51 protein-coding genes (1 of these 51 running past the window's edge) are annotated in these 57,671 nt (G+C 67.3%); 23 read left to right on the top strand and 28 right to left on the bottom strand.

Annotated elements, in window-relative coordinates; all coding sequences use genetic code 11:
* The 7 genes from WEG36_10155 to WEG36_10185 form a co-directional block, all read left to right on the top strand.
* Positions 1 to 383, top strand: a 383-nt coding sequence (locus WEG36_10155; GenBank protein ID MEX1257970.1) for a hypothetical protein, incomplete at its 5' end; no start/stop codon positions are given.
* A 128-nt stretch (positions 384 to 511) separates the two neighbouring features.
* Positions 512 to 2,011 (top strand): protein phosphatase 2C domain-containing protein, encoded by a 1,500-nt coding sequence (locus WEG36_10160; protein ID MEX1257971.1) that lies wholly within the window; start codon positions 512 to 514, stop codon positions 2,009 to 2,011.
* Between the two features lie 63 nt (positions 2,012 to 2,074).
* Positions 2,075 to 4,294, top strand: a complete 2,220-nt coding sequence (locus WEG36_10165; GenBank protein MEX1257972.1) for a protein kinase — start codon at positions 2,075 to 2,077, stop codon at positions 4,292 to 4,294.
* Positions 4,287 to 5,114, top strand: coding sequence for a hypothetical protein (locus WEG36_10170; protein ID MEX1257973.1), 828 nt, complete (start codon positions 4,287 to 4,289; stop codon positions 5,112 to 5,114). Before WEG36_10165 ends, WEG36_10170 begins: the two co-directional genes overlap by 8 nt.
* An 82-nt stretch (positions 5,115 to 5,196) precedes the next feature.
* Positions 5,197 to 6,378 (top strand): glycosyltransferase family 4 protein, encoded by a 1,182-nt coding sequence (locus tag WEG36_10175; protein ID MEX1257974.1) that lies wholly within the window; start codon positions 5,197 to 5,199, stop codon positions 6,376 to 6,378.
* Positions 6,362 to 7,066 carry a class I SAM-dependent methyltransferase gene (locus WEG36_10180; GenBank protein ID MEX1257975.1) on the top strand — a complete coding sequence of 235 codons (705 nt, stop codon included), beginning with the start codon at positions 6,362 to 6,364 and terminating at the stop codon, positions 7,064 to 7,066. Before WEG36_10175 ends, WEG36_10180 begins: the two co-directional genes overlap by 17 nt.
* A gap of 30 nt (positions 7,067 to 7,096) precedes the next feature.
* Positions 7,097 to 8,182 carry an NAD(P)-dependent oxidoreductase gene (locus tag WEG36_10185; GenBank protein ID MEX1257976.1) on the top strand — a complete coding sequence of 362 codons (1,086 nt, stop codon included), beginning with the start codon at positions 7,097 to 7,099 and terminating at the stop codon, positions 8,180 to 8,182.
* Positions 8,183 to 8,222: 40 nt separating this feature from the next.
* On the opposite strand, the gene WEG36_10190 is transcribed toward WEG36_10185, so the two are convergent.
* A complete protein-coding gene (locus WEG36_10190) occupies positions 8,223 to 9,881 on the bottom strand; it encodes a hypothetical protein (GenBank protein ID MEX1257977.1) in 1,659 nt (552 codons plus the stop codon).
* A gap of 148 nt (positions 9,882 to 10,029) precedes the next feature.
* On the opposite strand from WEG36_10190, the gene trmH reads away from it, so the two are divergent.
* On the top strand, positions 10,030 to 10,707 hold the full coding sequence (trmH, locus tag WEG36_10195) for a tRNA (guanosine(18)-2'-O)-methyltransferase TrmH (protein ID MEX1257978.1): 678 nt from the start codon (positions 10,030 to 10,032) through the stop codon (positions 10,705 to 10,707).
* 27 nt (positions 10,708 to 10,734) lie between these two features.
* Here trmH and pdxH read toward each other — a convergent pair whose 3' ends face one another.
* From pdxH to rpiA, 5 genes are read right to left on the bottom strand one after another with little or no spacing between them, the layout of a single operon-like run.
* The gene (pdxH, locus tag WEG36_10200) at positions 10,735 to 11,355 is read right to left on the bottom strand and encodes a pyridoxamine 5'-phosphate oxidase (protein MEX1257979.1); all 621 of its coding nucleotides are present in this window, start codon (positions 11,353 to 11,355) and stop codon (positions 10,735 to 10,737) included.
* Complete coding sequence (locus WEG36_10205; GenBank protein ID MEX1257980.1) at positions 11,352 to 12,770, bottom strand: TIGR01777 family oxidoreductase; 1,419 nt, start codon at positions 12,768 to 12,770, stop codon at positions 11,352 to 11,354. The genes pdxH and WEG36_10205 overlap by 4 nt, the downstream gene beginning before the upstream one ends.
* A gap of 29 nt (positions 12,771 to 12,799) precedes the next feature.
* Positions 12,800 to 13,159 (bottom strand): Hpt domain-containing protein, encoded by a 360-nt coding sequence (locus WEG36_10210; GenBank protein ID MEX1257981.1) that lies wholly within the window; start codon positions 13,157 to 13,159, stop codon positions 12,800 to 12,802.
* A complete protein-coding gene (gene rpe / locus WEG36_10215) occupies positions 13,149 to 13,850 on the bottom strand; it encodes a ribulose-phosphate 3-epimerase (protein ID MEX1257982.1) in 702 nt (233 codons plus the stop codon). The genes WEG36_10210 and rpe overlap by 11 nt, the downstream gene beginning before the upstream one ends.
* 1 nt (position 13,851) lies before the next feature.
* Positions 13,852 to 14,691, bottom strand: a complete 840-nt coding sequence (gene rpiA / locus WEG36_10220) for a ribose-5-phosphate isomerase RpiA (GenBank protein ID MEX1257983.1) — start codon at positions 14,689 to 14,691, stop codon at positions 13,852 to 13,854.
* Positions 14,692 to 14,915: 224 nt separating this feature from the next.
* Here rpiA and aroF point away from each other — a divergent pair, with 224 nt between their 5' ends.
* Positions 14,916 to 15,932 carry a 3-deoxy-7-phosphoheptulonate synthase gene (gene aroF / locus WEG36_10225; protein MEX1257984.1) on the top strand — a complete coding sequence of 339 codons (1,017 nt, stop codon included), beginning with the start codon at positions 14,916 to 14,918 and terminating at the stop codon, positions 15,930 to 15,932.
* Here the strand turns inward: aroF and argH are convergent.
* The 9 genes from argH to WEG36_10270 form a co-directional block, all read right to left on the bottom strand.
* A complete protein-coding gene (gene argH, locus WEG36_10230) occupies positions 15,929 to 17,317 on the bottom strand; it encodes an argininosuccinate lyase (GenBank protein MEX1257985.1) in 1,389 nt (462 codons plus the stop codon). The two genes, aroF and argH, sit on opposite strands and share 4 nt — an antisense overlap.
* Before the next feature lie 39 nt (positions 17,318 to 17,356).
* On the bottom strand, positions 17,357 to 18,604 hold the full coding sequence (locus WEG36_10235) for an argininosuccinate synthase (protein MEX1257986.1): 1,248 nt from the start codon (positions 18,602 to 18,604) through the stop codon (positions 17,357 to 17,359).
* Between the two features lie 218 nt (positions 18,605 to 18,822).
* On the bottom strand, positions 18,823 to 20,010 hold the full coding sequence (locus tag WEG36_10240; protein MEX1257987.1) for an acetylornithine transaminase: 1,188 nt from the start codon (positions 20,008 to 20,010) through the stop codon (positions 18,823 to 18,825).
* 5 nt (positions 20,011 to 20,015) lie between these two features.
* Positions 20,016 to 20,777: an acetylglutamate kinase gene (gene argB, locus WEG36_10245; GenBank protein MEX1257988.1), complete on the bottom strand. Its 762-nt coding sequence runs from the start codon at positions 20,775 to 20,777 to the stop codon at positions 20,016 to 20,018.
* Positions 20,771 to 21,748: an N-acetyl-gamma-glutamyl-phosphate reductase gene (argC, locus tag WEG36_10250; protein ID MEX1257989.1), complete on the bottom strand. Its 978-nt coding sequence runs from the start codon at positions 21,746 to 21,748 to the stop codon at positions 20,771 to 20,773. The genes argB and argC overlap by 7 nt, the downstream gene beginning before the upstream one ends.
* Before the next feature lie 134 nt (positions 21,749 to 21,882).
* Positions 21,883 to 22,341 (bottom strand): arginine repressor, encoded by a 459-nt coding sequence (gene argR / locus WEG36_10255; protein ID MEX1257990.1) that lies wholly within the window; start codon positions 22,339 to 22,341, stop codon positions 21,883 to 21,885.
* A gap of 2 nt (positions 22,342 to 22,343) precedes the next feature.
* Positions 22,344 to 22,742 (bottom strand): thioredoxin domain-containing protein, encoded by a 399-nt coding sequence (locus tag WEG36_10260; GenBank protein MEX1257991.1) that lies wholly within the window; start codon positions 22,740 to 22,742, stop codon positions 22,344 to 22,346.
* 146 nt (positions 22,743 to 22,888) lie between these two features.
* Positions 22,889 to 25,687, bottom strand: a complete 2,799-nt coding sequence (locus WEG36_10265; GenBank protein MEX1257992.1) for a TonB-dependent receptor — start codon at positions 25,685 to 25,687, stop codon at positions 22,889 to 22,891.
* 118 nt (positions 25,688 to 25,805) lie between these two features.
* Positions 25,806 to 27,404, bottom strand: coding sequence for a peptide chain release factor 3 (locus WEG36_10270; protein ID MEX1257993.1), 1,599 nt, complete (start codon positions 27,402 to 27,404; stop codon positions 25,806 to 25,808).
* 123 nt (positions 27,405 to 27,527) lie between these two features.
* Between WEG36_10270 and WEG36_10275 the strand changes: the two genes are divergently transcribed.
* Together WEG36_10275 and WEG36_10280 are read left to right on the top strand one after the other, a co-directional pair.
* Positions 27,528 to 29,633: a hypothetical protein gene (locus WEG36_10275; protein ID MEX1257994.1), complete on the top strand. Its 2,106-nt coding sequence runs from the start codon at positions 27,528 to 27,530 to the stop codon at positions 29,631 to 29,633.
* Between the two features lie 20 nt (positions 29,634 to 29,653).
* Entirely contained in the window at positions 29,654 to 31,693 is a 2,040-nt protein-coding gene (locus WEG36_10280) for a diguanylate cyclase (GenBank protein MEX1257995.1), read from the top strand.
* Here the strand turns inward: WEG36_10280 and WEG36_10285 are convergent.
* Both WEG36_10285 and WEG36_10290 read right to left on the bottom strand, forming a co-directional pair.
* Positions 31,690 to 34,248 carry an FtsX-like permease family protein gene (locus WEG36_10285; GenBank protein ID MEX1257996.1) on the bottom strand — a complete coding sequence of 853 codons (2,559 nt, stop codon included), beginning with the start codon at positions 34,246 to 34,248 and terminating at the stop codon, positions 31,690 to 31,692. The genes WEG36_10280 and WEG36_10285 overlap by 4 nt on opposite strands.
* Positions 34,245 to 34,931, bottom strand: a complete 687-nt coding sequence (locus WEG36_10290; GenBank protein ID MEX1257997.1) for an ABC transporter ATP-binding protein — start codon at positions 34,929 to 34,931, stop codon at positions 34,245 to 34,247. Before WEG36_10290 ends, WEG36_10285 begins: the two co-directional genes overlap by 4 nt.
* On the opposite strand from WEG36_10290, the gene WEG36_10295 reads away from it, so the two are divergent.
* Positions 34,924 to 35,658: an arylesterase gene (locus WEG36_10295; protein ID MEX1257998.1), complete on the top strand. Its 735-nt coding sequence runs from the start codon at positions 34,924 to 34,926 to the stop codon at positions 35,656 to 35,658. The genes WEG36_10290 and WEG36_10295 overlap by 8 nt on opposite strands.
* A 2-nt stretch (positions 35,659 to 35,660) precedes the next feature.
* Positions 35,661 to 36,212: an SRPBCC family protein gene (locus WEG36_10300; protein MEX1257999.1), complete on the top strand. Its 552-nt coding sequence runs from the start codon at positions 35,661 to 35,663 to the stop codon at positions 36,210 to 36,212.
* Here the strand turns inward: WEG36_10300 and rho are convergent.
* Both rho and WEG36_10310 read right to left on the bottom strand, forming a co-directional pair.
* Complete coding sequence (gene rho / locus WEG36_10305) at positions 36,193 to 37,332, bottom strand: transcription termination factor Rho (protein ID MEX1258000.1); 1,140 nt, start codon at positions 37,330 to 37,332, stop codon at positions 36,193 to 36,195. The two genes, WEG36_10300 and rho, sit on opposite strands and share 20 nt — an antisense overlap.
* 1,181 nt (positions 37,333 to 38,513) lie before the next feature.
* Positions 38,514 to 39,005 (bottom strand): hypothetical protein, encoded by a 492-nt coding sequence (locus WEG36_10310; GenBank protein MEX1258001.1) that lies wholly within the window; start codon positions 39,003 to 39,005, stop codon positions 38,514 to 38,516.
* A 645-nt stretch (positions 39,006 to 39,650) separates the two neighbouring features.
* On the opposite strand from WEG36_10310, the gene WEG36_10315 reads away from it, so the two are divergent.
* Positions 39,651 to 40,049 carry a plastocyanin/azurin family copper-binding protein gene (locus WEG36_10315; GenBank protein ID MEX1258002.1) on the top strand — a complete coding sequence of 133 codons (399 nt, stop codon included), beginning with the start codon at positions 39,651 to 39,653 and terminating at the stop codon, positions 40,047 to 40,049.
* A gap of 32 nt (positions 40,050 to 40,081) precedes the next feature.
* On the opposite strand, the gene WEG36_10320 is transcribed toward WEG36_10315, so the two are convergent.
* Entirely contained in the window at positions 40,082 to 41,644 is a 1,563-nt protein-coding gene (locus tag WEG36_10320; protein MEX1258003.1) for an AMP-binding protein, read from the bottom strand.
* Between the two features lie 280 nt (positions 41,645 to 41,924).
* Between WEG36_10320 and WEG36_10325 the strand changes: the two genes are divergently transcribed.
* The 3 genes from WEG36_10325 to WEG36_10335 all read left to right on the top strand — a co-directional run bounded on the left by WEG36_10325 (position 41,925) and on the right by WEG36_10335 (position 43,768).
* Complete coding sequence (locus tag WEG36_10325) at positions 41,925 to 43,136, top strand: peptidyl-alpha-hydroxyglycine alpha-amidating lyase family protein (protein ID MEX1258004.1); 1,212 nt, start codon at positions 41,925 to 41,927, stop codon at positions 43,134 to 43,136.
* Positions 43,137 to 43,170: 34 nt separating this feature from the next.
* Positions 43,171 to 43,458, top strand: a complete 288-nt coding sequence (locus tag WEG36_10330; protein MEX1258005.1) for a hypothetical protein — start codon at positions 43,171 to 43,173, stop codon at positions 43,456 to 43,458.
* A gap of 64 nt (positions 43,459 to 43,522) precedes the next feature.
* Positions 43,523 to 43,768 (top strand): hypothetical protein, encoded by a 246-nt coding sequence (locus tag WEG36_10335; protein MEX1258006.1) that lies wholly within the window; start codon positions 43,523 to 43,525, stop codon positions 43,766 to 43,768.
* Between the two features lie 39 nt (positions 43,769 to 43,807).
* Here WEG36_10335 and WEG36_10340 read toward each other — a convergent pair whose 3' ends face one another.
* The 4 genes from WEG36_10340 to WEG36_10355 form a co-directional block, all read right to left on the bottom strand.
* Positions 43,808 to 45,448 (bottom strand): hypothetical protein, encoded by a 1,641-nt coding sequence (locus WEG36_10340; protein ID MEX1258007.1) that lies wholly within the window; start codon positions 45,446 to 45,448, stop codon positions 43,808 to 43,810.
* A gap of 154 nt (positions 45,449 to 45,602) precedes the next feature.
* Positions 45,603 to 46,100, bottom strand: coding sequence for a cytochrome c (locus tag WEG36_10345; GenBank protein ID MEX1258008.1), 498 nt, complete (start codon positions 46,098 to 46,100; stop codon positions 45,603 to 45,605).
* Between the two features lie 58 nt (positions 46,101 to 46,158).
* Positions 46,159 to 47,130: a CopD family protein gene (locus WEG36_10350; GenBank protein ID MEX1258009.1), complete on the bottom strand. Its 972-nt coding sequence runs from the start codon at positions 47,128 to 47,130 to the stop codon at positions 46,159 to 46,161.
* On the bottom strand, positions 47,127 to 47,546 hold the full coding sequence (locus WEG36_10355; protein MEX1258010.1) for a copper resistance CopC family protein: 420 nt from the start codon (positions 47,544 to 47,546) through the stop codon (positions 47,127 to 47,129). Before WEG36_10355 ends, WEG36_10350 begins: the two co-directional genes overlap by 4 nt.
* Before the next feature lie 229 nt (positions 47,547 to 47,775).
* On the opposite strand from WEG36_10355, the gene WEG36_10360 reads away from it, so the two are divergent.
* Together WEG36_10360 and WEG36_10365 are read left to right on the top strand one after the other, a co-directional pair.
* Entirely contained in the window at positions 47,776 to 48,864 is a 1,089-nt protein-coding gene (locus WEG36_10360; GenBank protein MEX1258011.1) for a hypothetical protein, read from the top strand.
* Complete coding sequence (locus tag WEG36_10365; protein ID MEX1258012.1) at positions 48,861 to 49,937, top strand: hypothetical protein; 1,077 nt, start codon at positions 48,861 to 48,863, stop codon at positions 49,935 to 49,937. The genes WEG36_10360 and WEG36_10365 overlap by 4 nt, the downstream gene beginning before the upstream one ends.
* On the opposite strand, the gene WEG36_10370 is transcribed toward WEG36_10365, so the two are convergent.
* The gene (locus WEG36_10370) at positions 49,934 to 50,569 is read right to left on the bottom strand and encodes a hypothetical protein (GenBank protein ID MEX1258013.1); all 636 of its coding nucleotides are present in this window, start codon (positions 50,567 to 50,569) and stop codon (positions 49,934 to 49,936) included. The genes WEG36_10365 and WEG36_10370 overlap by 4 nt on opposite strands.
* 168 nt (positions 50,570 to 50,737) lie before the next feature.
* On the opposite strand from WEG36_10370, the gene WEG36_10375 reads away from it, so the two are divergent.
* Together WEG36_10375 and WEG36_10380 are read left to right on the top strand one after the other, a co-directional pair.
* Positions 50,738 to 51,703 (top strand): SDR family NAD(P)-dependent oxidoreductase, encoded by a 966-nt coding sequence (locus WEG36_10375; GenBank protein ID MEX1258014.1) that lies wholly within the window; start codon positions 50,738 to 50,740, stop codon positions 51,701 to 51,703.
* 50 nt (positions 51,704 to 51,753) lie between these two features.
* Entirely contained in the window at positions 51,754 to 51,990 is a 237-nt protein-coding gene (locus tag WEG36_10380) for a hypothetical protein (GenBank protein MEX1258015.1), read from the top strand.
* A gap of 14 nt (positions 51,991 to 52,004) precedes the next feature.
* Here the strand turns inward: WEG36_10380 and WEG36_10385 are convergent, their stop codons facing one another.
* Positions 52,005 to 52,475 (bottom strand): TerB family tellurite resistance protein, encoded by a 471-nt coding sequence (locus WEG36_10385; GenBank protein ID MEX1258016.1) that lies wholly within the window; start codon positions 52,473 to 52,475, stop codon positions 52,005 to 52,007.
* A gap of 230 nt (positions 52,476 to 52,705) precedes the next feature.
* On the opposite strand from WEG36_10385, the gene WEG36_10390 reads away from it, so the two are divergent.
* The gene (locus tag WEG36_10390) at positions 52,706 to 55,489 is read left to right on the top strand and encodes a DUF5916 domain-containing protein (GenBank protein MEX1258017.1); all 2,784 of its coding nucleotides are present in this window, start codon (positions 52,706 to 52,708) and stop codon (positions 55,487 to 55,489) included.
* A gap of 51 nt (positions 55,490 to 55,540) precedes the next feature.
* On the opposite strand, the gene WEG36_10395 is transcribed toward WEG36_10390, so the two are convergent.
* Together WEG36_10395 and WEG36_10400 are read right to left on the bottom strand one after the other, a co-directional pair.
* Positions 55,541 to 55,795 carry a hypothetical protein gene (locus WEG36_10395; GenBank protein MEX1258018.1) on the bottom strand — a complete coding sequence of 85 codons (255 nt, stop codon included), beginning with the start codon at positions 55,793 to 55,795 and terminating at the stop codon, positions 55,541 to 55,543.
* Between the two features lie 73 nt (positions 55,796 to 55,868).
* Positions 55,869 to 56,498 (bottom strand): class I SAM-dependent methyltransferase, encoded by a 630-nt coding sequence (locus WEG36_10400; GenBank protein MEX1258019.1) that lies wholly within the window; start codon positions 56,496 to 56,498, stop codon positions 55,869 to 55,871.
* Positions 56,499 to 56,701: 203 nt separating this feature from the next.
* Here WEG36_10400 and ald point away from each other — a divergent pair, with 203 nt between their 5' ends.
* Positions 56,702 to 57,671: the 5' portion of an alanine dehydrogenase gene (gene ald, locus WEG36_10405; protein MEX1258020.1), read on the top strand. The gene runs 149 nt beyond the window's last position; only the first 970 of its 1,119 coding nucleotides appear in the window; it begins with the start codon at positions 56,702 to 56,704; its stop codon lies beyond the right edge, outside the window.

Below are 57,671 nucleotides of genomic sequence, written 5' to 3' on the forward strand. Positions count from 1 at the left end.
CCGCGCTCCCCACTCCGACAGTGGACGCGAACGGGATCACGATCGGGGGTGCCGGAGCGCCCGCGGCGATTCTCTTGACCGGCCCGGGATCCACCATGGTGAACGTGGCGAGCACCGACTTCACGATCACGGTCGTGGATGCCCATGACAATCCGAGCCCGGTCGGGGAGCCCACGACCTTTACGCTCATGTCCTCATCGGGCGTTACCGCGACGTTTACTCCCGCTTCGCCCGCTACCGTCCTGATGAACGAATCGACGGTTACCTTCACCTACGCCGACAGTGTCGAGGGGACCTACACGGTCACCGCCACTTGGGCAACGGGCGATACCCCCCTCGGTGCCGATACCCACGAAATCGAAGTTCAACCGGCCGGGGACTGATCCTCGCCCGCGGGTGGACCTTCTGACCCCACTCCGAGGGTATTCCTCCCGAGAGGGTTGGCGGGACCGGCTCCGGGACTGCCCGCCGCCCCCGATCGGGACCCACGGACTGGAGAGTCGGCGTCACCATGACCGAAGAGGGAGTCTCCGGCTTCGGCCTGTTCGACGGGCTCTGTCCTGCCTTCCCCGCCACCGGGCTCGACTCTTTGTGGTGCGCGGTTGCGCCCTGGGAGACCCCGATCTTCGGGGTCCTCTTCGTCGCAATTTTCGCCCTGGTCATCTTATTTCTCCGGCGGGGCCGAAACGACGCAGGAAAAACCCCCTTCCTGCTCCCCGCCCACCCGGAAGCCCAGGCTTCGCCTCGGCCCAGGGAGACCTTTCCAGACGATGAGTTTCCGGCGCTCGAGCTGGAATCCCCCTACCCCGTGGCAACCACCACACCTTCCCTGGCGCCCTCCGCAGCTTCGCCGGCTCTCGCTCCCGAAGTCCCGAATGCCACGGGAGAGACGGGGATGGTCCGTTACGACCAGCCGATGGACGGCACGCTCCAGCTCCTCCCGGGACGATTCGAGGTCCAAAGCGGCCCCGGGGCGGGAAGCGAGATCCGCTTCGTGCGTATCCCCGGGGTCGAACAGGAAATCACCTTCGGGCGGTCTCGCGGCCCCCAGTACCGCCATGTGCAGCTCGAATCACCGACGGTGAGCCGCCAGCACGCGCGCCTTATCTTCAGGGGAGGTGGCTGGCTCCTCCGGAACGAATCGGGGACGAACCCCACGGTTCATAACGGGCGGTCTCTCGGCACGACCCAGGACGAGGTACTTCTCCAGGACGGGGACAAGATCGAAATGGGCGAAATCCGCTTTCTTTTCCTCCAGGAGGAGAAGCGGGATCGCCTGGCGACCCGAAGCTCATGGTATACCGATCGAGGCCGAAGGGCCGTGAATCAGGACGCCGTCATGGTCCGCACCCTTCCCGATGGCAGGGAAATTGCGGCGGTGTGCGATGGGATGGGATCGCACTCCGCGGGCGGGATCGCGAGCCATGTCGCCATGGACACGCTGGTGGCCTCCCTGGCGGGCGGTGCGAGTCTTGCCGACGCCGTTCGCGACGCGAATATGGCCGTGCATGAGGCGGCCCAGGCTCCCGACAAGGAAGGGATGGGAACGACACTCGTGGCCGTTCTGCGACAAGGCGATACCTTTGAAATCGCCAATGTGGGAGACAGCCGCGCATTCCGCGTGGATGCCTCGGGAGCCCAACAAATCACCCGCGATCATTCTTTCGTGGCCGAGATGGTGGCCCAGGGGCGAATGTCTTACGAAGAGGCGATCAAGTCACCGTGGAAGAATGCCGTGACGCGAAGCCTTGGGGCCGAGCCGGAAGTGAACGCGGACTTCTTCCCCGGGGAGGTGGGGCCGGAGCCGTTCCTCCTCATTCTTTGCTCCGACGGAATCCACGGCATCTTGGAGGCTGGGGAGATTGGACAGATCGCGCGGGCGACTCCTGACATTCGGGACCTGGCAAGGGTCCTGGGGGAAAAAGCGCTGGTGAAGGGTGGCGAAGACAACGTGGCCGCCGCAGTCCTGCAGTTTGGGCCGGCTCTGCCGAATATGGGGGGAAGCGCGTGACGGATCCCGATCTCGGACGTCGAGGGAGGAAGACCGCCGCGGCTTCGATTGACTGACCAGGCCATGTCCGAGTCGAAGCCGAACGAGATCCCCAATATTCCCGAGTTGGCCGCGGAGTACGACCTGATCCGCGAGCTCGGGAGGGGCGGAACCGCGGTCGTCTATCTCGCGCGCGAGCGCGACCTCGGGCGAGACGTGGCGATCAAGCTGATCCGCCCCGCCTACGTCCGAGACGAAGACGCCGTGGCCCGCCTCGTGCGCGAAGCGCGCACCGTGGGGAAGCTCCAGCACCCGAGCATCGTGATGCTTCTCGGGACACGTCGCCTCGGAGACCGCGGGCTCGCCCTCATTCTCCAGTACGTCCCGGGCTCGACCCTCAAGGACCGGATCCGCACTGCCGGGGCCCTCCCCTTCGACCAGGTGGAAAGGATCCTCAAGGATCTCGCGCAGGCCCTCGCTTACGCGCACACCCACCGGATCGTGCATCGGGACATCAAGCCCGAAAACGTCTATCTGGACGACTCGACCGGACTCGCCCGCCTGGCCGATTTTGGGCTCGCGCGGGGTTGGGACAGCGATTCTGGCCTGACGATGCCCGGTACGGCAATCGGGACGCCGACCTACATGTCTCCCGAACAGATCGAGGGGAAGGACCTCGACGGCCGGAGCGACCTGTACAGCCTCGGGCTCGTGGGATTCGAGGCTCTCACGGGGCGACAGCCGTGGGCAGGAGAGAGCCTCTACACCATCATTTATAAGCAGAAGTACGAGGACCTCCCCCCGGTGAGGAAACTGCGCCCGGGCGTTCCGCGAAACCTGGCGGTCGCGATCGAGGGCGCGACGCGGAAAAAACCGGATGAGCGGTGGCGAAACGCACACGAGTTCCTGAGCGCACTCGAGGGTCGCATTTCATCGCCGCCCGCGAAGGCCGTGGCCTCCGCGCCGCCACCCACGGGCGAGGCCCTCCCGAGCGCGCAGTACGCCGAGGGACCGACGCCGTCCCCTGTCCCCTCTAAAGTCCCGGCTACGGCAGGCGCGACGCCGCGGGGACGCAGCGCGGGACCGGCTTCCGCCCCGACCCCCGCGAAACGAAGGCGCCGGGGGCTTCGCGTCGCCCTGGCCCTGGCCGCCACGACCGTGGCCGCCACCTTCTTCTCCGTGCGGGCCGCCCCCGAGGGAAGGGTCGCGCGCTTCGTCGGCGCTCTCACCTCCTTCGCCGACAATCTGGAGGTTTCCCCGGGCGCCACTTCGACGGACCCTGGCCGGATCACCGAAAACGGTGGCCCCGCTACCACGGAGGGCACGCTCGCCTCTCCGGGAACCCTCTCGGTGACCGACCCCTTGCCGCAGGGGGAGGACGCCGCTTTGGACCCCACGGCCGCCCTTGCTGCCCGCGTGCCGGATTCGATCCTCGTCCTCGGGGGAAATGAGCAGGTGGGCGTCGCCCGCGGGATCCTTCCCCTCCCCGTCGGCCTCCGCGTGGTGGACGATGCGCGGCTCGGCGTGGGTGAGGTTCCGGTCGTTTTCGAAGTCGTCTCCGGTAGCGGGACGGTCGAGCCGGACCGCGGCGTGACCGGGGTGGACGGAAGCGTTTACGCGCGCTGGACGCTCGGCGACGCCGGCGTGCAGCAGACCGTCCGAGCGAGAACTGAAACCGCCGAGCCCCTCGAGATCGTATTCAGCGCCGAGGCGCTCCCTCCCACCGCCCAGAGGGTGGAGATCGTGCGGGGTGCCGACCAGGAGGGACGTGCCGGCGAGACGCTCCCCACGCCGATCGAGCTGCGGATTCTCGACGGGGCGGGGGGGGGGGGGGGGGGGGATTCTCGTTGGGGCGGGCGCGCCCCTGGTGGGCGCGCCCGTTCGATTCGTCGTCGAGTCGGGCGGGGGCACCGTGAATCCGGCCCAAGTCGTATCGGACGCCGCGGGCCGGGCCGCCACGCGATGGACGCTCGGGCCCGCGCGCGGAATCCAGGAGGTGACGGCGGAGGTCGCCGGACGTCCCGCGGCCGGCTCGACGTTCCGCGCGACAGCCGTCCCCGCGACGCTGGCCGTGACGCCACTCGTCGTGGCGGGGGGAAGGCATTCTTGCTCCCTTCGTTCCGACGGGGTCATGGTCTGCTGGGGAGCGAACGACCAGGGGCAACTCGGCGACGGCTCCCGCAGCCCGCGCGCCCTTCCGAACCTCGAGGTACAGGGGGACCGCTTCGCCTTCGCCGCCGCCGGGATGGGACATGTCTGTGCCCTGACGCTGGACGGCCGGGCCCACTGCTGGGGAATGAATGACCAGGGGCAGCTCGGGACGACTTCCCCGTCGCAGATCAGCCTCCCCTCCCCGGTGACGGGCCCGGAACGCTTCGCCTCCCTCACCGCCGGCCTGGCGCACAGCTGCGGCCTGACCCCCGCCGGCCGAGCATTTTGTTGGGGCGGGAACTCGAGCGGTCAGCTCGGTGATGGCACCCGCACGGGAAGGACCTTTCCGGTGCCGGTCCCCTCGAGCGTCACTTTCCGCAAGATCTCCGCCGGCTGGAACCATACGTGCGCCATCGCGACCGACGGCGCGGCGTTCTGCTGGGGCGACAACGCGTCAGGACAACTCGGGACCAGCGGGGGAACCGCCGAGAACCCGGCCCCGGTAACAGGCGGCCATCGCTTCGTGGAGCTGGCCGCGGGAAGTTTCCATACCTGCGGCCTCACGACCGACGACGCGATTTTATGCTGGGGCGGGAACGCCAACGGTCAGCTCGGCGACGGCTCGACGACGAGTCGTCCAACGCCTCGTCCCGTTTCGTCGGACGATCGCTTCATCGCCCTCACCGCGGGCGGCGTTCACACGTGCGCGCTGAACCAAAACGGCGCGGGGCGGTGTTGGGGCCGCAACCAGCACGGACAGCTCGGCGACGGCACGACCGGTGACCGAACTGTCCCCACCCCCGTCTCCGGAAACGACCGCTTCACGCAGATTCAGGCCCTGGGGTCGCACACGTGCGGGCGGACGCCAACCGGCGCGGTCCTCTGCTGGGGTTGGAATCTCGACGGTCAACTCGGGGACGCCTCGCGTGAAAACCGCCTCAATCCCACACCCATATCGAGCGCGCGCCCGTGATCGTCGTCCGTCGGAGGCTTCCGGCGGAGCTTCGGCCCCAAATCCCTTTCCACGGCGCTTCCCCCGGGTGGAACGACGCCGGGTGAAGATTCTCGTCATCGCTCCTCAGCCTTTTTTCACGGACAGGGGCACTCCGATCGCGGTTCGAGCCGCCGTGGACACCCTCGGACGAGACGGGCACGAGATTGATCTTCTGACCTTGTTCGAGGGGAGGGACCTGTCGATCCCGGGCGTGACAATCCATCGCACAAGCCAGCCACCCTTCGTCCGCCACGTTCCGGTCGGCCTGTCCTGGCAAAAGGCCCTGAGCGACCTCTGGCTCGCCGCTTCGGCGCGTCGGCTCATCGCGGCGGGTCGTTATGACGTGATCCACGGGGTCGAGGAAGGGGCCATCCTGGCATGCGCCCTTTCGGCCTGGTCCGGCGTTCCCTTCGTGTATGACATGGACTCGGTGATGAGTGCCCAGATCATGGACAAGAGCAGGCTGCTCTGGCCCTTGGCTCGGATCATGATCCTCCTCGAGAAGGTCACGATTCGGCGTTCAGCAGGCGTCCTGGCGGTTTGTCCCGCACTCGCGGAGGTCGCGCGGAAACATCAGGATGACGAGCGCGTCTTTCTCCTCCCCGACACGCCCTTGCACGAGGACATGGCCGCCGCGAAACCCGCGGAAGAGGTGCGCGCGATCGGAGGGACGCGAATCCTCTACGTGGGGAATCTCGAGAAGTATCAGGGGGTGGACCTCCTCCTCGATGCCTTTGTCCGGCTCGCGAAGCGGGACGCCAACGCACACCTCGTGATCGTGGGCGGATCGGAGGCGCACATTGCCGAATACGCACGCAGTTTCGCGGAACGCGACGGAGGAGAACGAATCCACTTCCTCGGACCCCGGCCCCTCGAACAACTCCCCTCCGTCCTCGCGGCCGCAGACATCCTCGTCTCCCCCCGGCTTCAGGGAATCAACACTCCCTTGAAGATTGACAGCTATCTCGCATCGGGTCGTCCCGTCGTGGCCACCCGGCTCGTGCCTCACACGCAGGTCCTCGATGAAGACGTTGCTCTTCTGGTGGATGTGGACCCCGACTCGATGGCCGACGGACTCGGTCGGCTCCGCGCTGACCCCGAGCTGCGCTGTACGCTCGGAGCCGCCGGACAGAAATTCGTGCAGGCGTTCTTCGGGAGGGACCGCTTCGAAGACCGACTCCGATTCTTTTACAGCAGGCTCGAGGAACAACTCAAGCGTCCGAGCGGTGACCGGCACCGATAATAGCGGGGAACGCGATGCGCCCGCGCGCATCGCGCGCGAATTCGACGGCAAGGCCGCGCGATACGAATCGCACCGCCTCGCCCCCTGGTATCGCGTGCAGAACGAACTCGTGCTCGATCGCCTCCCGCCGATTCGCGGCACCCTCCTGGACATCGGGTGCGGGACCGGCTGGCTCCTCCGGCGCGCTCTCGAACGGAACCCCGAGGCGTTCGGGGTCGGCCTCGATCTCTCCGAGGAGATGGTACGGGTCGGGCGAGGGAAAGCCGAATCGGAGGGAATCGCCCGCGCGAGTTTCGTGGTTGGAAGCTGGGAAGACGAAGGAGCACGCCTTCGTGCCCTCCGAGCCCTTCCCTTGCCGCCGACGGTCGCGACCTGCGTCAGCGCTTTCCACTACTTTGAGGATCCCGCGGCGGCGGTACGCCATGTCCGCGAAGCTCTCGACCCCGGAGGGACCCTTTTCCTCGTGGACCGAGCAATGGATGCTTCGGTTGGAACGATCGCCTGGGATCTGTTGCATAGGTTCATCGTACGCGACCAGGTACGGTTTTATCGGACCGAAGAGCTCGTCTCCATGCTGAGCGACGCCGGCTTCGAGGAGGTCCGACTACTGACCCGGGTCAGGAGGCTGTTTTGGAAGGGGAAGCTCCATACCTCTCTGGCCTTTATTTCAGCCAGAGTTCCTCACTAATAACATCATAGTGAGCCTCATAACTGATTGATGAAACAAACGTTCGAAGTGTCGGACCCGGCAGTGGAAGTGCGCGGTGAAACGCGCCCCCTGCGTGACTGGGTAACGGAGCTGGCTGGACGAAGGTACCTCGTGACCGGCGCCGCGGGATTCATCGGAGGCCACCTCTTCCGGCGCCTTTCCGACCTGGGTCTCGACGTGACGGGGACCGTTCTCTATCCCGGGGAGGCGGAGATCCTGCGCGGACGCGGATACCGGGCCGAGGTTCTCGATCTGGCGTCGAGTGGGCCCTGGGATGATCTCCTCGAAGGCGTGGATGTCGTCTTTAACATCGCCGCTCGCTTCCAGGAGACGGAGGACACCGAGGAGGGATACGACCTCGTCAACCACCGGAGCGCGTTGCGGCTGGCCGAGACGGCGGCGGCGATGGGAGTGTCCCGCTTCGTCCATTGCAGCACGATCGGCGTGCATGGCGACGTGAAGGAGATCCCCGCGACCGAGGAGACGCCCTTCAACCCGATGGATCTGTATCACCGGACGAAGCTCGACGGAGAGCTCGCCATCCTCGAGATGGCCCGGAAGATCGCTCCCGGTGGGATGACGGTCACGGTAAACCGCCCCGCCATGGTTTATGGACCGACGGACCGGCGGATGCTGAAGTTATTCCGGATGATCTTGAGCGGCCGATTCGTGATGATCGGGCCGGGCGAGGTCCTGGCCCACCTCGGGCACATCGAGGACCAAACGGAGTCGTTTCTCCTCTGCGCGATCGCGCCCCGCGAGCGGGTCCACGGGGAGGCCTTCAACATCGCCTCGGCCGAGCCGATCACCCTGAACGTTCTCGCGCAACTCATCGCGAATCAGGGAGGGGTCGCGCTCCGTCGCCTGCGCGTCCCGGTGGCGCCGGTCTGGCTGGCGGCCTGGGTCTGCGAAATGGCCTGCCGCCCCTTCGGCATCCAACCGCCGCTCTTCCGGCGGCGGGTGGGGTTCTTCACCCACAACCGTGCCTTCGACCTCGGAAAGGCGGAGCGGCTCCTCGACTACCGCTCCCGTTGGGGCAACGAGGAGGGGATCCGGAACACGATCGAGTGGTACCGGCGCGTCGGATGGATTTGAACGCGGCCCACCCGGGGTGCTCCGCGCCGGGTCCGACTTCCTAGAATCGCGAGGACCGAATCAGCGTGTCGGCCCGAGCCCAATCGGTTCGGAATCGCTCGCGAACCTCGGCGGCCTCGGCCGTCTTCCCCTGGGCGCGGAGCGCCTGCTCCAGCCCGAAAAGGGACCATCCGTTGTGTGGATGCTGGACGAGGGCCGCCTCGTACACGGCTTCCGCCTCCCCGGCCCGATCCGCTTCCAGGAGGGCAGCGCCGAGCCAATGGCGCGCGGAGAAGTTGAGCGGCTCCGGTTCATCGTAGCGGAGCCCGTCCTGGGTCTCCACCGCCCGCTCGAGGACTTCGATCGCCCCGCCCAGATCCCCGTTCTCGCGAAGGAGCTCGGCCCGCAGGATATCTCCCGTGATCCCCAGCAGCTGGGCCGCGGAATGACCCCGCATCGAGACGTTGTCGGGGGTCGCCTCCGCCGCCTCGTCCAACCGGGCGAGATAGGCGCTCGCGCTGTCCGCGGCGCCGGTCCGAAGGTGTGCGTACCCGCGGGCGAACTCCCATAGCCCCTTCTGGATCGGCTGCTCGGGGATGGACGAAAGTGTGAGGACCTCGTCGAACTTTCCGAACCGCATGAGGACGAGCGCGACGTAGAACTCGCCCCCCGGCGCAGCGTCCGCATAGGCCCGCGCCGCCTCCGTTGCGACCGCGCCCTGTCCGTCCATCGAGGCTGCGAAGAGGAGCATGTGGAGGTTGTGCGTCGCCGCGTACGAGACCCCCTCGCCCCAGGCGGCACGCTGGTCGGAGTGCCAAGCCTGGATGTTCGAAGTCACCGCGGAGCCCCATCGCCCGATCCGGTTGTACGTATGCGAGGGCATGTGGTTGATGTGGCTGGCCCCCGGCACCGTGTTTCCGAGAAGATCGGCGCATTGCTCCGCTTTTTCGGGCGCTTCGGTGGCCTCCGTACCATGCACATAGAGGTGGCACGCCCCCGGATGGCTGAGGTCGCGGGCGAGAACTTCCTCGAGGATGCGGTGGAAGCCCTGAACGAAGGGATCACCCAGGCGGTAGGTTCCCCGGTTCGTGTTCAGGAGCATCAGGGACTCGGCGTAAAGGGTCCCCACGTCCAGGTCCTCGGGATAGGCTCGGTAGGCATCCGCCATGGCCCGCGAGTAAGCGCTGTCGAGCCTCGGGCGGGTGTCGGGATCGTGTTCCTCCGCATATCGAATGGACATCGCATCGATCAGGGCGCGTTCGATCGGAGTCACCGACGTTTCACCCGCCAGGCGCACGGCCTCCATGGCGGCGGCATAGGCCGGCGCCGCGTTCGCGCGATTGAGCCCGCCGTTCAGGAAGGGCCCCCGAGCGAGCGCCTCACCCCAGTAGCACATCGCGCAGGTAGGATCCTGGCGCTGCGCTTCCTCGAAGGAGCGGATCGCCATCGAGTGCGTGAAGGCGTACAACATCTGCATCCCCTGATCGAAGTACGCCTGTGCCGCCGGCGCGGCCGTCGTCACCGGGCGCGAAAAGGGGCCGAGAACCTCGGCCATGAGGGGCATCTCGGGAGGCACCGTCATCGCAACAGCCTCCGGGTGGTCGTGCTGGGCCCGCGCGGACGCAGGGAGCGCCGCGAGAGCGAGAACCCCCGCTGCCACGGCGATCGCCTTGCCCCGGACACCCCAGCTCTCGACCCTCGGCTCCCCAAACATTCTCATGGATTTCTCCTCTCGATTCACGTAAAGGTCCGAGCCGCCCGCCAGGCGGCAAGGCGGTGAAACGCGCCGCGCCGGCTCGGTCCCGTGCCCGAAATGTTAGACGGGGCTAGGTTTTTGGGCAAGTGAATGCCCCTCCGCGCGAGGCCCCATGCGTCCCGAACGATTCGAGCGGATCCAGCGGATCCTGGACCGGCGACAGCCCGATCTCACGGTGCTCATGGAGCGGGTGAACAAGCCGTACAACCTCTCGGCGATCCTTCGTAACTGCGACGCTGTCGGTATTCTCGAAGTCCATGCCGTCCCCCCCGAGGAAGGGATCACCCTCCACCGCGATACCTCCGGGGGCACTGCGCGCTGGGTGGGCCTCCGGGAGCATCCCGACGGGCCCTCGGCCATCCGTGTTCTCCAGGCCTCGGGGTTCCAGGTGATCGCCGCCGATCCCGGGGACGGAGCCCGCGACTACCGGGACTTCTCCTACACCGAGCCGACGGCCTTCGTCGTCGGCGCCGAGCTGTACGGAATCGGAGACGAGTCGCTCGCTCTCGCCGACGGGCGGGTACGAATCCCGATGACGGGGATGGTCCGCTCCCTCAACGTCTCCGTGGCCACGGCCCTCCTCCTCTACGAAGCGTACCGCCAGCGGGAGGCCGCGGGGATGTACGAGACGTCGCGCCTGGCGCCCGAGGTGCGGACACGCCTCCTGTTCGAGTGGTCTTATCCGAAGATGGCTCGGCGCCTCGCAAAGTCCGGGGGATCCTATCCGGAGCTGGACGAACGGGGAGAGATGGTCGGCCGCGCACCCGTCCCGCCCTCGAACACACCCTGAACGGGGCCCCGGAAATTTTCGGGTCGGTCAGGGACTCAGGCGGCTCAGCCGCCAAGCGGCCTCATCACGTTCGAAGAGGATCCGATCGTGGAGCCGGTTTCGACCTTCCTGCCAGAACTCGATCTCATCGGGGCGAAGCAGGAATCCTCCCCAATGGGGGGGACGCGGAATCTCCTCGCCTGGATAACGCAGCTGGACCTCCGCGGCATTCGCTTCCAAGAGCTCGCGGCTCTCGATCCTCTCGCTCTGCGCCGAGGCCCATGCTCCAATCCGGCTTCCTGCGGGGCGGGTGCGGAAGTAGGCGTCGGACTCCTCCGGCGAGGTTTGCGTGACTCCGCCCCGGACTCGGACCTGCCGGCCTAGAGCATCCCAATAGAAGGTCAGGGCGGCGCGCGGGGTTTGCTCCAGCGCGCGGCCCTTGGCGGAGCGATAGTTCGTGAAAAAAGTGAAACCCCGCTCCTCCACCGCCTTCACGAGAACCATCCGCCCTTCCGGTCCGCCATCCCCTCTCAGAGTCGAGAGGCAGGCCGCATTCGGGTTCGTCATTCCAGACTCCACGCGGGCTTCTTCCAGCCAGCGCGTGAAGGCGGCCATCGGATCCGGTCCCAGCGTCTCGGGAGTGAGAAGGCGATCTCCGCTCTTTGTCACCGGGGGCCTCCGTCGTCCGTGGTCTCGCCGCCCTCGTCCCGGCCGAGCTGGTGGCGGAGCGAGCTCTCGAGGTCGGGATACCGGAAGCGGTAACCGGTCTCAAGCGCCCGGTCGGGATGGGCCCTCTGACCGAAGAGGAGAAGCTCCTTCCCCATTTCGCCGAGTCCCGCGCGAATCGCGAGCGCCGGCATGGGCACCAGCGTCGGACGCCCGAGCACGCGACCCAGGACGTCCGCGAAGGCCGCGTTCGGGAGGGGCGCGGGCGCCACGCCGTTCAGCGCGCCCCTCACTTTTTCGTTCCGCAGCGCGTGAAGGATGAGCCCCGTTTCGTCATCGAGATCAATCCAGGAAATGTATTGGCGGCCCGATCCGAGCCGGCCGCCGGCCCCCATCCGGAAGGGAATGAGCAAGACCTCCAGTGCCCCTCCCCCGGGGGAGAGGACCATGGAGGATCGCAGGTGGACCGTCCGGATCCCGATCGCGCGGGCCGCATGGGTTGCGCGCTCCCAGCGGCGACTCACCTCTGCGAGGAACCCCTCGCCCCCCTCGCTGGATTCGGAAAGCCGCTCCTCCCCGCGGTCACCGTAATAGCCGATCGCCGACGCGGAGACCAGCACCTCCGGCGGCCGTTCGAGCTCCGCGAGGACCCGACAGAGGAGGAGGGTCCCTTCTTCGCGGCTGCGAAGGATCGCCTCCTTCTTCGCGCTCGTCCAACGCACTCCGGAGATGGGCTCCCCGGCGAGATTCACGACGCCGAAGAGCCCTTCGAGCGCACTCCGCGCTTCCGTGGAAATCCCCTCGCCGTGGGGATCCCAATGCACCCACTCGGGACCTTCGCGGAGAGCACGAGTGACGCGCAGGACGCGGTAGCCCCCGGAAGTGAGAAGATCGCAGAGGGCCGTCCCGATGAGGCCGGTGCTCCCGTTCACTGCGACCACGCGCCCCTCCCCCGGACCATACCGCCGATGGAGCTCCAGGTCGTGATTCGTGCGCCGCGCTCGAAAGGCGAAGAGTCGCTCGAGCGAACGTGTGATGAAGGACTCCGTAAAAGTGTCCCCGAACGGCTCGAGGGGCGCCCCCCATTCCACGATGTCCTCCACGCGGCAACGATCGGGCCCCAGCGGTTCGAAGCGATGCTCGTGCCGCCAGCGCGCAAAGGGCCCGCGCACCTGCTCGTCCACGAAGAAGCGGCCTTCTTCGTACGCTGTGTGCTCCAATTCCCATTTGAGGGGGACGGGACCTTTCCGGATTTCCAGTTGCACCCGGGTCCCTGGCTGGAGCCCCACCGGGGCGCGAAGGACTCGCACGGATTCCCACGGGGGGGTGAGCCGCCCGAAGGCCCCCGGGCGCGCGTGCCAGGCGAAGGCCTCGCCCACCGGGTGGTCCACCTCGAATCGGTGCGCGAAGCGCGGCATCTTTCCCTCCCTCGGGAAGCTGAGGGCGCCTAGGCGCCTTCCGGGTTCCGCGCGGCGGCGAGGGCCGTGAGCGTTTCGCCCATCAGTTGCTCCAGCTCGGCGACGAGCGCACCCGCTTCCGATGAGTTCCCGCCGTCGAGAAGCGCCTCGATCCTGCCGGCCAGTGCCCCGAGCGCCTCCGCCCCCACGTTCGCCGAAGTGGACTTGAGGGAGTGCGCGGAGCGATGCGCCAGTTCCAGGTCTCCGGCGGCGAGTCCATCGCGCACCCCGTTCAACCGTTCGGGCGCGTTTCGGGAGAAGAGCTCGATCATCTTCTCCCGGAGCTCCGCACCGCCCCACTCGGTGAGCCGATCGAGGGCCGCCGCATCGAGCGTCGGCTCACCCGCCACCGGCCGCCTCCGCCGCGCGACGTCCGGCACATCGTTCTCGCAGCGCCCGCACCGCGGCCTCCGGCCCCTCGGGGGCTCCGAAGACCGCCGAGCCCGCGACAAGGACGGTCGCGCCCGCGCGCACCACGGGGGGCGCGGTGTTCAAATCGATTCCGCCATCCACCTGAATCAGGACTTCGTCCTGGCGTCCCACTTCGGCGACGAGCTCGCGGGTCCGCTCGATCTTTTCGATAGACCCCTCGATGAAACGCTGGCCGCCGAAGCCAGGATTGACGGTCATCACGAGGACGAGGTCCACGAAGGGGAGAATGTCGCGGAGCGTTTCGACCGGCGTGGATGGATTGATCGCGACGCCCGCGCCCGCCCCAGCCTCTCGGATCGAGGTCACGACCCGGTGGAGGTGGGGGCACGCCTCCTGATGCACCGTGATCCGGTTCGCCCCTGCCTTCACGAACGCCGGGATGAGGCGCTCGGGCGCCTCGATCATGAGATGCACGTCCAAGGGGAGGGGCGTCGCGCGGCGCAGCGCCTCCACGACGACCGGCCCGATCGTGAGGTTCGGCACGAAATGTCCGTCCATCACGTCCACGTGAATCCAATCGGCGCCTCCCGCCTCGGCGCGGCGCACCTCGGCGGCGAGGTCGCCGAAGTCCGCGGAAAGTACGGAGGGCGCGATCAGCACGGATGCCATGTCATCCTTCCTTGGGGCTGAGGACCACGACCCCCCCTTCGCGCGCGATGTAGGCCTTCTGCGCCATTCCCAGGAAAAGGCCGCTCTCCACGACGCCGGCCCGCCGGCGGAGGGCACCCTCGAGCTCGTTCGGATTGGCGATTCCGTTTTCGAAGCGCAGATCCACGACGAAGTTCCCGTTGTCGGTCTCGTAGAGTCCCCCGCCCTTCGCCTCGCGCGGTTCAGGCGCCGCGCCGAGCGACCGGAAAAAATCGAGGTGGGCTCGCCAGCCAAATGGAATGACCTCGACGGGGACGGGTGCCTTCATCCCGAGGCGCACGACTTCCTTCGAACCGTCGGCCACGACCACGAATCGTCTTGCCGCCTGAGCCACCATCTTTTCACGGAGGAGGGCGCCGCCCAGCCCTTTCACGAGATCCAGCCGGGGGGACACTTCGTCGGCCCCGTCCACCGCGAGGTCGAGCGTGGTGGACTCCCCGAGCTCGACCGTCGGGATCCCGAGCCTCCGGCACCGTTCCTCGGTATCGAGCGAAGTCGGCACCCCCCGCACCTCCCAGAGCTCTCCTCGGCCAAGGGCCTCGGCGAGCGCCTCGAGGAAGTGCCGCACGGTGCTTCCCGTCCCGAGACCGAGCGTCATTCCCGGAACGACCTCGGCGAGGGCCGCCCGCCCGGCCACCGCCTTCAGCTCTTCGGAGCTCCCCACGCGGGAGGCGCCCCTCAAGCCGGGAAGCCGGAGAGGACCTTGTCCGTCTTCGCGCCTTGCATGCCACCCCTCCATCCGACGAGCGAAGGCCCCGCGTCTCCACGCCGTGGCGCGGGCTTCCGGGGAGAACGGTGTCATATTAACAGGTCGCCGAGTGAGTCTGAAGAGTGGCACGGACCGGAAGCGGCGCCCCGGAGCGCTTGACAGCCCCCCTCCCGCCTCACCACTCTCGACCTCGCGCGCACTTCGCGCGCAGCTTCGGCGGACCATCGGCTCCCGGGCCCTCCGGAAGCCGTTTTTTTCGCCCGGGAGCCTCCGGTGCCCAGGATAGCCGCCTTCACCACTCCAAGCGACCTGCCCGAATGATCATCGTGACCCGCGTCGGGGTGACGGACGAGGAGCTCGACCAGATCCGCGAGCGCGTCGAAGCACTGGGACTCCGCACGCACATCTCCCGCGGGGAGAGCCGCACCATCGTGGGGTGTATCGGGGACGAAGAGCGCCTCCGGCACGTCCCTCTTCTCGCACTCCCCGGGGTCGAAGCGGTCCATCCCGTCGTGCGCCCGTACAAGCTCTCGGCGCGGGAGTTTTCGGCCGGGCCAACGCGAATTCCTCTCGGGGAAGCGGAGCTCGGCGGATCGGAGGTCGTCGTCATCGCCGGGCCCTGTTCGGTGGAAGGCGAGGAGATGCTCCTCGAAACGGCGCGGGTCGTGCGCTCCGTGGGTGCACGGGCGCTCCGCGGCGGGGCCTTCAAGCCGCGAACCTCTCCATATTCGTTCTTGGGGATGGAAGAAGCCGGTCTCGAAATCCTGGCGAAGGCACGAAAGGAGAGCGGTCTTCCCGTCGTGACCGAGGTCATGGACACCCGCCAGGTGGAAGTCGTGGCGGGATTCGCGGACATCCTCCAGGTCGGCGCGCGAAACATGCAAAACTTCGCCCTGCTGAGCGAAGTCGGCCGCGTGCACCGACCCGTTCTCCTCAAGCGTGGGCTCGCCTCCACGATCAAGGATCTACTGCTTGCCGCGGAATACGTGATGAAGCAGGGGAACATGAAGGTGATCCTCTGCGAGCGTGGAATCCGGACCTTCGAGACGGCCACACGGAATACGTTCGACGTCTCCGCGATCCCCGTCCTGAAGAGGGAGACCCATCTGCCCGTCATCGCGGACCCCTCACACGCCGGTGGACGGCGGGACCTCGTCGCCCCGCTCGCCTTCGCCGCGGTCGCGGCCGGCGCGGACGGCCTCATGATCGAGGTGCATCCCCGTCCGGACGAGGCGCTTTCGGACGGCGAGCAGTCGCTCGACTTCGAGGATTTCCGATCGCTGATGACGGCGCTCCGCCCGTTCGCGGAAGCCGCCGGGCGCACCTTCGCCTAGAGCAGAAGGCGCGCCGCGTCGAGCTGGGCGAGGACCGCGCGCCGGCTCGTCCCCCCGGGCACGTCCCGCGCTTCGACGGACCTCTCCCAGTCGAAGAACTCGCGCACCCCGGACCCGAACGCCGGATGGGCGCCCACGAAGACCTCGTCGGGGAGCTCGGCGAGGCCCACGCCCCGGTCCTCCGCCTCTCGCACGAGCTCGCCGACGATCTCGTGGCTGCGCCGGAAAGGAACCCCCGCCCGGACCAGCACGTCGGCCAGGTCGGTCGCCAGGAGCTCCGGGTCGCGGGCCCGTTCGATCCCCTCCGCCCTGAACTCCGCGCTCCGGACCGCTCCCGCCAGCGCAGGGAGGGTCAACGCCAGCGTGTCCACCGTGTCGAAGAGGAAACGCTTCTCCTCCTGCAGGTCCCGATTGTAGCCTGTCGGTAGCCCCTTCAAGAGGGTCAGGAGGCCCGCGAGGTTGCCGACGAGCCGCCCGCTCTTCCCCCGCGAGAGCTCCGCGACGTCGGGATTCCTCTTCTGGGGCATGAGTGAAGAGCCGGTCGAAAATCCGTCCCCGATCCGGAGGAAGGAGAACTCCCTCGACGAGAAGAGGATGAGATCTTCGCCGAGTCTCGAGAGATGCACGCCCGTGACCGCACCCCCGAAGACGAGCTCCGCCGACCAGTCCCGGTCGCTCACGGCGTCCATGGAATTTTCCGAGATGGCGTGGAAACCGAGATCCCTCCGGAGGGCCTCGCGGTCCACCGGAAACGGGCAGCCGGCGAGCGCGCCCGAGCCGAGGGGAAGTACCCCCGCTCCCACTGCCGCGCGTCGGAGCCGCTCGCGGTCGCGCGCGAGGGGCCAGAAGTGGGAGAGAGCCCAGTGGGCCGCGCGGACGGGCTGGGCCTGTTGGAGATGCGTGTAGCCGGGAAGGATGAGATGCATCCCCCGCCCGGCGAGCTCGACGAGAGCGGCTCCCAGATCGCGGAGGAGTGAATCGAGCCGGGAGGCCGCACCCATCCCCCAGAGGCGGAGGTCGGTCGCCACCTGGTCGTTCCGCGACCGGCCGGTGTGCAGCTTTCCCGCGACGTCCCCGACCTCTTCGCGAAGGAGGCGCTCCACGAGGGAGTGGATGTCCTCATCCGATGCGCCCGTGGGGATTCCGGGCTCGAGATGAGCCTCGACGGCAGTGAGCCCCTCCTCGATCCTCGCGCCCTCTACGGCGGTCAGGACGCCGGCGCCGACAAGAGCCCGCGCCCAGGCACGGCTCCCCCGGATGTCCTCCCTCCAGAGCCGTCCGTCCACGTCGAGCGAACGGTTGAGCGGCTCCATCTCGGGCGCGAGACCCTCCCGGAATCGTCCGCCCCAGAGCCCACCCTTCCCCTCCCCTTCGCCTGCGCCCACGGGAAGCTCCCTTCGGAAGAGTTGGTCAGGTCACCGGTCTCAGCTCGCGCCCGTGAGCTGCCGGATGAGGTTCTCGACGTCTCCGGGCTGGCCGCCGGGAAGAGGCGCGACTCCACTCCGCAAGGGGAGCCCGAAGAGCCGGATGAATCCCGCAGAATCCTTCTGGTCGTAATCTCCGCCCTCCCCGAAGGTCGCGAGCGACCCGTCGTAAAGCGAGTGCGGGCTCTGGCGCCCCACGATCCGGATCCCACCCTTGTACAGCCGGAGCCGGATGGAACCGGTGACCCGCTTCGCGAGCGCGCCGACGAGAGCGTCGAGCGCTTCCCGCTCGGGCGTCCACCACCGGCCCTCGTACACCAGGTCCGCGTAACGCGGCGCCAGCTGGTCCTTGAGGGCGAGCGACCCGCGGTGGAGCGTCAGTTGCTCGAGCTCCTGGAGCGCCGTATAAAGAAGCGTTCCGCCGGGGGTCTCGTACACGCCGCGCGACTTCATCCCGACGAGACGGTCCTCCACGATGTCGGCGCGGCCGATCGCGTGCCGCGAACCGATCTCGTTGAGGAGCTGAAGGAGCGCGATCGGAGCGAGCGCGGCGCCGTCCACCGAAATCGGAGTCCCTTCCTCGAAGCCGATCTCGACGACCTCCGACTTGTCCCGCGCATTCTCGGGGGAGAGGGTCCAGAGGAACATGTCCTCGTCCGGTTCGTACCCGGGGTCCTCGAGCGGACCGCCCTCGTGCGAGATGTGCCAGAGATTCTCGTCGCGAGAGTAGAGCTTCGTCTCGTCCACCTGAAGGGGGATCTTCCGCGCCCGTGCGTAAGCGAGCGCATCCTCCCGCGAGTGAATTTCCCATTCGCGCCAGGGGGCGATGACCTTGAGCTGCGGCGCCAGCGCCTGGAAGGTCAGCTCGAAACGGACCTGGTCGTTTCCCTTCCCCGTGCATCCGTGCGCCACCGCGTCGGCCCCGATCTCGAGTGCGACTTCCACCTGCCGCTTGGCGATGATCGGTCGGGCCATCGAGGTCCCGAGGAGGTACTTCCGCGCGTAGATCGCCCCGGCGCGAAGCGTGGGCCAGATGTAGTCGCGGACGAACTCCTCGCGCAGGTCTTCGCCGAAATAAGACGACGCGCCGGTGGCCAGCGCTTTTTTCTCCAGCCCTTCCAGCCCACCGCTCTGGCCGACGTCGGCGGCCATGCAGATGACCTCCGCATCATAGGTCTCGCGGAGCCAGGGCACGATCACCGACGTATCGAGCCCGCCGGAATACGCCAATACGATCTTCAGAGACATGAGCATTCGCTCCGGTTCGCGACTTCTGATCCATCCCCCGCCCGGGTCCTCCGGGCGCGGCGTTTCCCCCCCCGCGACGCCGGGGACGCACGCATAATAATACAATATACTTGTATTAAGTACCCAAGGACAAGGAGTGCCGGGAGGCGGAGGCCTTCGCCGCCCCCGGGGTGACGCGGGGCCCGAGTCCAGGCGGGCGGGCCGAGGGGAGACGTCGCCTAAGCGAGGACTTCCTCGAGAATCGAGACGGCCCGCTCGATCTCCGTGTCGGACACGGTGAGCGGCGGAAGGAGGCGCACGACGTGCGACCCCGCGGGGACGGTCAGGAGGCCGGCATCCCTCGCACCGGCTACGACCGGGGCGGCCGGCTCCATCAGGTCGATCCCCCAGATGAGTCCCCGCCCCCGCACCTCGCGTACGGTCGAGGGGTATCGGGAACGCAACTCTTCGAGGAGGGCATGGAGGTGGGCTCCCTTCCGCACGACCTCCGCGAGGAACCCGGGTTGGCTCACCGTTTCCACCACCGCGATCGCGACCGCCGACACGAGGGGGCCACCGCCAAAGGTGGTCCCGTGGTCGCCGGGAGACATCGCGTCCGCGATCTCGGCGGACGCGAGGACCGCGCCCATGGGAAGGCCTCCGCCCAGCGGCTTCGCGAGACAGAGGAGGTCCGGGCGGATTTCCGCTGATTGGTGGGCGAAGAGGGTGCCTGCGCGTCCGAGCCCGCATTGCACCTCATCGAGGATGAGGGCGATTCCCCGCTCCCTCGTCCATTCCCGAACCGTGCGCAAAAGATCGTCGCCGAGGAAGCGGATCCCGCCCTCCCCCTGAATCGGCTCGAGGATGACCGCCGCCGTCAGATCCGGATCGAGGGTGGCCGAGACCGCCTCGAGGTCCGTCGGATCCACGAACACCGCCCCCGGCATGAGCGGTTCGAAGGGGCGCCGATAGTCGGGACGATCGGTGACCGCGAGGCTTCCCCAGAGCCTCCCATGAAAACTCCTGGAGAAGGCGACGATCCGGTGCTTGTCGTCGCCGCCACGGAGCTTCGCCCACTTCTTGGCGAACTTGAGCGCTCCTTCGACGGACTCCGCGCCCGAGTTGCAGAAGAAGACCCGATCCAGCCCCGATAACCGGGTGAGAATCCGCGCCAGCTCTTCCGCGGGCGCGGTTCGGAAGAGGTTCGATGCGTGGATGAGCCCGGTTTCGAGCGCCCTCTCGATCGCTTCGAGGATCACGGGGTGGCCGTGACCGAGCGCGTTCACCCCGATTCCGGAGGTGAAGTCGAGGTAACGCCGCCCGGTGTCGTCGATCAGGTCGGTGCCGTCGCCCCGGACGAAGAGGACGTCCGGCGTGCGATAAACTCCGATCAGGGCCGCGCGCGGGTCGGTCGTCGAAAGGGTCATCGGGGTCAGGCCCGGGCCGAGGAGGAAGACGCCGCGGCGCTCCGGATCCAGGTGCCGGGGCTCCCGGAGAGAAGTCCCTCGTCGCCGATCCGGACCTCGACCCCGGCGGCAGCCGCGCTGAGCGCCTGCTGAACCTTGACCTTCATCCCTCCTGCGATGATCCCCCGCGCCGCGAGATCCTCCGCTTCACGTTCGGTCAACGACCCGAGGAGCTCCCCGTCGGCGAGAACGCCGGGGACGTCGGAGACGAGAAGGAGCCGGTCCGCACGAAGCTCGCGCGCGAGCGCGATCGCGGCTTCGTCCGCATTGACGTTGAGCGGGCGCCCCTCCAGGCCCCTGGAAACCGGGGAAACGACGGGGGTGAAGCCCCCGTCGAGGAGGACCCGCACGGGGGTCGGATTCACGCTCCGCACCGTACCCACTTCTCCGAGGCGAGCCGGATCCAGCGGGATCGCGTCGAGGAGCCCTCCATCTTCGCCGGAGATCCCGAGTGCGGGACGCCCCGCGCGGTCCAGCGCCTCGGCGACCCGCTTGTTGACCCACCCGGAAAGGACCATCGCGGTGACCTGGAGACCGTCGCCCCGCGTGACTCGAAGGCCATCCGCCCACTCGACGGGCACTCCGACGCGGTCGAGCCAACGCGAGATCTCCTTCCCACCGCCATGCACGACGACGAGATCCCCGGGGAGGGCGGCGAGCACCTGGAAAGGCTCGATCGCCGGCCCGCTCTCGAGCCATGCGCCCCCGATCTTGACCACGGTCAGCACCGGAGCCCCCGGTCCATCGGCCACCCCTGCATGAGGTTCATGTTCTGGACGGCCTGACCCGCGGCGCCCTTCCCCAGATTGTCGAATGCAGCCACGGCCGTGACCACGGACGGGGCGACGCGTGCCACCTCGGACGCTCCGAGCGAAAGGCGATCGGTGTGAACGACGCGAGCGAGATCCGGGAGCCCCGCGTCGAGGACCTCTACGATCGCGGATCCCGCGTAGGCGTCTCTCCAGGCCTTTCGCAGCTCTTCGGCTCCGACCCCCTCCTTCACCGGGACGGTGATCGTTTCCAGAATCCCGCGCGCGACGGGGAGGAGGTGGGGCTGAAAGAGGAGGGATCGCTCGGGTAGGAGCGAACGCATCTCCCTGAGGTGCCGATGTTCGTTTCCTTCCCCGTAGGCGCGGAAGTTCCCCGAAACTTCGGCGAAGAGAAGATCCGCTCGCGGGGTCCGTCCCGCGCCGGTGACGCCCGAAGCGGCGTCCACGACGGTCAGCCGTCCTTCATCCACGATCCCGGCGTCGCGAAGGGGAAGGAGCGCCAGGAGGACCCCGGTGGGATAACATCCGGGATTCGCGACCCGACTCGCGCGTTTCACTTCTTCGGCGTTTCTCTCCGCGAGGCCGTACACCCATCCCGCTTCACGGCCCGATCCGGGGCGGTGGTCAGCCGTCAGGTCCACGACGGAATGGTCGCCCTGGAACCCCGCCACCCAAGTGGCGGCGTCACCGTGCGGAAGGCAGAGGAAAACCAGATCCACTTCGGAGGTCGGCGCCTCGTCGGGATGCACGAAGGTGAGCCCCGGAATCCGGGAGGGTTCGCCGGCGCTCGAACGGGAGGTTGCGAATCCCACCTTCACATGCTCCTGCCCCGCGAGAAGGCGAAGGAGCTCGTCGCCGGTATACCCGGTGCCGCCGAAGACGCCGACGCGAAGTGGCGCGGTTGCGGGGACCCTGGAAGCCATGCGCATAACTATACGATTTCGTCTCGGACGAGCAACCCGGGGCGGGAGGCCCGCCGAGGTCGCGCGCGCGCCACGCGCCGGAAGGGGCCGGAAGGGGAAGGAGTCCACGGGAGAGTGCCCGCCCCGGCTCGAGCGCCGGCTCAGCCCCCCCGGACCCCCGCGATTTGCTCGATGCGCTTCTGCACCGCTCGCAAATGGCGGGCGTGGCGCAGCACGAGGAGGACGGTGTCGTCCCCGGCGAGTGTGCCGAGGACTTCCGGCCACTCCTCCCAGTCAATGGCCGACCCGACGGCTTGGGCGCCCCCCGTCATGGTGCGGAGAACGAGGAGATTCCCGGTCCCCTCGGAGGACACGTAGAGGGTCGGAAGGAGCGACTCGAGCGGCGGAGTGTTTTCCCACTCCTCCGGAAGCGTGTAGTGTGAAACTCCATCTCCGCCCGGGATCTTCACGAGCCGGAGCTCGCGCACGTCACGGGAAAGAGTGGCCTGGGTGACGTCGAAGCCGGCCTTTTTCAGCCGCTCGCGAAGGGCCTCCTGGCTACCGATGCGGTGCGCCCGCAGGAGCTCGAGAATCGCGGCCTGCCGTTCCCGCTTCGCCACGACTAGTTCCTTTGGGCCGGATCGGTCCGTGGTGACGCGCGGCCTGCGGCGTCGGCCATCGCTCGAAGGCGTTCGGGCTCGACCCCCACGCTTCGCGCCCTCTCCTCGCCGGATTCGAACAGGAGGACGATGGGGACGGTTGCGATCCGATAACGATCCGCCAACGAGGGGACCCGATCCACGTCCACGGTGCGGACCTGCACTCGCTCCCTCCCTTTCTCGGCGATTTCGTCCAGGTAGGGATAGAGCCAGGCGCAGGGCGCACACCAAACCGCGGTGAATGCCACGATCGTCGGAAGCTCGGAGCCGAGGACCGAATCGCGGAACTCTTCTTCGCCGGTCACTTCACGGTCGGGGGGCGCGCCCTCACCTCCTGACGACTCATGAATCCGCTCCGTCACGGCCCCTTCTCCCCCCTTGGAGTCCCATTCCGAGGCGGAGTCCTCCGCGCCGGCACGGTCCCCGGGAGCACCCCCGGGGAGGCCCTCCGGTTCCCCGGCGGGGAGGAAGAAGCTCCGAACTCCGCGGCCGGCGCGGAGCTTCGGCGTCAGAATTCGTAGCGGACGCCGAGGAGGCCCATCCGCCCGATCTCCGGGACGCCCGGGAAGCTCCGGTATGCCTCGCCGAGGAGGTTCTGGACCGAGAGCTGGATGCTCGCGCCGGGGAGGGCCGGCACATCGTAGGCGAGGTTCAGATCTACGAGTGTGAAGGACTCGACGCAGGGCTCGGTCACGGCGGGGGCGTCGGGAAGGCAGGCCGTGGCCTCGTAGACGCCGGAGCTCGCCGGAAATCCACCGGAGAAGCGGGCCCGCACCTCTCCGAAGATCCCCCGGACCGAGTCGTCGTACTTCACCGCAAGACTTCCCTTCTCCTTCGGTGCGTTCAGGACGACGATCTCCCCGCGGTCCGTTTCGAAGGCGTCGTCACTCACGAAGGAGGCGCTCCCGGAGACCGCCCAGAGATCCGTGAGGAGGAAGGTGGCCGAAAGATCGAGTCCCCAGAGTTCGAGCTCGTCGTCCACGTTGGTGTATGTCGCGAGAAGCTGGGCTCCGTTCGCATTCACGTCCGGAGAGGAGACGACGCCGAGTGGGACGGCGGCGAGCCCCGCGGCGATGGCGCGGGCCACAGGCTCCGCGTAACCTTGATTCACTAGGCCATCCACGACCAGAGCCTCTACGTCCTCCCGATTCAGGGTGATGAAGGGTGTCTGTACGGTGAGAGGCGTGACGAAGTTCTTCCGCTGGGAATACCAGAGATCGCCGGCGACGAGGGCGCGCCCGCCGATGAGTCCGCGGTATCCGAACTCGTAGGTAGTCTGCGTCTCCTCTCGTATCGGATCGAGGTCCGGAAGGCTCAGCGCGGCCAGCGGGAAAGCGATCCCCGAAGTAGGATCGGCGGTGAAGCTCGCCCTCAACACCGCCGGCGTCGGTTGGAGGCTGAGGAGGTAGTCGCGCGTCACGTCCGGAAGGTCGGCCAGCTGGACGGCTACGTTCACGGCCGCGGCCCAGTAATTCGCGGCCGCCGCGGCTGGAATCAGGTCCGTCGGTCCTCCCGCCAGCACCGGAGTGAAGGGCGACCTCATGAGGTACGAGCCATCTTCCTGCGCGAAGGCGAATCCCTCCGTCCCGGTCCCCTGAACCCGGATGGAATACCCGAGCTGTCCCGCCGCGGCGAGCCGAGCGGGCATCGGGGTGCCGAGGTCGAGAAATTGATTGAGCGAGCTGGGCGTCGAGAAGGCCCGATTGAAGGTGAGGCGGAAGGCCTGCGTCTGGTCCGGCTGGAAGACGAGAGCCGCGCGCGGCGAAAACACCTGGGACGGGAGAGCCGAATGGTCGTCAACCCGCCCCGCGAGCACCAGGCTCAGCCTCGAGGTGAGCCGCGTGTCGGACTGGATGTACGCACCCACCTCGCTCGTCTCGTCCCTCTCCTCGTAGATCCCGTTGATCGTGCCTTCGGTGCGCGGCAGGGTGAAGATGTAGTCCACCCCGTAGGTCAACGATTGCCGCGGGGTGAGGACGCTCCGGTGCTGGAGCTGGCCCACGAACATCAGCGAGCGGTCCGAGATGGGCGTGCCATTGCGGAGGAGGAAGGTGTCTCCCGCATCGCTCTGGTTGAGATAGACCTGGGCAAAGAAACGCTCCCAGTTCAGCCGAGCCTGGAGGAAGGTGTACCGCCAGTCCCGGGCCTGCCCCGCCCCGAGCCCGGTCAGCTCGATCTGGCTGGCGGCGTTCATCAGGCCGGCCGTGAAGACGGCCGTCGCGCTCTCCGACACGGCCCAATCCGCGCGAATCTCCCCTCCCCATCTCTCGACCTGATAGTCCCGGTCGCCGATGCGAGAGATCCAGAGATTCGCTTCCTCCGCATCGATTCCCGCCGCGCGCATCAGGTCCTGCCGCCAGAAGTCGGGATTCGAGGCGAATTTCTGCTCCTCCGCCACCTCGGCTGGATCGACGTATTCCCACTCGTCGGCGCGGAGATATTGCCCCGAGATTTTGATCCCCAGCCCCTCCGCGGGCTGATGCGAGGTCCGAAAGATCCCCGAGAACGTGCCCCGCTCTCCCCCCATCAGCCGCACGGATGTCCCCGTCTCCGCGAGTGGAGAGCGCGTGATCATATGGAGCACGCCGTTCGCGGTGTTCGGGCCGTACAGCGCCGCTCCGGGCCCCAGGACGACTTCGATCCGGTCAATGTCCTCGTCCGTCGCCGGCACGAAGCTCATCACATTGACCCGGAGGGAGGGCACCCCCGCGATCCGGTGGTCGGTGAGGGTGTGGAGGGCACCGGAGAAGATATTGTTGAAGCCACGGACCACGACGTTCGTGGACTGCACGCCCTGGGTGATGATGTCCACTCCCGGCGCCGACCGGAGATGGTCCACCGGCGTCATGGTCGGGCGCCTCCGAATCGCCACCTCGGAGATCACCTCCACATGGGCGGGCGCGCCGATCGAGCGCTCGGGCACGCGCCCCACCGAAACCGTCACCGTCCCGAGGTCTATCGTCTCCCACGGGATCGCGAAGTTCGCGACGACGACCTGATCGGCCACGACCTGCACGGTCCGGAGACTTTGCGTCCCGTATCCGATTCCCGAGACGGTGATCGAGTAGCTTCCCGGGGGGACGGTGAGCCGGTAGCGCCCCTCGCCGTCGGTAACCGACGACTGGGCTTCCCGTGCTTCGGCGTCCACTGCCGCGACGAAGGCCGTCGTCACGGGGCGCCCCGTGTCCTCGTTCGTGATCTGCCCGGTGATCGTCCCCTGCTGAGCGTCGAGCGCCCCCGGGTGCCCTGCCAGAATGAGCCCAAGCAGGAAATAGGCTGTGAGGCGCGAAGGAGGGAGCGGGCGCATGGAGGCCTCTCGGAAGGGGAGAGAGCATGGGGAGAGCTCGAACGGCGATCCCACATTGAAGTGTAGGGTGGCCCCTTTCCACTTGCAACGCCATTCTTGGGAGAAGGGGTCTCCGGCCTTACTCCGTCGCCATGCTGCGAAACTCGAGTGCCGGCTCCCGTTCCTCTGTGGACCGGCGCACCCATTCGCTCCGGAAGAGGAGGAGCGGCCGTTGGTGGCGGTCGCGGACGAGCGCGCAGTCGTATCCGGCGGCCACACGCCGAATCTCCTCCTCCGGCCCGAAGATCCAACGCGCCTCCCGGTACGGCATGGGCTCCAGGCGGCTCTTGACCCCGTATTCGTGCTCGAGCCGATGGAGGAGGACCTCGAACTGGAGGGGTCCGACCGCACCGACGACCTGCCCGGCTCCGGCACCCCCCTCGGGAAAAAAGACCTGAATCGCCCCTTCCTCCGAGAGCTCGAGAAGCCCGTTGTCGAGATGTTTTCGCCGCAACGGATCCGACACCAAGATCCGCGCGAAGTGCTCGGGCGAAAAAGCGGGAATGCCCGTGAACTCTAGCGCCGGATCGGCGGCCAGGGTGTCTCCGATGCGGAGGCTCCCGCGGTCATGGATGCCGACTACGTCTCCGGGCCAGGCCTCATCCATAGCCTCGCGCTCCTGGGCGAAGAATTGCTGGGGACGCGTCAGCCGGATCGCCTTTCCCGAACGCGTGTTCGTGACCGTCTCCCCTGGCTCGAAACGTCCTGAGCAGACACGCGCGAAAGCGGTGCGGTCGCGGTGCTTCGGATCCATGTTCGCCTGGATCTTGAAGACGAAGGCGCTGAACCCAGGATCCAGAGGAGAGACCTCCCCGTCCCGCGTGGCACGGGAGCCGGGCGCTGGCGCCTCTTGCAGGAATCGCTCGAGGAAAGGGGCGACGCCGAAGTTCGTGAGCGCGCTCCCGAAAAAGACGGGAGAAAGCTCCCCTCTCAAAAAAGCATCGCGGTCAAAGGGGACCCCCGCCGCGTCGAGGAGGTCGAACTCTTCCGTGAGGCGGGACTTGGCGGCCTCTCCGAGAAGCTCGGCAACGCGCGGATCCGCGAAGTCGGAGACCTTCTCCGCGAGCCGGCTCTGCCCATGGTCCACACCCCTCTCGAAGAGGCGGAGCGCCCGCGAATGCCTTTCGTAGACGCCGAGAAAAGTCGTGCCGTCCGTAACCGGCCAGTTCACCGGGGCGCAACGAATCCCGAGGTCGGCCTCGACGTCGTCGAGAAGCTGGAGAGGGGGAACGCCGATCCGGTCACACTTGTTCACGAAGGTGAAGATCGGAATCCTACGGAGCTTGCAGACTTCGAAGAGCTTGCGGGTCTGCTCTTCCACCCCCTTCCGATTGTCCAGGAGCATCACGGCCGAGTCGGCGGCGATGAGGGTCCGGTAGGTATCTTCGGAGAAGTCCTGGTGACCGGGCGTATCGAGGAGGTTGATGCGGAAGCCTTCGTACTCGAAGTGAAGGACACTCGAGGTGACGGAGATCCCCCTCTCCCGCTCCATCTCCATCCAGTCGGATGTGGCGTGGCGCGCGGCCCGGCGGGCCTTCACCGACCCGGCGAGATGGATCGCACCTCCATAAAGAAGGAGCTTTTCCGTGAGCGTCGTCTTGCCCGCGTCCGGGTGACTGATAATCGCGAATGTCCTTCTGCGCTGAACCTCGCGCTCGAGGTCGGACGGTTTGAACACCCGGTGCTCCAATGGGGATGCGAATCTTGCCGCCGCCACTTCCGGTGCGCTGACTCCGGTGTACGGGGAGCCCCATTCTAATCAAATTCCGGAATCGGACCATTCCGGACTCCCACCCCCACCTTGATCCGCATCCGCGCTCTCAACGTTTCGGTGCTCGCCCTCTTCGCGACTCTTGCGGGGCCTCCCTCTTCGGTCGGCGCCCAGGCCCGCGAGACCGAGCCGACCGCAGAGGGATGGAACTCGCCTCGGGTCATCGAGCTCGTCGAGCTCGGGAGGCTCGCTCGGCAACAACTCGTACAGGGCGGCCGCCTCCAGACGTACCGGGCGCGGGTGGACGGGAACATCTACTTCTTCCTCGATCCCGATGTCGGCGAGCGCATCCTCATGCGCCTCGACCAGATCGCCGTCGAGCTCCGCTGGGCCGCCCCGGATCGGTTCCAACAACGTATCGTCGGCGAACGAAGCGAAACCCGACTCCCAGTCGAAGATTTTCGCTTCTATCTCGACCGGCTCACCCTCGTGGAGCACGGGTTCGCCGACGAGATCCGAATTGGCTCGGGGCTCGATGTGGCACGCGTTCCCCATCCACTCGCCGCGCTCTCCGATGGGAGTCCCGCTTCCGGTCCCTACGACTTTCGGTTGACCGACTCCCTCTCCATCGCGATGCCCGGGCGCCCCGAGCCGATTCGCGTTTACGAGATGGACGTGCGCCCCCGCGATCCGGCGCGCCCCGGCATCATCGGGACCTTCGCGCTCGAAGGAGCCACCGCATCCATCGTTCGGATGGCCTTTTCCTTCACTCCCGCTTCCTACGTGGATCCCCGCACCGACCGGATTTCGGTCTCCCTCGACTACGGGCTCTGGGAGGATCGCTACTGGCTTCCGAATCAGCAGCGCCTGGAGGTGCGACGGGAGCTCCCCGAGATCGACTTCGGAGCCGGCACGGTCATCCGGTCCGTGCTGCGGACCGGAGACTACGAGTTGAACGTCCCCCTCCCCGACGACTTTGCCAACCTTCCCGCCGTCACGGCCGCGGCCCCCGCGGACCGCCGGAGCTTCCCCTTCCCGGAAGGGCTTTACGACGCACTCGAACGCGACGGGCTCGCCGAGATCGTCGTGGATCCCAACCTGCGGGCGCTCCGGGCGGAGGCCCAGGAGCTCGCGGCCCGCCGGGCGCCCTCGGGGCTCTCGCCGATCCGGCTCCACATCCCGAATCTGTCGTCCGCGGTGCGCTTCACGCGCGCCGAGGGATTTTTCCTGGGGGCGGGTCTCTCCGCGCACCCCCATCCGCGGATTTCGGGCGAGCTCCTGGCCGGATACGCTTTTGGCGCGAGGAAGCCGCAGGGATCCGTGAAGATCAGGGAGCGGCTCGACGATCGTTGGTCGCTCGAAGCCGAAGGGCGCTTCAGATCGCTCGTGGAGCTGGGACTCGCGCCTGGCAGCGACGCTCTTCTCTCGAGCCTAGGGGGTGCGCTTCGGGGGGAGGATTACAGGGATCCCTATCTCGCGACCGGTGCCGCACTGACTCTGATCCATGAGACGGAGACGGCCATGACAGTCTCCGTGACTGTCGGCATGGAGCGGGCGCGGACCCCCGAGCTGGCGCGTGAAACCGCCCCCCTCGGCGGGTCACGGGCCCTCCGGCCAATCCGTCCGGTTGCGGAAGGCGACTTCCTCGGCGTCGCGCTCTTCATCCGCCGGCGGGTGGATTGGCCGGGCCGGGGGCGCGGGAGGACCGAGCTCGGAGCAAGCCTGCTCAACGGACGGGAGGGGAACGGGGTGGGGTTCCGCGGAGAGGCGGAGGGGCGCTGGGGCCCTCCTTCGGGGACCCGGGAGCTCCAGGCGATCGCGCGAGGATGGATCTGGGAGGGCGATCCCCTCCCCCAGGGGCACCGTCTCCTCGGGGGAAGAGGAACGATCCCCGGGTTCCCGTTCCACGCCGCGATAGGACGGACAGTCGTGCAGGGATCGCTGGTCGCTTCGAGTGACCTCGGCGGGCCCTTCGCGCGCCTGCGCGCGGGGCTCCATGCCGGATGGACGAACGGCGGACCCGACGGCCTCGAAGAGATCTGGGACACCCGCGCAACCGACGGGACCCTGATGTCGGCTTCCCTCGGCGTGGGCCTGGCCTGGGACCTCCTTCGAATCGAGGTCGCGAGGGGGTTCTCCGGCGGAGAGTGGCAGCTCCTTCTCACCCTCGACCCGCGCTGGTGGGATCGGCTATGAGCGCCGATATTCCGGGCGCGATGTCACCCCCTCAAGAAGAGTGGACGAAAAAGGAGCGCACGCGGCGGACCGGCGGCGTCTTTTCGCTCGCGGGGCGGGGAGTTCCCCTCCGCGCGTTGGTCTTCTCCGTCGCGGCGCTCCTCGTCCCGGTGGTCGGCACCTTCACCCTTGCCGGCGAGCGGAGTGGTGTCGAGGACGCCCTGCTCTGGCTCGTCGCGCTGATCCCCGCGTTTCTTCTCGCCTATTATCGCGGATGGCGGGGTGTGGCCACGGCTCTCGCCGCCGGAATGGCAATGCTGTCGGTCACTTACGCCGGCGTGACGGCTCTGGACCGAGAGGTTCCCCCGCTCCTCTTTTTTGTCGTCGTCGCCTATCTCGCGATCGGGCTCGGCATCGGCTGGGTCACCGAGATGCTCCACCGCGAGCGAACGGAGGTGGAAGACCTCGCGCTCACCGACGTGCTGACGGGCCTGCCCAACCGGCGACACGGGGAGATATTTCTCAAACACGAGTTCGCGATCGCCGAGAGGGGTCGGCCCCTGACCGTCGTCCTCTTCGACCTCGACGGATTCAAGCAATACAACGATCTCCACGGCCATCAGGCGGGGGACGAGGCACTGGCGAAGTTCGGCGAGGTCCTCGCCACGAACACGCGTCGAATGAACGTTTCGGCGCGGTTCGGGGGGGAGGAGTTCCTGACCATCCTCGCCGGATCGGACGAACGCGGTGCGCTCGTCTTCGCCGAGCGGGTGAGGGCGTCGCTCGCATCCACGGGCCTAACGCACGGTTCGCTGACAGTCAGTGGAGGGGTCGCGGCCTACGACCCTTCGATGGGTTCGCCGGACGAGCTGGTCGCGGCGGCGGACCTGGCCCTCTACCAGGCGAAAGAAGGTGGGCGGAACCGTATCAAGGCGTTCCGGCGCCCCGGGGACCTCTCTGGCGATGGGACCGGAATTTCGACGCAACCTGAGGGAGAAACGCCGGCCGGTGAAGAGCTTCCGTCCCACCCCCCCGCGGCACGCACGCGCTTCGGCGAGGGGAGGTGGGCCTTAATCGTCGAGGACGATCAGGCGGTCCGCACGATGCTCGCCGCTTACCTCAAGCGCGAAGGGTTCGCCGTCGTGGAGACGGGCGACGTCACGGAGGGGCTCCGCGCCATGGGGCGGGAGTTCGACCTCGTCATCACGGACATCCGGCTCCCCGGTCCCTCGGGAAACGAGCTGGTCGCGGCTGTGAAGGCACGGTGGCCGGCGACGCAGGCGGTGGTCGTGACCGGGTTCCGCGACGCCCAGGTGGCGGCCGAAGCATTAAATGCGGGCGCCGACCACTACCTCTTCAAGCCCTTCGGAATTCCGGAGCTCCAGGGCCACCTGGTGGACGCCCTGATGCGGCGCGATCGGATCCTGGCCGACCGCCAGGAGAGACTTCTCCTCACGGAGGAGGCGCGCCGCCGAAAGGGTGAGGCGCACGAAGCCATTCTCGGGGGCACGCGTGCTCTGGTACGCGCGGTGGAGGTGCGGGACCCCTACACGCTGGGGCACTCGGAACGGGTTGCTCACTATGCGGTGGCCTTGGCCGGGGGGCTGGGATCGAGACCCAGGATCGATCTCGAACGTCTCTTCCTTGCCTGCGAGTTGCACGACCTTGGAAAAATCGGGATTCCGGATGCGATCCTGAACAAGGAGGGGTCCCTGACGTCCGACGAATTCGACGAGGTGAGGAAACACCCCGACACGGGGTGCCGGATCCTCGAGCCCCTGCTCGGCGACGACCTCATCCTCGCCGTGACCCGCTGGCACCATGAACGGTGGGATGGCCTTGGGTACCCCGATGGGCTCGCCGGGGATGCGATCCCCCACGTGGCCCGGTTGGTGGCCCTCGCGGACACGCTCGACGCCATGACGAGCACGCGCGCCTATCGAAACCGCATCCCCTGGGATGAGGCGGTCGCGCACATCGCAGAACAGGGGGGTTCGCAGTTCGATCCCGAGCTCATGGACCTCTTTACATCCACCTTACCGACCCTCAGGGAGTTCTTCACGAGGGCGACCCAGGACTAACTCTCGTCGCGCAGAACCGAGATCGGCGGTGACCGGAGCACCGGACCGCTGACCGACCATCCCACGACCACCGCGAGGAGAAGGAGTCCCACCCAGAGCCCGGCGAGAGTCATCCAAGGAATTCCCCCGGGGAGATCGAAGAAGCGCGTGAGAAGGAGGTGGCCTCCCAAGCCGCCGAGCAGGACCCCGACGAGGCCCCCGAGGCCCCCGAGCGCGGCATACTCCGAGAGAAGGGCACCGCGAATCGTTCCTCTCCGCGCTCCGAGCGTCTTCAGTAGGGCGCTTTCGCGGCGGCGGCGGAAGCGCGTGGTGAGGAGCGATGCCAGGAGGACGATCGTCCCTCCGCCGAGAATGAAGCCCGCCATGGAGCGAAGGACGAGGGCGATCTGCCCAGCGATCCGCCCCAGCGTCTCCTGCACCGTCGTCACGTCGATGAACGAGACATTCGGATAGTCGCGGAGGAGGGCGTCTTGAACTCGGGCGCGGGACGCCGGATCGGACGTACGGACGAGGGCCACCGCCATTCCGGGCGCGTCTTCCAACGCGCCGGGTTCGAAGATCGCGAAGAAGTTCGGCTGAAACGACGCCCAGTCCACCTCCCGGAGCGAGGTGACCACGGAGGGGACCGAAACGCCCTGGACGTCCCATCCGATGCGGTCCCCGATTCCCACGCCGAGGTCACGCGCGAGACCGGTCTCCATCGAGATGCGGAAAGCTCCCGCTCCGATCGCCGCGGCGACCCGCGGATCCTCCTCTCCGGCCTCCGTCCACCACCGTCCTTCGATGACGCGTTCCTCCGGTCCGGGCTCGGTCCGGTAGGTGTTCCGGTAGACCCGTCGGTACATCCAGGCGTTCCCGCGCCGCACGCGCGCGAGGATCTCCGCCACCGGCTCTCCCCGGACGGACTCGAGCCGCGCCGGCACGATGGGAACCATCTCCGCCGTCACACCCGCGGCCCCGAGGAGCTCCGAGACACCTTCACGCTGGTCGGGCTGGATGTCGAAGAGGACGAGTGTCGGGCGGTCGGGGCCGAGCTCAAGGGTCACCCCCGCGCGCAGGGAGTTCTCGACGACGAGGAGCGACCCCATCAGGAACGCGCCGAGGCCGAGAGCGGTGACGACAGTCGTCGTCTGGTTGCCGGGGCGGAAGAGGCCGGAAAGCCCCTGCCGGACCGCGAATGGCGCGCTGGCGGGGAGGAGCGCCCGGACGCCGCGGATGAGGCCCCGCGATACGAGGCCGAGGACCCCCATTCCGACGACGAGCGCGAGGGTGATCGCGGCCGCTGCCAATGCGCTTCCAAGCTGGAGGATGGCGATCCCGAAGAGGGTGAGGAGGACGAGAGCCGCCACCATGACCCGAAGCCCGACGGTAACCGGCACCTCTTCGTCGTTCAGAGCGCGGAGGGCGACGAGTGGAGAGACCCCCGGAACCCGCACGAGGGGAAGAAGGGAAAAGACGACCGCGACCCAGGTCCCGAGGAGAAGCCCGACGGCGATCGCCTCCGGATAGAGCCTCGGAGAGAGCCCGAAGGGGAGAACTCCGTTGAGAAACACGGGAAGGATGAACTGAATCGCGAGGCCGCCCAGGACCCCCAGGAGCGCGCCCGCGCCCCCGAGCAGGACGGTCTGGAGGAGGTAGGCGCGGAAGAGGGTCCCGCGTCCGGCTCCGAGGCAGCGGAGGACGGCCATGGGCGTCCTCTTGTCCCCGAGATAGACGCTCACGGCACTCCCGACGCCGATCCCGCCGAGGACGAGGGCCATCAGGCCGACGAGGCTCAGAAAGCGTGAAAGCCCTTCGAAGCCAGCCGCGAGGGTCTCCGCTTCCTCCTCCGCGGTGGTCACGGACACTCCTCGCGCCTGAAATTCGCGGCGGACGCGGTTGCGGATCCGCTCCGCGTCGGCGCCCACGGGAAGGGCGATCCAGGCGCGATGTTGGGCCAGGCTTCCAAATGCGAGGATTCCGGTCTCCTCGAGGTCGGCCGCGGACATGAAGACGGCCGGCCCGACGACCCACTGGAGCGCGAAGTCCACGGGGACACCGGAGAGCGCGCCCAGCACTTCGAAGCGGGAGTTCCCGATCCGTACCTCGTCGCCCCGGGCCACTCCAAGCTGTCCCATGACCTGCGGATCCACCGCCACCCCACCCCCTCCGGCAAGCCGGCCTGGGACATCCGCGGGCTCTCCGACCGGGGTCCCGGCGGCCGGGAATTCGGCGTCCACCGCGTTCACCTGGAGAAGCCGGCTCACCCCCGAGCCCGTCGCCGACACGATGGTCGCGAGGCTGGTTCCCCTGGCCACTCGGGCGCCCGAGCCGGCGAGCGAGTCGAGAACTGCGGTCACGCGCGCGTCGAATTCGTTGTTCGACTGGAAGCGCAGGTCCCCGCCGAGCATGTCCCGCGCCTGCGCGCTCGCCGCGTTCGCGGCGTCTTTCTGGAATCCATAGAGTCCCACCAGAACGGCGATCCCGAGGGCGATCGCCGTCATGAACCACCCGATCCGGCTGAACCCCGAGCGCCCCTCGCGCATCGCGTGCCGGAGGGAGAAGGGGACGTTCACGAAGCGGCCTCCAGTCGTCCGCCCTCCATCCGGAGAACGCGGTCCACGCCGGAGGCGAGCGCCTCGTCGTGCGTCACGAGGACGAGAGTCGTTCCCTGTTCTCGATTCAACTCCGCCAGCAGTTGCGCGACGAGCTGGCCCGTCTTCCGGTCCAGATTTCCCGTAGGTTCGTCGGCGAAGAGGATCCCCGGCTCGGAGACGAAGGCCCGGGCTAGGCCGACTCGTTGCTGCTCGCCGCCCGAGAGTTGCGAGGGATAATGGCTCACCCGGTCCGCGAGCCCGACCCGGTCGAGGAGACCCAACGCCCGGCGTCGAATCTCCGCGCTCGATGTCCGCTTGCCGTTCGGCGCGAGCTCGAGGGGCACCTGCACGTTTTCGAGCGCCGTGAGCGAGGTGAGCAAATGAAAGGTCTGGAAGACGAAGCCGACGTGCGCGGCGCGAAACCCGGCGCGCTCGTCTTCGGTAAGATCGGCGAGCCGGATGTCGCCGAGCCGAACTTCACCCCGGGTCGGATGATCGAGTCCCGCCATCAGCCCGAGCAGTGTCGTCTTCCCGCTTCCGGACGGACCCACGATGGCGACGGACTCGCCGGATTCGACGGAAAGGTCCACTCCCGATAAGATCGAGAGCGTCCGCCCCGCATTCGCGTACTCCTTTTCCACTCCCCGAAGCTCGATGCGCATCGCTCCCCTCGTCCGGACCCTTCTCCTCCTCCCCGTCGTCGCCTGCGGGGGGACGGAGTCGGATTACCCCCCGGGTGCCCAGGGTGCCGCGGGCGAACCGGAGATTGTACGCGGGGGCGCGGACGAAGGTTCGCGCGACGCGAACCCGGCCTCCGCCGATCGGGAAGTCTTGGTCGTCTTCCTCGGAACGAGCCTGACCGAGGGGCTCGGCCTCGCGAATCCCGCCACCGAAGCGTGGCCGAGCCGGATCGGAGAGCTGGCCGACGGGGCGGGGATCCAGGTGCGCGTCGTCAATGCGGGCCTGTCCGGTGAGACGAGCGCGGGCGCGCTTCGGCGCGTGGACTGGCTGATGCGCGACCCCCCGGCTCTCCTCGTGATCGAGACCGGTGCGAATGACGGGCTCCGCGCCCTCCCCCTCGCGCAGATGGAAGCGAACCTCGACTCGATCCTCGCCCGGGTCCGCCGCTCGGCGCCCGAAACGCGCGTCGCGATCGTCCAGATGGAGGCTCCTCCCAACCTGGGGGCCCCGTACACGGAAGGATTCCGAGCGGTCTATCCTCGCGTGGCCGAACGATGGGGCGCGACGCTCGTCCCATTTCCTCTCGATGGAATCGCGGGAGTCCCCACTCTGAACCAGGACGACGGCACTCATCCCACGGCCGAAGGCCACCGCCGGATGGCGGAAAACGCCTGGCCGGTCCTCAAGACCCTTCTCAGGGAGCTTTGACTTTGCGCCCCACTCGGATCGCCGGGTTCGTTCTTGGAGTTCTCGCCGTCTTTTTTGTCGGATTCCTCATCGTGGGGACCCTTCTCCCGAGCGCCTGGGAAGCCGAACGGACCGTGCGCATCGCGGCGAGCGCGGAGGGGATCTTCCCCTACGTCTCGCGGCCACAGCGCTGGACGGAATGGACGCTGACACCCGAGGCGGGGGTCGAGCGATTCGGGCCCGAGGAAGGACCGGGAGCCGGGTACCGCTGGGACGATCCCACTTACGGGCAAGGAGAATTCGTCGTGGAATCCGTGGACGCCCCGCGCGAAGTGCAGTATGAGGTCACCGTCGAGGACGGTGCGATCCTCATCCGCGGCCGCATCCAACTCGCGACGTCGGACGGCTCTACCACCGTCTCCTGGCGGGAAGTGGGGGACTTCGGTTGGAATCCCCTTCTCGGCTATCTCGTGGGGCGAATGAACGAACTGCAGGGCGCGCAGATGGAGTCTTCGCTCGCGACGCTCAGGGGACTCGCGGAGGCTTCCGCCCCGGTTACAACCGGGCGCGACTGAGCTCGAGGAGCTCCTCGTTCGTCTTTGTCTTCCGCATGACATTGAGGAGTTCGTTCATCGCATCTGCCGGGCTGCGCCCGGAGAATTGACGACGGAGCGCCCGCGAGACGGCGAGCGCCTCCGGGGAGAGGAGGAGCTCTTCGCGGCGTGTGGCCGACGCGACGATGTCGATCGCCGGAAAGATCCTCTTCTCCGCAATCTCGCGGCTCAAGACGAGCTCGCTATTTCCGGTTCCCTTGAACTCCTCGAAGATCACCTGGTCCATGCGGGAGCCCGTGTCCACCAGCGCGGTCGCCACGATGGTCAGCGATCCGCCATGGGCGGGATCAATCTTCCGCGCGCTCCCCAGGAAGCGCTTCGGCTTTTCGAGCGCCGTGGCGTCGAGCCCGCCGGTCAACGTCTTCCCGCTCCCCTCTTCCACCGTGTTGTAGGCGCGGGCCAGCCGGGTGATCGAATCGAGGATGATGACCACATCTTCGCCCATCTCGACCTTGCGGCGCGCGCGTTCCAGCGTCACCTCGGCCAGCGAGGTGTGGCGGTCCGCCGGATAGTCGAAGGAAGAAGCGATTACCTCTCCATATCCGCACATCTCCATCTCCGTGATTTCCTCGGGACGTTCGTCTACGAGGAGGACGAAGAGCGTGCACTCCGGATGATTGCGGACGATTCCCTCGGCGACCCTCTGGAGCACGGTCGTTTTTCCGGCCTTCGCCGGGGCGACGATCATCGCGCGCTGTCCCTTTCCCAGCGGACAGAAGAGGTCAATCACACGATTCGTGTAGTCGGTTTCACCGCGATTGCGGATGTCGCACTCGAGCTTGAGCTGCTCGTCGGGGTGGAGGGCGCCGAGGCGATCGAAGGGAGGTCGGGAGCGGGCTTCATCGGGAGGCCGGCCGTTGACGAGGTCGAGACGTTGGAGAGGTGGGGCCTTTCCATTCTTGGGCCGGCCTCCGACGATGCCGGCGAGCTCGTCACCGGTGCGAAGCCCGAACCGCGAAACCACCTTCCCGCTCACGTAAACGTCGTCGGTGCTCGGTAAGTATCCCGCGCTCCTTCGCCGCACAAAGCCCGAGCCGCCGGAGAGAACCTCCAGCACACCCAAATGTTCTTCGTTGGTCACATTACCGCGGTGGAGAGGGTGAAACGAGACTGTGTAAATGGCAGAGCGCCCGATCTCTGCCGGAACCCAAGGGGAGGCCTCGGGTTCGAGAAGACTGCGATCCTAAACCCTACAGCGGATGGCCTCTCAGGACAAGGGAGGGAGCCGTCCAGGGGAGCGTCTACTGAGGAACTCGCGGGCTCCACGGGAAGACTCCGACGCGCCGATCGAAGACGGCCCGCGCGGCTGGGTGGGACCACTCCTCCTCGCGGCCGCTCCATTTCTGCTCTTCGTTGCGTTCGTTCTGGCGGACCGCTTTCTCCGCTGAGGTTGGTGGAGAAGAGCGGCCCGACCGTCCTCGTCGAGGGACACCGGGCGTCTCGTCCAGCGACAGGTCAGGGGTGCCGCGTCGCCCTCGCGGCGGCGCGGAGGGGGCTCAACCCGTTGGGAGACGGCGAGAATCGCGCTCTCACGGCGCAGAGGAGGAATGGCATGATCCATGCGAAACTGACAGTCGAGCTGGTGCGTTCCCGCAAGAGGAGAGTCCTGGTGATTCCCGCGACCCCTCCGAAGTCCGATCGACCGCTCTCCCTTCCGGCGACGCGCCGGACCTTCCTCCCGGCGGTCGCGGGGACACGCACGCTGCTCGCGGTCGCCGCCCTTGTCGCGGTGTATTCCGCACCGGCAGCGGCACAGGACGTGACCTTCGCGCTCGCCGTCTCCGCGTCGTCGCCGGCGCACTCGATTTGGGCGGGAGTCACGGCGGGTACGGGCGGCACCTTCGTCGTCTCCCCGGCCGCGCACGCGCCGGGATACTACGCGACCGGGGTGCCATGGGCGGATCACGGATTCGCCGCGTACGGAAACCGGGGCCAGCGGAAGCATGGGAATTCGTGGCGTCACCGGAGAAGTCTGGGCGTCTCCTGTTGGGATGCGTGGCGCGATCCCTGGTTCGCGTATTGGCCCTACTGTGATTCGGGCGCCTACTTCGCGCTCGGGTGGAGGGGACCGGGGTGGCATCACGGCTGGTCGCCTCGGCCCGCATTCGGATACGCCTGGGCCCCTTATTCGTATTGGGGACCGGACTCGTATTGGGGACCGGCGTTCGGCTGGACTTTCGCCGTGCACGTCGGAACGGGGTGGGGATGGCACTCCACTCGCCCCTGGAGGGGGCGGATCGCACGCTCGCCCTGGAGCTCGATCTACGTGACGAGCCCCGTCCTCTGGGTGGTGAGCGAACCCCCGGCCCGGGTCGTGCGGGCAAGACCTTCCCGCGCCGTCGGAAGCGGCGGGTGGGTGACCGCTACCGCTCCCGGATACAAGGAAGACCCCGCGGCCCCGGTCCGCACGGCGACTCCGCGCACGGGCAGCACCGCCGAGCCGACTCGGGCGGCGATCCCCTCCCGAACGGTGGCGGGGACACCCACCGCGGCCGGTGGGCGGGCGGCCGCCCCGTCGCCCTCCACGGACCGACCGCCTCTCGGCACGCCGATTCGTCTCGGGCGCCCCGGCGACACCGATGCGAGCCGCGAGCCGGCGCCGCGGGACGGGCCGTCGGGACGGAGGGCCCAGGTCCCGTCGGCCGCGCCGGCACCTCGCGCAACTCCCTCGTCCGAACGATCGGTGGCGCCCGCGAGCCGCCCGGCCCCTGCCCCGTCGGCCCAGGCGGCGCGTCCGGCGCCCGCGCCTTCCACGCGATCCGCGCCGGCACCTTCAGCCCGCCCGGCGCCCGTTCCGTCGTCCCGAGCGGCGCCCGCTCCACCGGCTCGTTCGGCACCAGCCCCATCTGCCCGTTCGGCGCCAGCCCCATCTGCCCGCTCGGTACCAGCCCCATCTGCCCGTTCGGCGCCGGCACCGTCCGCCCGGTCCGCACCAGCACCGTCTTCCCGTTCGGCTCCCGCGCCATCCGCCCGCTCGGCACCAGCACCGTCCGCCGGTCCCGCGCCAGCCCCATCGGCGCGTTCCGCTCCCGCCCCGTCCAATCAGGGGACACGGGCCGTTCCGGCGCCGCGGTCCTCCGGCGGATGAGCATCGCTCCCGGCTTCGGGCCGGGGCCCGCGACACTCACCTGAGACGAACGCCTACGCGGCTCGGCGCTGGGAATCCAGTTCCGAGCCGCTTCCTTTTCGCCGACGCGGCGGCGAGAAGGGTGCTCTCTCGCGCCTCCCTGCGATGTCACCGACGATCGGCACAGTAATGCGGAAAAGCAGAACAATCCATCACGAAGCGACCGCACATACGAAGCAACAACGTTGATTTACCGGATGTGCGGAATCATGTTCGTTGTGGTTCCACCCACGAATCGCCCGGTTTTCGCGTCCGACACCCGAGGAGGCACGATGGCGCTTTTCCTTGTGAGACCGCCGGTCATCAGCACCATGATCCTACTGGCCCTCGCGACCGCCGGATGTGGCGAAGGCGGATCTCCCACCGGCGGCAACGGAGGAAATGGCGGAGGTGGCGGCGGCGGCGGCGGAGGTGGTCCCGAGGCGACCGACGAGGTGACGATTCAGCCTAACTCCTTCTCCCCCGCCGCCATCGTGGTCGCGCCGGGCACCGTCGTCACGTGGACCTGGAGCAGCACGCTCGTACACACCGTCTCATTTACGTCCAGCCTCATTCAGGATTCCGGGGAGCAGGCTGGAGGGAATTATTCGACCGCGATGCCCCAGGCCACGGGAACGTACGGGTACGTCTGCGACGTCCATGGTTTCACCGGGTCCGTGACGGTCCAATAAGGTCCGACCGAGTGCGCGGGCCGGGAGAGCGGCTAGTTGATCCTCTTCTCCCGGCCCGCCCACTCCTGGTCCCGCAATACGTACTTCTGGACCTTTCCCGTGGACGTCTTCGGGAGTGGGCCGAAGGCGACCGCCTTCGGGACCTTGAAGTGCGCGATGCATGAACGACAGTGCTCGAGGATTTCTTCCTCGGACGCCTTCGCGCCCTCCTTCAGAGTGATGAAGGCCTTCGGCACCTCACCCCAGGTGTCGTCCGGCACCGCGATCACGGCGCACTCGAGGACCGCGGGGTGTCGTGCGACGGTCTGTTCCACCTCGATCGTGCTGATGTTTTCGCCGCCCGAGATGATGATGTCCTTTTTTCGGTCGCGGAGCTCGATCGAGCCATCGGCGTGACGGACCGCGATGTCTCCACTGTGAAACCATCCCCCGGCGAACGCTCGGCCAGTCGCTTCCTCATCCGCGAAATACCCGCTCATCACCACGTTTCCGCGCATGACGACCTCACCCATGCTCCGGCCGTCCTCGGGGACGTCACGCATGGACTCGTCCACGACCCGCACCTCTCCGGCACAGACGTTGGGGAACCCCTGGCGGGCCCGGTACCGAGCCCGTCCCCCGGCATCGAGACCGACGTAGTCGGGTCCAGGCGTGTTCATCGTGAAGGGCCCGTAGGTCTCGGTGAGCCCGTATACGTGATCGAGCTCGAAGCCCAATTCCGTCATCCGGGCGATCACCGTGGGTGAGGGCGGCGCGCCCGCCGTGAAGACGCGGACCGGACGTTTCAGGGGATGCGCCGCACCGTCGTTCGCGAGCATGATGAGAACGGTGGGCGCCGCGCAGAAGTGCGACACCCCCTCATCGAAGAGGCGCCACACCACCTCGGGTTTGATCTGGGGAAGACAGAGGCTGCGGGCCCCGACCGCGGCGAGCGCCCACGGGAAGGTCCACCCGTTACAGTGGAACATGGGAAGTGTCCAGAGATAGCTGCTCTCGACGCCGAGCTTGTGGTCGAGCGCCATCGCGAGCGCGTTGAGGTACGCGCCCCGATGGTGGTACATCACCCCCTTCGGCCGTCCGGTCGTCCCCGACGTGTAGTTGATCGCGAGAATCTCCCTCTCGTCCGCGAACCACGACTCGATCTCTCCTTCGCTTCCGGCCTCGAGGAATCGTTCGAAGTGTTCCCGGGTGTCGAGACGCCGGACCGTCTCCGGGACCTTCGCGAGCAGCCCCTCGAGCTCCGGGGAGTGGAAGACCGTGCGCGCGCCGGAATGTTCGATGATGTAAGCGATTTCGTCGGCGGAAAGGCGCGTGTTGATCGCGACCAGGACGCCGCCCGCCTGTGGGACCGCAAAGTGCGCGAGGAAGAGAGGCTCGGAATTAAGGGCGAGAAACGCGACGCGATCGCCCTTTTCGAGCCCCATGCGCCGCAGGGCGGAGGCAAAGCTGCGAGAGCGCGCCCGCAGCTGGCGCCATGTATAACGGATCTCTCCGTCCTCGACGGCGATGCGATCGGCATGCACCGTGCCCGATCGTTCCAGGAAGTCCACGGGAGTGAGCTCCCGCCTCCAGACTGACGATTGCGCCGCCCCCATGCCTCGCCTCCCGTGCTCTATTTCGTCATGTGCCGACCGGACGCCCCGGCCCACCGGACCTGCCGTCCTCCGATCCTGGACGACAGTGCGCGGGAAGCGGAGCGAACTCAAGCCCGTCGAAATGTGGCCGGGGATGGACGGAGGACGAACCGCAGCCGCCGCGAAGCGGGAGAACCCGAGTCGGAGCGGTGTCTTGCCGCCCCTCCCCACCCCTCCCCAAGTTGCCTAGACCTAGACAGGCACGCGCCGCGCAAGGCAAGTACCGGCAAAGGGAGGCCCCATGTCAGGCTTCGACCGCATCCAATTCCCCGTCCTGGCGCTCATCGCGCTCGCCGTCGCCGGGGGTTGCGGGGGGACGAGAGGAGACACGGCCGACGGGGACATGGACGCGGCCGCCGATTCCATGGCCGGCGCCGCGATGGCCGCCGACACCATGCCCTTCGACCTTCCGCCGAGCGGCACCACCGGAACGCCCGCCGACGCGGTGACCGACCCGGCCCTGACCAACCTCGCCAATCCGAATCCCACCGTCGTCACGGACTGGGCGGATCTCCCGGGCGGCCGCGAGTGGGGTTCGACCGCGGGCGTGGACATCGGGCCCGACGGCCACGTATGGGCGTACGACCGGTGCGGCGGCGGGCTCGACGGCGGCTGCGACTCGAATCCGACCTACGATCCGGTCGTGAAATACGATCGAAATACCGGTGAGCTCCTCGCGAGCTTCGGGGCCGGCATCTTCGAAACCCCCCACGGCCTGCACGTGGACAGCGTCGGCAATGTCTGGGTCACGGACTACGCGGCGAACGACACGGGGACGAAGGGGCACCAGGTCATCAAGTTCAGCCCGACCGGCGACATCCTGATGCGGCTCGGCGTCGCGGGAACGCCGGGGAACGACTCCGAGCACTTCAATCAGCCCACGGACGTGATTACCGCTCCGAACGGCGACATCTTCGTGGCGGACGGGCACAGCGGACAGGGGCAAAATCCAGCCCCCGGCTCGACGGGACGCATCATGAAGTTTTCACCGGACGGACGGTTCATCATGCAGTGGGGACGCATCGGGAACGGTCCGGCGGAGTTCCGCACGCCGCATGCCCTCGCCTTCGACTCGAGGGGCCGCCTCCACGTGGCGGACCGCGGAAATCACCGGATCCAGATCTTCGACCAGAATGGGAGCCTCCTCGACACGTATTATCAGTACAGTCGGATCAGCGACATTTTCATCACACCCGACGACATGCTCTACGCGATCGACTCCGAAACCTCCCCCACGAATCACCCGGGCTGGATCAGCGGGATTCGAATCGGAAGCGCCTTCGAAGACCGCGTGACCGCCTTCATCCCGCCGCACGAACAGGAAGGCGACGCCCGCCCCGTGGCGGGTGAAGGGGTCGCGGTGGATGCGGATGGCAGCGTGTACGCCGCAGAGGGACCGGCTTCCCGCCCCGTTGCCGGAGGCGGCCTCACGAAGTACGTGCGTGGGATGTAGTCGCGCTTCGGGTCGCGGCCATGAGGAGCCCACGGTGCGGCTCGTCGCGACCCGGAAGTCACATCAGAATCACGCGGTCCTCGATCCCTGGACGGTCGTGCATTTCTCGACCGGGCTGGCGCTCGGGCTGATGGACCTGCGATTCGACCGGTGCATGGCCGCCGCGACCGCCTACGAGGTCGTGGAACAGGTGGTCGAGCGCCAGAAGTGGGGACAGGAGCTCTTCAAGACAAAAGTGCCCGAAAGTCCGATGAACGCCATCCTCGACCTGGCCGTTTTCGCGGCGGGGCACTGGATCGGCACCCGCTGGAACCGGACCTGAAACACGCCGCCGCCGGGAACCCGGCGAGCGAAGCCGGAGACTTCCGAACGAAGAAGAGGAAACCATGAGTGAAGGAAGGGAGGACGTCTTCACGGCACCACTCCTGCTCGCCACCGCCGTGCTCCTCCTCGGCCTGGCCATCGTCGAGAAGGGGCTGAACATCTTGGGCGGAAGCATTCCGGTGCTCACCGTGTATCCCCGCCAGCTTCTCGATTGGGCGGTGGTGCTCCTGATCCTCGATATCGCCCTTTCGATTCGCCAGGTGCTCGAGAACCGGCTCTTCGAGGGGCGGTCCCCGCCCATGAAGTGAGTTGCAGGACGCTCTGCCCGACCACCCGGTGGGGCGCCCTCAGGGCGTGAAGCCACCCAACCGGCTACCGGTGCGGGCAAAGTTTCCGTCCGCCAGGACGGGCTGAACGATGCCCCCCGCCGACGTCCACCCGGAGCCGCTGACCGTCCAGATGGCCTGAGCTCCCGGACGCAGTCCCCAATCCGGCATCCAGCCGGCGACATCCGCGAAATCCGGGACCTCGAGCGTCACCGTTCCGGCGCCGGATCCGCGAAACTCCCGGGTGACCTGGATCTGTGCTTGGCGCGCCTGGCCCGCCTGACCCTGTATGAACGACGCGAGCCAGTGGCGATCGTACTCCGCCTGAATCGTGTACTCCGCACGGGCCCGCGAATATTCGGTGGCCGGGATCCCGACGACATTCGGAGGGGTGAGGAGGGGACCCAGATCCAGCGTGACGTGCGCCGGTGCGCCCGCGACACGCATGACCTGTCGCTGCGGAGCGAACGGAACCGCAGCCTCCGTGGCCAAAACCGTGAGGAGATGCACGTCTCCGGCCATGAGATTCGCCGCCGGTGCGCCGTACCAATTCGTGGAGGCCGTGGGTCCGAGAACCTGGCCCGCGAGGACGAATCCGCCGGCCGTGTTGAGCTGGGTCGTCTGGAGCACCTGCTCGCCCGCGCCAACGCCATTCACGGTCAGGGTGCTGACCTGCGGCGCGAAGGAGTTGGGTCCGGCGAAGTCAATGTCGTTGATCGCGCTCCCGGCGGCCGGATCCAGCTCTCGGCGGATGAACATCCGCGTCGGAACGATCGCAAGGGGACCCACGATCTGGGAAATTCCACCCAGGAGATCCACCGTTCCGTCCCGCACCCCGTTGAAGGTGGCGTTCATGGTGCCGAGGACGGGAGGGTTCAACGCGGCCAGGGCCGCCGTCGCCCCGCCGAGCGAAACGCTCGTCGCGAACGCCGCCGGCGGAATCCCCTGGACCGTTCCGGTCACCATTTTCCCGGCCCCGGTGAGTCCCGCGCACCGTAACTCGTTGATGGCGGCCACTTCGGTGCGGGTCGCGAAGAGGATGAACAGGTTGAATCCTTGTGCGGCGTCGTTGGTGACCCAGGCGACGCCCATCGTGTTCGAGTTCACCTGGAAGTTGTACGAAGTCGGTCCACCGACCGCCTGAGCCCAGGCCGCATTGCCGTCCTGGTATGCGACCCAAAGGGGCAGGCCCGTGGCCGGGCAGAAGGGGATGGTCACATTTCCCCCACCGCCGCCCTGCGCGATCACCGTAAGCTCGAGCGTCGCCGTCCGGTCCGCGACTCCGCTCCCGCTTCCCCGCACGGTGAGATCCGTGTTCCCGAGCGCCGCCGCGAGCGCTCCCGCCAGCGTGAGCTGCCCGGACGTGCCTCCGGCCGCGATCGTGAGCGCATCGGCCGTCACGCCCGTCGGAAGCCCTTCGACGGTGATCGTGATCGCCCCGGCGAAATCCCCGTCCCGCACGATCGTCACCGTGACGACGCCGGAAGCGCCCTGCGTGATGATGAGGGTCCCCGACGAAAGCGTCAGCGTGAAGGACCCTCCCGCGGAGGTGGAGCTGCCTCCGCACCCGGTCAGGAGGAACGCCACCAGAGTTGCCGCGGGAAAGACGCTCCGAAAGGAGCGCAGGATCGAGAAAATCGGCCGGAACGAGTCGAGTCGCATGCGAGTTCCCGGATCGAGATGAATGTTTTCAGTCACAATTCGCCGTCGGGAGGCCGCTCCCCGGTCATGCACACTCTCTCAATGTGGTCCGTTTGGGGGCAGAGGTGAAGGGCCGGGCCGACTTCCGGGCCTTCATCGAACCCCGGCGAGCGCCTTACGGGGTTCCATCAGTGGAGTGATCCATGGGCATCCCTCCCATCGGCATATCCATGGAGCCCATAGAGCCGATCGTGACCCCCGCCGGAAGAAGCGACTCGAGGTAGCCGAAGAGAAGACGCGCGTCGTCGTCGCCGAGCGCCATGGGCGGCATCGCCGGCGGAATTCCCGTCTGGACCATCCGGAGGAGCACTTCTTCCGTGTGGTGCGCGAGGTGGTCGAGGATGCTCGGCGGCTGTATGGGGAGGGTGGCCGCGAGTGGACCGTTCCCCGTGGCGCCTGTGCCATGGCACTCCATGCAGTTCGCTTCGTAAAGCGTCCGCCCCTGGGCGAGCTCCGGGCTGGGCACCGGCCCGGTGGGCGCCGATGGCCTCCCCACCAGCATGTAGAGTCCGACGCCGACGGCGACGACCATCAGCGCCGCGATGACCATCAGGCGGGCGCTTCCCCTCCTTCCCCACACTTCATCCCCTTCGCTTGCGTCCGTCGTCCTCATCTCTCGCTCTCCTTTCCGATTCCGGGACCGACCGTCGTCCCCCCGCGCGAATAAACCCTCAAGGCTTCGCCGTATGCGTGAGAATCGCCGTGAGAAGCAGGACTCCCATGGCAACCGTCACTTCCAGCGCGGCCCGGCGACGCATCACATCCTCCCCGTCCGCCGAATCGCTCCCGGGAAGCCCTCGCCGCCAGTTCAAGAATCCCAGGAGCATCACGACACCGGCGGCACCGACCTTCGCGGAAAGGACGCGGCCGTAAGTGGTGGTCCAAAGATCCGACGGAGAATGGAGGTGTGTCCAGGAAAGTACTAGTCCCATCGAAACGAGGGTGAAGACGCTCGCGATCGCCAGCGCGGAAAAGCTCCGGAGCTGAGCGACGAAAAGGGGATGGCTCATCCGCGGCGCGCCCCCCGGGCGCCCCACGGCCAGGATGAGCCCGAGAGACCCGATCCAACCGCCGGCCGCGAGCGCGTGCATCCCGTCCGCGGCGACGATCAGAGGACGCCCCGACTCCACTCCCATCGCATGGCTCGACAGCGCGAGCGTCGCGACGAGAAAGAGGACCAGCGCTCCGGCCAACCACCACGCGGGAGAGGCTGCGAGAGGTGCCGCTTCGATCTGCGGGGATACGGCGCCGACGACTTGCCTCCCCTCGCGACCGCGCCGCGCGATCAGGAACGCACCCGCGAGAAGGGGCAGGATCGCGCCCTGTGCCATCCAAACGGTGCCCCAGAAAGTCTCGAGGACGAGGAAGTTGATGTCCTCGGAGAGCGGTACGAATGGGTCGCGGAAGCCCATCACCTGGACCACCATCTTGAGGATCCAGACGCCGATCAGGAGGAGCGAGGTCGCTGCCCCGACGGTCGCCACCCTCTTCTCGACCTCGCGCAACGCCGGCGCCCCCGCCGCCCCAGTCGCCCGCGCGGCACGCGGTGCCACGAAACCCCTCCATGCGATACAACCCACCGCAGCGGCGATGCCGGAGAAGAGGAGCCACTGTTGTAGGGGAGCGAGAATGCTCTCCGTCATTCAGCCTTCACTTCGAAGCCGAAGTTCCCCCGCATCACATGGCCGTCCTGCGCGATGACACGCCACTGGACAGTGTAGGCCCCCGGCGGAAGGTGCGGATCGAGGGTGATGAAGACCTGTCGCGGGTCGGGCTCGAAGGTCATGGGGGGAGAGCTCGACATCAGCGAGCGCCCGGAGTCAACGACTCGCACCGAGGTGCCTCGGAGGAGAGGCGGCTCGGAAAAAGTGAGGCGTACCTCCGTGACCGGTCCAGACACGGTCGAATCGGCGGCCGGAACCGTCTTATCCAGCGTGAGGTGACGCAAGAGCGTCCCGGCTTCCACCGGCCGAACCGACGCGGGAAACCCCAGAAGAAGGGCTCCGGCCGCCACCGCGCCGAGGAGGACCCTGCTCCGCGTTTTCCTTCCGACTCTCATTTCGATTCTCCACTCCGTTCCGTTACCACCCGGTCCAATCGGTGCTCCGGGGTGACGGGGTGCGACGCCGCTCGCCACCGTCGAGGTGTATATTTGTCTTACCCCTGAGGGGGGATCGTGTGCCCCCATCTAGACTTGCAGGATCGGTGCTTGCCTTCGTGAAGCACCAAGGCCAACGTGGGGTATGAGAAAAAAGCGCACAACTCGAGCCTCTGGAAGGCAGGTCAAGATGACATCGCGCTTGAGGTCCTTCCCCCTCGTCGCATTGCTCGCCGCCGCGTGTTCGGCGCTTCCCGCCTGCGCAGTTGCGCAGGTCGGCGGGGAGGCGGGCAACGGTGTGTCGGCCCTCGAGCGGGAACACCCGGACCTGTACTCACTCCTCGTCAGGCTCGAACGGGCGAACGGCGTGCTCTTCGGAAGGCTCCTCGCCGAAGGGGAGGCGGTCCGCGCCACGGGCACTGACATCCCCACCTTCGAGTTCGAGTTCGAGATGTTCGACGAGCTCGCCGCCATCGCGGACTCGGAGGGAACCGCCGACGAGCTCGCCGCGAGCGCCGCGGCCGGATACGGCGTTCTCGGAGAACGAGGAGCGGAAGTGATCGAACGGGCGAACGCCTTTCATCGCGAGCTTCTCGGAATCTACGCAAACCCGGCGGTCACGGACCGGGCCCAGGCCGTGGACGCGGCGGTGGAACGGTATCTGAGCCGTCCGGAGGTCGCGCTCCCCGCCGAGCCGAAGGACATGGACATCCTGTACGACCACCCCTACACCTGGGCCTTCAGGACGGGGTACCCCGACCTCGGGGGCTTCGTCTGGGCCGGGCATTGGTACCAGCTCGCCGCTTCCGAGCCTCTCATGATTTTCGACACCCGCGAGGAGCGCCTCGAAGGGCTGGAGACGGTTCGCGAACGATTTTTCTCGAAGCTGAGCTATGGGGAGCCCCCGGAGTCGTTTCCGACAGAGCTTCCACTGGCGCCCCCGATCGCGCCGCTCCTGGTCTCGGCACACCCGAGGGCCGCGATCATTCTGGACAACCTCAACATGCTTCAGGATGTCCTCGCGGACGTCCTCGTGTCTCCCACGGTGAAGGACGTCCGTGCGGCACTCGACGAGGCGGTCGCCCAGTTCGTGGACCCGACGTACCGGATGGCGGACCGCTACGACTGGATGGTCATGGCCCTGCGCCACAGCATCTTCAACCAAGGGGGTCCGGCGCTCGGGACGATGACGCGGACCGAGCGGAACAACTCGGGGCACGCGCAGCACCTCCAGGGTGGTGGCGGTGCGATCATTCTTCCGGGAATGCCTGGAGAATGATCGGCGGATGGATCGGGCCTCTTCGTGCGCCCGTGGTGGTCGCTCTTCTCATTCTTCCCGCATGCGGCGGTGAATCCGGGGTCTCCGCCGGCCTCCCGCCGCGGCTCGAACGCCTCCGGGTGGACACCCTCTTCGCGATCGGGGCGCAGAGTGGCGAGCCGTGGGAGACCTTCGGGGGAATCTGGGACGTAGCGACCGCGCCGGACGGAAGGTTCGCCGTGCTCGACGTAGATGCCGTCGCGGTCCACCTCTTCGACGGGGCGGGCGCCCCTCTGGGCTCCATCGCCGATCAGGGATTGGACCCGGGCACGCTTCGTAGCCCGACCGGGATCGCGTGGAACGGCGGCGATGAGCTCCGAGTCTGGGATCCGGGGAGCTCGTGGATCTCGCGCTTCTCCGTTGGGCCCTCCGGTGCCGAGTTCGTGGACCGGCACCGGGCATTCGCTTTCGGTGAGACCGGCTTCTGTACCTCGGAAGGGCGCGTCTTCCTGAGTTACTTCCAGGACGGGCAGGTCATTCACGAAATCGGCGGCGACGGCGCGATCGTCCGGTCCTTTTCCCCGGCACCCGACGTCGCGGGGATGGAGACTCTCGTGTTGGAGCTCCAGGAGCTCGCCCTCGAAGAGCTGACCCCCTCCAAGCTTCTTTGTGTCTCCGGCGGCGTCCTCGAGGCCAGCTACTTCCAGTCGCGGATCCAGTTCCACGACACCGAAGGGAGGCTGGTCTGGAGCCGCGAGCTGGCGGACTTCACTCCCGTCCTGGCCTACAGCCCCGACGACATGGGCGTCGGACTCCAATACGCCGAGGGCGACGGATCGCACCTCCTCCGCTCCGTCGTGCCCTGGGGTGACGGGCGCGCACTGCTCCAGCATGAGCTACGAGTCGAGGGAAGCCGTCCCGACGGCGCGGCAGACCCGATCGAATCGCGTCTCATCCGGCTCGAGGACGGCGCCGAGGAGGCACGAACCCGCTCCCTTCCGCTCATCCTAGGGACGCGGGGAAACCGCGTTTTCGAGGTTCGGCAGCGCCCGGTCCCGCAGGTGCTGGTCCTCGAGGTCACCGGGGACGGTTAGTTCGTCGTCACGCCCAGATTTTCGACGGCGACGCCGGGGAGGACGTGATTGATACGGACGCCCCAAATCCCGTTGGTATCCGCGAGGGCCCCCGTCTTCGCCGCGGTATGGACCACCGTGCCGTTCACCAGGAACTCCACCTGCTCCGCTCCCACGCGGACGGCGAGCTCGTTCACGGACCGCCCGTCGGCGTCGGGGCGCTGCACGGAGGGATGCGCCGTGTAGGTCTGAATCTGGCTCGTATTCGTGTTGTCAATCCGATTGATGATCACGAACTCACCGGTTTGCGCCACCATGAAATAGAGATACCGCTGATTCTCGCTGTTGAGATTGCGCCCCCCGAAGATCAGGCCGTAGAAGTTTCGGTGGCTGCTCGGCTCGAGAAGCGTGAAGCGGCCGCTCAACGTGTAGTTCCCGCGGGCCATCTGCTCCGGCCTCCAGAGCGTCACGGCAGGCCCGGTGGTGACCTGGAAACCATTCTCGAGCGACGTGACGGTGACCTCGGGAACGTCGTCCGGGTCCGCGGCATTGTTGCTCTGGTCCACCCGCATCATGAGGGCGGCGGGCGCCTGCGCGGCTACGGGCCCGGAGAAAACGAGAGCAAGCAGCGTTATGGACAATGCACGGGTCATCGTTGAGCTCCCAGGACGGCGTGTTTCTATCGAGTCGAGTCTAAATCTGCGTGGCCCCCAACCGGTCGGGCAAGCATCCGTGGCGGGGGCAGCGGTGTATACCTACTATTCATCGCCGATGTTTCCACGGGTATGCCGTCCAATCCGCTTTATACCGGAGCTCAACCGATGGTGAATCGACGAGGTTCTTTGCAGGAGCCCTCCTCCCCCATTTCCACTCGGCTTCGCGCCCGGATGGTCCGGCTCGGCATCGCGTCCGCTTTGCTCGCGGGCCTGGTGGCGGGAACCGGTGAGCTTACGGCCCAGGTGCCTGCGAGCGCCGTGGAGGGTCGAGAGATCATCATGGTGACGGGCTCCACCGACGGCCTCGGGCGTGCAGTCGCCCTTCAGCTCGCCGGTCCGGGCGCACATATCATCGTGCACGGACGAAACGCCGAGCGCGGCCAGGCGGTGGTCGAAGAGGTCGTGGCCAAGGGAGGCACCGCCCGCTTCATCCAGGCGGATCTCGGCTCCCTCGCCCAGGTCCGGGAGCTCGCCGCCACCGTTCTCCGCGACTACGACCGGCTGAATGTCCTCGTGAATAATGCCGGAATCGGGCGTGGACAGGACAACGCGCCGCGCGAGGTCAGCGCGGACGGGTACGAGCTCCGCTTCGCCGTGAACTACCTGTCCCACTTCCTGCTGACCCGGGAGCTTCTCCCCCTTCTGAGAGCCGGCGCGCCGTCGCGCATCGTCAGCGTGTCCTCCTCGGCACAAGGAGGAGGCACCATCGACTTCGAAAACGTGATGCTCGAGCGCGAGCCTTACGCGGGATCCTTCGCTTACGCGCAGAGCAAGCTGGCCCAGGTCTTCATGACCTTCGATCTGGCCGAGGAGCTCGCGGGCACCGGAGTGACGGCGAACGCGGTTCACCCGGGCGGCTACCTCGACACGAGCATGGTGCGCGAGCGTGGCGGTACGGCGAACATGAGCGCCGAAGAGGGAGCCAATTTCGTCGTCAACTCAGTCCGGTCCGCGGAGGCCGGTCAATACTTCAACACGATGACCGTCGGGCGCGCGAACGCGCAGGCCTACGACCTGGAGGCTCGCCGCCAGTTGCGCGAGCTGAGCATGGAGCTGGCCGGGCTAAATTGACTCGAGTTTCCGCGTCCGCACCGGCATCCCTTCGAGCGAAGGAGTGAGTTATGACCGAATCAAGTAACAGCTCGGTTTCCATCGTCGCGATCATCGCGATCCTCATTCTCGTGGCGGGCGCCGTTTACTTCCTGGCATTTCGGGGAAGGGGAGGAGGAGGCGGCGGCGAAGGGCTGGACATCGACGTGGAGATCAACCAGGGGCTCCCGCTGGAAGATGGAACCGACGCGCGAACCCGGATGGTGTTCTCTGAATCGGGGTTGGAAATGGAGGTCCATTTCCTCTGAAGCGAGGAGGCGGATCAGATCTTCTTGCGGGCCGCGGCCATCTTTGCGGCCGAGAGATAACCGGGCTCGAGCCCGAGGAGATTCGAGATTTTTCGGGTAAGATAGTGCTCGCGTTCAGCAATCTCTCCGTCGGCGAGCACGACGCCCCACATCACCTCCGCGAGGACCATCTTCTGCCCGATATCGTAGCCCTGCTTCAACTGCGACGTGAACCGGAATTGGTCCGTGGCGTTTTCCCGCTCCTTCTGTGCGAGCTCCAGTAGAGTCCGCCCGGCTTTCAGGGGGAGTGAGAAGTGCCGCTCCAGCACCTCTTCGAGATGTGCGCGCTCGGCGGCGGAGAATTCCCCATCCGCATAGGCTACTTCCAGGAGAAGGGCGCATGCCGCAAGGTGGAGCGGATCAAACCCGGGAGGGGTCTCGGCCGGATCTCCTTCCGAGGAGACCCTTTCGGAACGAAATAGCGAGCGGATGGCGTCGATCAGCATGTCATTGGGCCCTGGAAGTAAATCGAAGGCTCACTTCGCCTCGCACCAGAATCGAGCGTAAGCCCCCGTCCCCGCCAGGGGGGGCGCGCACGTCTCGCTAGTACTCACCTGCCCCTAAAGTTAGCTTTTGCCACCGACACGCCCCTCCGCGCCGGCGGGGGCGACCGCCCGTCCCGCGCCGAAGCGGAGCGACCGCGTTCGCGCGGTAACCTGCCTACAGGGCCGACCGAATGACACCGCAATGCCGTCAGAGCCATCGTCTCCTGCTCATGTCGGGAATCCTCTTCACCCTTGGCACCGCTCCGGCTCTCGGCGCGCAAGTCGTCGAAGGCACCGCTCCGCCCAGTGGTGAACCGCCACCGGCCGCACCCGCCACGGGGGGCTATGACCACGCCATCGCGCCCGCCGCGCGCGCGGTCCGGACGACAACAGAGTTGAGGATTGACGGTCGGATGGACGAAGCGGCCTGGATGACGGCGCCCGCGGTCACGGACTTCACCCAGTCCGTCCCGAACGAGGGAGCGCCGATCACCCAGTCCACGGAGGTCCGCTTCCTCTACGACGACGACTTCCTCTACATCGGCGGCTGGATGTGGGACGACGGCGAGATCCTCGGCCGGCTGGCTCGCCGGGATGCGGGGGTGCCGGACATCGACATCCTTGCCGTCCACCTGGACGGTTATCACGATCACCGCACCGCCTTCCGGGTAGCGACTTCGCCCGGTGCCGGCTGGATTCGGGACGAGTTCATCGTCGGTGCGCGAGGCGGTGGCGCCGGGGGCGGCGGCTTCGCGGACACCTCGTGGGACCCCGTCTACGACCTGGCCTCCACGGTGACGGAGGAGGGGTGGTTCGTCGAGATCGCGATCCCCTTCAGCCAGCTCCGGTATCCCGACGCTCCGGTGCAGACCTGGGGGCTCCAGATCGAACGGAAGATTCGCCGCCACGGCGAGGATACGTCTTGGGCCTTCCTTCCCCGAAACGAGCCCCAGGGGGTCGCCCGTTACGGTCACCTCGAGGGACTTGAAGGCCTTCAGCAAGGAAAAGGCCTCGAGATCCTTCCCTATACAACGGCGCGCGCTGAATTCCGCGACATCCCCAGGAGTTCGGGGGCGGACTTCGACAATCCCTTCCGCAGTGGATCGGACTACTTCGCCAACGTCGGCGCGGATCTGAAGTACCGGCTCGGCACGAACTTCACGCTCGACGCCACCGTGAACCCCGACTTCGGTCAGGTCGAGGCGGACCCGGCCGTCATCAATCTCACCGCGTTCGAGACGCGGGTGAACGAAAGGCGGCAGTTCTTCGTGGAGGGATCCGACATCTTCCGATTCGGCGAAGGGGGCGGCGGCGGCTCTCAGCTCATCAACACGAGGCGAATCGGAAGGGCTCCCCAGGGGTCGGTCCCCAACGAGTCCGAATACGCGGACATTCCCAACTCGACGACGATTCTCGGGGCCGCCCGGGTCACGGGCCGGCCGACGGGAGGGTGGTCCATCGGCCTGCTCGAGGCCGTGAGCAACCGCACCGTCGTCCCCTGGGTCGACGCGGATGGAAATCGGTCCGAGACGGAGGTGGAACCTCTCACGAACTATATGGCGGCAAGAGTACGGCGCGACCTGGACGAGGGGAGTCGCTCCTTCGGCGTGATCGCCACGGCCGTGAACCGGAATCTGCGGACGGAAGCGCTTCAGGAAGACCTCCATGCCTCGGGGTATTCCTTTGGAGTGGATGGCCGGCTCGAATGGGCCAACCGGGCCTGGGCGATCAGCGGCGCGCTCGCGGGAAGCCGGGTCACGGGGGACACGGCCGTCATCGCGAGCACGCAGCGGAGCTCGGCGCGGTACTTCCGCCGCATTGATGCCGATCACCTGGACTACGACCCCACGGCCACCTCGCTTACGGGGTACTATGGGACGATCAGCGCGGGCAAGCAGAACGGCGCCTGGCAAGGAGGGGTGACCCTGAACGCGACGAGCCCCGGCTTCGAGATCAACGACTTCGGGTTCCAGAGCGCGGCCGACCGGGTCAATTTTTCGTGGGACCTGGGATATCGGATGCCGAGGACCGGAGCGCGCTTCCGGAGCTTCAATGTCTCGGCGTCCGGCGGGGCCACGCAGAACTTCGGAGGGGAGACGCTATCGCACGATGCGGGACTCTCCGTGGGCGCCACGCGTCTCTCGCAATACGGCTTCAACTTCGGACTCCGCAAGTCGTTCGAAACCTTCGACGACCGGCTGACCCGGGGCGGACCCCTCGCAAAATCGCCCGGGGGGTGGTCCAGCAATCTGAGCTTCAGCGTTCCGCCGCAGAGCACCGTTCAACCCAGAGTAAGTTTCAACTACTCCGAAGACGACGCGGGCGGGTGGCGAAAGTCCGGAAATGTCGGCCTCACGATGCGCTTCCAGGGCATCTATGAGGTGGTCCTCGGAGCCAGCCTGAGTCAGAGCCTGTCGGCCGCCCAGTACGTGACGACCATCGGAGATGCCGCCGCCACGAACACCTTCGGGAATCGGTACGTCTTCGCGGGAATCGAGCAAACGACGTTCGACGTGGACGCCCGCGTCAACATGACCTTCACGCGCGGGCTCACCTTCGAGCTCTACATGCAGCCCTTCGTCTCGAGCGGGAACTACCTCGCCCTCAAGGAGCTCGCCGCCCCGCGAACCTTCGACTTCCTTGAGTACGGGGAGGACGTCGGCACGATCACGCGCGGAGAGGACGGACGATACCTGATCGACCCAGCCGGCGACGGAGAGACGACCTTTTTCGTGAGCGACCGGGACTTCAATTTCCGTTCGTTGATCGGAAACGCCGTCCTCCGCTGGGAGTGGCGGCCCGGGAGCACCCTCTATCTCGTGTGGCAGCACGGGCGCTCAGAGCGCCTGACGAGCACCGGGCATCCGGAGGGCACCTACGGTGAACTGGACCTCGGCCGGGATTCGGGGAGGCTCTTCAAGATCCAGCCCGAGAACACCTTCATGATCAAGGTGAACTACTGGCTGAACCCGTAGGCGGGAACAGGGCGTTCCCGCACGCGCGGCGGAGCGTACGACTCACGTGAGCTAGATCGAGCGATAGGCGTCGCCGGCGGATTCCCGCTTTCCTTCTTCGTATGGCGCGGCCACCCGTCGGTACAGTTCGAGCTTCGCGCACTCCAGCGCGCCGATGACCTCGTTCAAGAGTGCGTATCGGACGCCGCCCATCCGGACGAGGTAGTCGTCCACGAGTCGGGTGAGCGCGTAATTGAGCTCCCCCGGGGTCTCGGGGGCGCCTCCCTCGTCGACCCGCACCCTGGCGCTCGCTTCGATGTAGGGCATTTCCTTCCGCTCCCGGCTCGAGAATCGAATCCCAGCGCTTCGAAGGTGACGGTGCGCGCGCTCCCTGGCGAGGCTATGTCCGCCTGCCCTCGATCAGGAGGTATGTGTCATCCTTGAGCCACCGCGTGCCGGTCACCTCGATGCCGGGCGCCCCGGCCAGGTGCTCCAACGTGCGACGATCGAAGCGTGCGCCATACACGAGATTGACGCACGGGGCCATGACGCGCTGGGCGAGCCGACGTCCCCGGTGATGCGAGTAAAGAATCTCGACGAGCCTGAACCGTCCGCCCGGAGCGAGGACACGGGACATTTCGGCGAGCGCTCGAGCTTGAAGCTGGTCGGGAAGGACGCAGTAGAGAAAAGTTGCGATGTACCAATCGAAGGAGCGATCGGAGAATTGGCTCAGGTCGAGGGCATCGGCATGATGAAACGAAGCCCGGCACCGCGCCGATGAAGCACGTCGCTGAGCCCGCTCGAGCATCGGGCGGCTCAGGTCCACTGCGTGGAGCTCCACCCCGGAAGGATAGTGCGAGAGGTTCTGCCCGGTTCCCACGCCGACTTCGAGGGCCCTGCCCTCGACATCGCCCACGATGGAGGGCCGCCATCTCCTGTATTGGCGCTCCCACGGCCAATCCAGAAGGTCGTAAACGCGTGAGGTGTATCGATACTTTCGTTCGAGCCGGGCCGTGGGCGATTCGCTCATTCGACGGACGCCTCAGGGATTAGACGATCATCGCTTCCACCGGGCATGTGTACGTCGAGGCCATGGGAAAGCCAAGAGGCCGTCGAGCGCGACCGCCTCCCGGAGCACGGGCTCCAGAAGACCGGCGATCCGGTCACCTTCGACGATCCCTCCGATGTGCTATGGTTGGGGCCGCCACCGGATGAACGAATCGGAGAGTAGAGATGCGAATCGGCTGTCCCAAGGAGATCAAAGTCCGGGAGTTCCGCGTCGGCATCACGCCGGCGGCAGCGCGCGAAGCGATCGGGCGCGGGCACCAGGTTTTGATGGAGACCGGAGCCGGCGCCGGCTCGGGCTTTCCGGACGGGGACTACCTCGCGGTTGGCGCGACGATCGCCGGTACGGCCGAGGAGGTCTTCGCCGGCGCCGAGCTGATCGTGAAGGTGAAGGAGCCGCAGGCGGCCGAGCGCGCCCGCCTGCGCGCGGGACAGATCCTCTTCACCTACCTGCACCTCGCGCCCGACCCGGAGCAAACGCACGACCTGCTCGAGTCGGGGGTCACCGCCATCGCCTACGAGACCGTCACCGACCGTGGTGGCGGGTTGCCGCTGCTGGCGCCGATGTCCGAGGTCGCCGGTAAGTTGGCGCCGCAGGTCGGCGCCTGGACGCTGCAGAAGGCAAACGGCGGACGCGGCGTGCTGATGGGAGGGGTGCCGGGCGTGCCTCCGGCGAAGGTGGCCGTGATCGGCGGCGGCGTGGTCGGCACCCATGCCGCACGGGTGGCGGCGGGGATGGGCGCGGACGTCGTGGTACTGGACCTGTCGCTGGCCCGCCTGCGCACCCTCGACGACGTCTTCGGCGGGCAGTTCAAGACCCTCTACGCCTCCAAGCACAGCACCGAAAAAGCGGTCGCCGAGGCCGACATGGCGATCGGCGCGGTGCTGATCCCGGGCGGGGCCGCGCCGAAGCTCGTCAGCCGCGCACAGCTCGCCAGCATGAAGCCGGGCGCCGCCATCGTGGATGTGGCGATCGACCAGGGCGGCTGCTTCGAGACCTCACGGCCGACGACCCACATTGATCCGATCTACGAGGTGGACGGCATCATGCACTACTGCGTGGCCAACATGCCCGGGGCGGTGGCACGCACCTCCACCATCGCGCTCGGAAACGCCACCCTGCCCTTCATGCTCGCGC

Source organism: Gemmatimonadota bacterium, from assembly GCA_040882465.1.
GTDB lineage: Bacteria > Gemmatimonadota > Gemmatimonadetes > Longimicrobiales > Gaopeijiaceae > JBBEBG01.

Bases quoted from the DNA above. Each gene is read 5' to 3' on its own strand.
- WEG36_10160 (MEX1257971.1), top strand. From the start codon at position 512: ATGACCGAAGAGGGAGTCTCCGGCTTCGGCCTGTTCGACGGGCTCTGT.
- WEG36_10165 (MEX1257972.1), top strand. From the start codon at position 2,075: ATGTCCGAGTCGAAGCCGAACGAGATCCCCAATATTCCCGAGTTGGCC.
- WEG36_10170 (MEX1257973.1), top strand. From the start codon at position 4,287: ATGAATGACCAGGGGCAGCTCGGGACGACTTCCCCGTCGCAGATCAGC.
- WEG36_10185 (MEX1257976.1), top strand. From the start codon at position 7,097: ATGAAACAAACGTTCGAAGTGTCGGACCCGGCAGTGGAAGTGCGCGGT.
- WEG36_10190 (MEX1257977.1), bottom strand. From the start codon at position 9,881: ATGAGAATGTTTGGGGAGCCGAGGGTCGAGAGCTGGGGTGTCCGGGGC.
- trmH (MEX1257978.1), top strand. From the start codon at position 10,030: ATGCGTCCCGAACGATTCGAGCGGATCCAGCGGATCCTGGACCGGCGA.
- WEG36_10205 (MEX1257980.1), bottom strand. From the start codon at position 12,770: ATGCCGCGCTTCGCGCACCGATTCGAGGTGGACCACCCGGTGGGCGAG.
- rpe (MEX1257982.1), bottom strand. From the start codon at position 13,850: ATGGCATCCGTGCTGATCGCGCCCTCCGTACTTTCCGCGGACTTCGGC.
- rpiA (MEX1257983.1), bottom strand. From the start codon at position 14,691: ATGACACCGTTCTCCCCGGAAGCCCGCGCCACGGCGTGGAGACGCGGG.
- aroF (MEX1257984.1), top strand. From the start codon at position 14,916: ATGATCATCGTGACCCGCGTCGGGGTGACGGACGAGGAGCTCGACCAG.
- WEG36_10235 (MEX1257986.1), bottom strand. From the start codon at position 18,604: ATGTCTCTGAAGATCGTATTGGCGTATTCCGGCGGGCTCGATACGTCG.
- WEG36_10240 (MEX1257987.1), bottom strand. From the start codon at position 20,010: ATGACCCTTTCGACGACCGACCCGCGCGCGGCCCTGATCGGAGTTTAT.
- argC (MEX1257989.1), bottom strand. From the start codon at position 21,748: ATGCGCATGGCTTCCAGGGTCCCCGCAACCGCGCCACTTCGCGTCGGC.
- WEG36_10265 (MEX1257992.1), bottom strand. From the start codon at position 25,687: ATGCGCCCGCTCCCTCCTTCGCGCCTCACAGCCTATTTCCTGCTTGGG.
- WEG36_10280 (MEX1257995.1), top strand. From the start codon at position 29,654: ATGTCACCCCCTCAAGAAGAGTGGACGAAAAAGGAGCGCACGCGGCGG.
- WEG36_10295 (MEX1257998.1), top strand. From the start codon at position 34,924: ATGCGCATCGCTCCCCTCGTCCGGACCCTTCTCCTCCTCCCCGTCGTC.
- WEG36_10290 (MEX1257997.1), bottom strand. From the start codon at position 34,931: ATGCGCATCGAGCTTCGGGGAGTGGAAAAGGAGTACGCGAATGCGGGG.
- WEG36_10315 (MEX1258002.1), top strand. From the start codon at position 39,651: ATGGCGCTTTTCCTTGTGAGACCGCCGGTCATCAGCACCATGATCCTA.
- WEG36_10320 (MEX1258003.1), bottom strand. From the start codon at position 41,644: ATGGGGGCGGCGCAATCGTCAGTCTGGAGGCGGGAGCTCACTCCCGTG.
- WEG36_10325 (MEX1258004.1), top strand. From the start codon at position 41,925: ATGTCAGGCTTCGACCGCATCCAATTCCCCGTCCTGGCGCTCATCGCG.
- WEG36_10335 (MEX1258006.1), top strand. From the start codon at position 43,523: ATGAGTGAAGGAAGGGAGGACGTCTTCACGGCACCACTCCTGCTCGCC.
- WEG36_10340 (MEX1258007.1), bottom strand. From the start codon at position 45,448: ATGCGACTCGACTCGTTCCGGCCGATTTTCTCGATCCTGCGCTCCTTT.
- WEG36_10345 (MEX1258008.1), bottom strand. From the start codon at position 46,100: ATGAGGACGACGGACGCAAGCGAAGGGGATGAAGTGTGGGGAAGGAGG.
- WEG36_10350 (MEX1258009.1), bottom strand. From the start codon at position 47,130: ATGACGGAGAGCATTCTCGCTCCCCTACAACAGTGGCTCCTCTTCTCC.
- WEG36_10355 (MEX1258010.1), bottom strand. From the start codon at position 47,546: ATGAGAGTCGGAAGGAAAACGCGGAGCAGGGTCCTCCTCGGCGCGGTG.
- WEG36_10360 (MEX1258011.1), top strand. From the start codon at position 47,776: ATGACATCGCGCTTGAGGTCCTTCCCCCTCGTCGCATTGCTCGCCGCC.
- WEG36_10365 (MEX1258012.1), top strand. From the start codon at position 48,861: ATGATCGGCGGATGGATCGGGCCTCTTCGTGCGCCCGTGGTGGTCGCT.
- WEG36_10370 (MEX1258013.1), bottom strand. From the start codon at position 50,569: ATGACCCGTGCATTGTCCATAACGCTGCTTGCTCTCGTTTTCTCCGGG.
- WEG36_10375 (MEX1258014.1), top strand. From the start codon at position 50,738: ATGGTGAATCGACGAGGTTCTTTGCAGGAGCCCTCCTCCCCCATTTCC.
- WEG36_10380 (MEX1258015.1), top strand. From the start codon at position 51,754: ATGACCGAATCAAGTAACAGCTCGGTTTCCATCGTCGCGATCATCGCG.
- WEG36_10385 (MEX1258016.1), bottom strand. From the start codon at position 52,475: ATGCTGATCGACGCCATCCGCTCGCTATTTCGTTCCGAAAGGGTCTCC.
- WEG36_10390 (MEX1258017.1), top strand. From the start codon at position 52,706: ATGACACCGCAATGCCGTCAGAGCCATCGTCTCCTGCTCATGTCGGGA.
- WEG36_10395 (MEX1258018.1), bottom strand. From the start codon at position 55,795: ATGCCCTACATCGAAGCGAGCGCCAGGGTGCGGGTCGACGAGGGAGGC.
- WEG36_10400 (MEX1258019.1), bottom strand. From the start codon at position 56,498: ATGAGCGAATCGCCCACGGCCCGGCTCGAACGAAAGTATCGATACACC.